The organism is Nisaea denitrificans DSM 18348 (assembly GCF_000426505.1).
Classification (GTDB): domain Bacteria; phylum Pseudomonadota; class Alphaproteobacteria; order Thalassobaculales; family Thalassobaculaceae; genus Nisaea; species Nisaea denitrificans.
This window is the reverse complement of the sequence record NZ_KE384531.1, coordinates 115,344-173,014: the sequence shown is the minus strand read 5'-3', so window position 1 is coordinate 173,014 and position 57,671 is coordinate 115,344. Positions and strand designations below refer to the sequence as shown.

47 protein-coding genes and 2 tRNA genes are annotated in these 57,671 nt (G+C 60.9%); 23 read left to right on the top strand and 26 right to left on the bottom strand.

Annotated elements, in window-relative coordinates; translation table 11 throughout:
- The first annotated feature begins 168 nt into the window (after positions 1-168).
- Complete coding sequence (locus K328_RS0117775) at positions 169-681, top strand: hypothetical protein (RefSeq protein ID WP_028467122.1); 513 nt, start codon at positions 169-171, stop codon at positions 679-681.
- A 186-nt stretch (positions 682-867) separates the two neighbouring features.
- On the opposite strand, the gene pheT is transcribed toward K328_RS0117775, so the two are convergent.
- The 5 genes from pheT to K328_RS0117750 form a co-directional block, all read right to left on the bottom strand.
- On the bottom strand, positions 868-3,267 hold the full coding sequence (gene pheT / locus K328_RS0117770) for a phenylalanine--tRNA ligase subunit beta (RefSeq protein ID WP_028467121.1): 2,400 nt from the start codon (positions 3,265-3,267) through the stop codon (positions 868-870).
- Entirely contained in the window at positions 3,264-4,340 is a 1,077-nt protein-coding gene (gene pheS / locus K328_RS0117765; RefSeq protein ID WP_028467120.1) for a phenylalanine--tRNA ligase subunit alpha, read from the bottom strand. The genes pheT and pheS overlap by 4 nt, the downstream gene beginning before the upstream one ends.
- A 134-nt stretch (positions 4,341-4,474) precedes the next feature.
- On the bottom strand, positions 4,475-4,840 hold the full coding sequence (gene rplT / locus K328_RS0117760; RefSeq protein ID WP_028467119.1) for a 50S ribosomal protein L20: 366 nt from the start codon (positions 4,838-4,840) through the stop codon (positions 4,475-4,477).
- Between the two features lie 15 nt (positions 4,841-4,855).
- A complete protein-coding gene (rpmI, locus tag K328_RS0117755; protein WP_028467118.1) occupies positions 4,856-5,053 on the bottom strand; it encodes a 50S ribosomal protein L35 in 198 nt (65 codons plus the stop codon).
- Positions 5,054-5,392: 339 nt separating this feature from the next.
- Entirely contained in the window at positions 5,393-5,914 is a 522-nt protein-coding gene (locus tag K328_RS0117750) for a PAS domain-containing protein (RefSeq protein WP_028467117.1), read from the bottom strand.
- A gap of 199 nt (positions 5,915-6,113) precedes the next feature.
- On the opposite strand from K328_RS0117750, the gene K328_RS0117745 reads away from it, so the two are divergent.
- On the top strand, positions 6,114-7,718 hold the full coding sequence (locus tag K328_RS0117745) for a lysine--tRNA ligase (protein WP_028467116.1): 1,605 nt from the start codon (positions 6,114-6,116) through the stop codon (positions 7,716-7,718).
- A gap of 76 nt (positions 7,719-7,794) precedes the next feature.
- Here the strand turns inward: K328_RS0117745 and K328_RS0117740 are convergent, their stop codons facing one another.
- From K328_RS0117740 to K328_RS24705, 5 genes are all read right to left on the bottom strand, one after another.
- Complete coding sequence (locus K328_RS0117740; RefSeq protein ID WP_245577585.1) at positions 7,795-8,436, bottom strand: OmpW/AlkL family protein; 642 nt, start codon at positions 8,434-8,436, stop codon at positions 7,795-7,797.
- Between the two features lie 198 nt (positions 8,437-8,634).
- Positions 8,635-10,386, bottom strand: a complete 1,752-nt coding sequence (locus K328_RS0117735) for a flavin-containing monooxygenase (RefSeq protein WP_084608385.1) — start codon at positions 10,384-10,386, stop codon at positions 8,635-8,637.
- A 117-nt stretch (positions 10,387-10,503) separates the two neighbouring features.
- Positions 10,504-11,439: a DMT family transporter gene (locus K328_RS0117730; protein ID WP_028467113.1), complete on the bottom strand. Its 936-nt coding sequence runs from the start codon at positions 11,437-11,439 to the stop codon at positions 10,504-10,506.
- A 120-nt stretch (positions 11,440-11,559) separates the two neighbouring features.
- Positions 11,560-12,699: an NAD(P)/FAD-dependent oxidoreductase gene (locus tag K328_RS0117725; RefSeq protein ID WP_051285072.1), complete on the bottom strand. Its 1,140-nt coding sequence runs from the start codon at positions 12,697-12,699 to the stop codon at positions 11,560-11,562.
- Between the two features lie 129 nt (positions 12,700-12,828).
- A complete protein-coding gene (locus tag K328_RS24705) occupies positions 12,829-15,609 on the bottom strand; it encodes an ATP-dependent DNA helicase (RefSeq protein ID WP_036554868.1) in 2,781 nt (926 codons plus the stop codon).
- A gap of 87 nt (positions 15,610-15,696) precedes the next feature.
- Between K328_RS24705 and K328_RS0117715 the strand changes: the two genes are divergently transcribed.
- Positions 15,697-16,950 carry an adenylate/guanylate cyclase domain-containing protein gene (locus K328_RS0117715; RefSeq protein ID WP_028467111.1) on the top strand — a complete coding sequence of 418 codons (1,254 nt, stop codon included), beginning with the start codon at positions 15,697-15,699 and terminating at the stop codon, positions 16,948-16,950.
- Entirely contained in the window at positions 16,947-17,408 is a 462-nt protein-coding gene (locus K328_RS0117710; protein ID WP_028467110.1) for an Lrp/AsnC family transcriptional regulator, read from the top strand. Before K328_RS0117715 ends, K328_RS0117710 begins: the two co-directional genes overlap by 4 nt.
- 143 nt (positions 17,409-17,551) lie before the next feature.
- On the opposite strand, the gene K328_RS24700 is transcribed toward K328_RS0117710, so the two are convergent.
- Positions 17,552-19,372 (bottom strand): O-linked N-acetylglucosamine transferase, SPINDLY family protein, encoded by a 1,821-nt coding sequence (locus K328_RS24700; RefSeq protein ID WP_156901457.1) that lies wholly within the window; start codon positions 19,370-19,372, stop codon positions 17,552-17,554.
- 290 nt (positions 19,373-19,662) lie between these two features.
- Entirely contained in the window at positions 19,663-20,277 is a 615-nt protein-coding gene (locus tag K328_RS0117695; protein WP_028467109.1) for a PAS domain-containing protein, read from the bottom strand.
- A gap of 327 nt (positions 20,278-20,604) precedes the next feature.
- On the opposite strand from K328_RS0117695, the gene K328_RS0117690 reads away from it, so the two are divergent.
- Positions 20,605-21,213 carry a LysE family translocator gene (locus K328_RS0117690; protein WP_028467108.1) on the top strand — a complete coding sequence of 203 codons (609 nt, stop codon included), beginning with the start codon at positions 20,605-20,607 and terminating at the stop codon, positions 21,211-21,213.
- 49 nt (positions 21,214-21,262) lie between these two features.
- Positions 21,263-22,126: a DMT family transporter gene (locus K328_RS0117685; RefSeq protein ID WP_028467107.1), complete on the top strand. Its 864-nt coding sequence runs from the start codon at positions 21,263-21,265 to the stop codon at positions 22,124-22,126.
- Between the two features lie 12 nt (positions 22,127-22,138).
- On the opposite strand, the gene K328_RS24695 is transcribed toward K328_RS0117685, so the two are convergent.
- On the bottom strand, positions 22,139-22,984 hold the full coding sequence (locus K328_RS24695) for a metallophosphoesterase (protein WP_051285068.1): 846 nt from the start codon (positions 22,982-22,984) through the stop codon (positions 22,139-22,141).
- Between the two features lie 94 nt (positions 22,985-23,078).
- On the opposite strand from K328_RS24695, the gene K328_RS0117675 reads away from it, so the two are divergent.
- Positions 23,079-24,515 (top strand): SLC13 family permease, encoded by a 1,437-nt coding sequence (locus tag K328_RS0117675; RefSeq protein ID WP_051285066.1) that lies wholly within the window; start codon positions 23,079-23,081, stop codon positions 24,513-24,515.
- On the opposite strand, the gene leuA is transcribed toward K328_RS0117675, so the two are convergent.
- Positions 24,512-26,191, bottom strand: a complete 1,680-nt coding sequence (gene leuA / locus K328_RS0117670; protein WP_028467105.1) for a 2-isopropylmalate synthase — start codon at positions 26,189-26,191, stop codon at positions 24,512-24,514. The two genes, K328_RS0117675 and leuA, sit on opposite strands and share 4 nt — an antisense overlap.
- A gap of 394 nt (positions 26,192-26,585) precedes the next feature.
- On the opposite strand from leuA, the gene hemA reads away from it, so the two are divergent.
- Positions 26,586-27,797 (top strand): 5-aminolevulinate synthase, encoded by a 1,212-nt coding sequence (gene hemA / locus K328_RS0117665; protein WP_036554866.1) that lies wholly within the window; start codon positions 26,586-26,588, stop codon positions 27,795-27,797.
- A gap of 132 nt (positions 27,798-27,929) precedes the next feature.
- Here hemA and K328_RS0117660 read toward each other — a convergent pair whose 3' ends face one another.
- From K328_RS0117660 to K328_RS26000, 8 genes are all read right to left on the bottom strand, one after another.
- Positions 27,930-28,631 carry an ABC transporter ATP-binding protein gene (locus tag K328_RS0117660; protein ID WP_028467103.1) on the bottom strand — a complete coding sequence of 234 codons (702 nt, stop codon included), beginning with the start codon at positions 28,629-28,631 and terminating at the stop codon, positions 27,930-27,932.
- A complete protein-coding gene (locus K328_RS0117655; protein WP_028467102.1) occupies positions 28,631-29,383 on the bottom strand; it encodes an ABC transporter ATP-binding protein in 753 nt (250 codons plus the stop codon). Before K328_RS0117655 ends, K328_RS0117660 begins: the two co-directional genes overlap by 1 nt.
- Entirely contained in the window at positions 29,380-30,354 is a 975-nt protein-coding gene (locus K328_RS0117650) for a branched-chain amino acid ABC transporter permease (protein ID WP_028467101.1), read from the bottom strand. Before K328_RS0117650 ends, K328_RS0117655 begins: the two co-directional genes overlap by 4 nt.
- A 3-nt stretch (positions 30,355-30,357) precedes the next feature.
- Positions 30,358-31,281 carry a branched-chain amino acid ABC transporter permease gene (locus K328_RS0117645; protein ID WP_028467100.1) on the bottom strand — a complete coding sequence of 308 codons (924 nt, stop codon included), beginning with the start codon at positions 31,279-31,281 and terminating at the stop codon, positions 30,358-30,360.
- A 97-nt stretch (positions 31,282-31,378) separates the two neighbouring features.
- Positions 31,379-32,563: an ABC transporter substrate-binding protein gene (locus tag K328_RS0117640; protein ID WP_051285064.1), complete on the bottom strand. Its 1,185-nt coding sequence runs from the start codon at positions 32,561-32,563 to the stop codon at positions 31,379-31,381.
- A 201-nt stretch (positions 32,564-32,764) separates the two neighbouring features.
- A complete protein-coding gene (locus tag K328_RS26005; protein ID WP_051285062.1) occupies positions 32,765-35,905 on the bottom strand; it encodes a PAS domain-containing sensor histidine kinase in 3,141 nt (1,046 codons plus the stop codon).
- 52 nt (positions 35,906-35,957) lie between these two features.
- Entirely contained in the window at positions 35,958-37,526 is a 1,569-nt protein-coding gene (locus K328_RS0117630) for an HD domain-containing phosphohydrolase (protein WP_036554860.1), read from the bottom strand.
- A gap of 210 nt (positions 37,527-37,736) precedes the next feature.
- The gene (locus K328_RS26000) at positions 37,737-40,103 is read right to left on the bottom strand and encodes a tetratricopeptide repeat protein (protein ID WP_156901455.1); all 2,367 of its coding nucleotides are present in this window, start codon (positions 40,101-40,103) and stop codon (positions 37,737-37,739) included.
- A 182-nt stretch (positions 40,104-40,285) separates the two neighbouring features.
- On the opposite strand from K328_RS26000, the gene K328_RS0117620 reads away from it, so the two are divergent.
- The gene (locus K328_RS0117620; RefSeq protein ID WP_028467097.1) at positions 40,286-42,391 is read left to right on the top strand and encodes an acetate--CoA ligase family protein; all 2,106 of its coding nucleotides are present in this window, start codon (positions 40,286-40,288) and stop codon (positions 42,389-42,391) included.
- Positions 42,392-42,496: 105 nt separating this feature from the next.
- On the opposite strand, the gene K328_RS24680 is transcribed toward K328_RS0117620, so the two are convergent.
- Positions 42,497-44,293: an ABC transporter ATP-binding protein gene (locus K328_RS24680; RefSeq protein WP_051285058.1), complete on the bottom strand. Its 1,797-nt coding sequence runs from the start codon at positions 44,291-44,293 to the stop codon at positions 42,497-42,499.
- A gap of 277 nt (positions 44,294-44,570) precedes the next feature.
- Positions 44,571-44,645 (bottom strand) — tRNA-Thr (locus tag K328_RS0117610).
- Between the two features lie 131 nt (positions 44,646-44,776).
- Here K328_RS0117610 and K328_RS0117605 point away from each other — a divergent pair.
- The 11 genes from K328_RS0117605 to K328_RS0117555 all read left to right on the top strand — a co-directional run bounded on the left by K328_RS0117605 (position 44,777) and on the right by K328_RS0117555 (position 52,563).
- Complete coding sequence (locus K328_RS0117605; protein ID WP_028467096.1) at positions 44,777-44,956, top strand: hypothetical protein; 180 nt, start codon at positions 44,777-44,779, stop codon at positions 44,954-44,956.
- Between the two features lie 204 nt (positions 44,957-45,160).
- On the top strand, positions 45,161-46,471 hold the full coding sequence (murA, locus tag K328_RS0117600; RefSeq protein WP_028467095.1) for a UDP-N-acetylglucosamine 1-carboxyvinyltransferase: 1,311 nt from the start codon (positions 45,161-45,163) through the stop codon (positions 46,469-46,471).
- Between the two features lie 12 nt (positions 46,472-46,483).
- A complete protein-coding gene (locus K328_RS0117595) occupies positions 46,484-47,002 on the top strand; it encodes a DUF2948 family protein (RefSeq protein ID WP_051285056.1) in 519 nt (172 codons plus the stop codon).
- Between the two features lie 55 nt (positions 47,003-47,057).
- On the top strand, positions 47,058-47,720 hold the full coding sequence (gene hisG, locus K328_RS0117590; RefSeq protein WP_028467093.1) for an ATP phosphoribosyltransferase: 663 nt from the start codon (positions 47,058-47,060) through the stop codon (positions 47,718-47,720).
- Positions 47,710-49,011 (top strand): histidinol dehydrogenase, encoded by a 1,302-nt coding sequence (gene hisD, locus K328_RS0117585; protein WP_028467092.1) that lies wholly within the window; start codon positions 47,710-47,712, stop codon positions 49,009-49,011. Before hisG ends, hisD begins: the two co-directional genes overlap by 11 nt.
- A gap of 13 nt (positions 49,012-49,024) precedes the next feature.
- The gene (locus K328_RS0117580; protein WP_084608383.1) at positions 49,025-49,549 is read left to right on the top strand and encodes a UPF0262 family protein; all 525 of its coding nucleotides are present in this window, start codon (positions 49,025-49,027) and stop codon (positions 49,547-49,549) included.
- A 7-nt stretch (positions 49,550-49,556) separates the two neighbouring features.
- Positions 49,557-50,057, top strand: coding sequence for an arsenate-mycothiol transferase ArsC (locus tag K328_RS0117575; RefSeq protein ID WP_156901453.1), 501 nt, complete (start codon positions 49,557-49,559; stop codon positions 50,055-50,057).
- 96 nt (positions 50,058-50,153) lie between these two features.
- Positions 50,154-50,372, top strand: coding sequence for a translation initiation factor IF-1 (gene infA, locus K328_RS0117570; protein WP_028467089.1), 219 nt, complete (start codon positions 50,154-50,156; stop codon positions 50,370-50,372).
- Positions 50,373-50,391: 19 nt separating this feature from the next.
- A complete protein-coding gene (locus K328_RS0117565) occupies positions 50,392-51,012 on the top strand; it encodes a Maf family protein (RefSeq protein WP_051285054.1) in 621 nt (206 codons plus the stop codon).
- On the top strand, positions 51,005-52,315 hold the full coding sequence (locus K328_RS0117560; RefSeq protein ID WP_028467087.1) for a ribonuclease E/G: 1,311 nt from the start codon (positions 51,005-51,007) through the stop codon (positions 52,313-52,315). The genes K328_RS0117565 and K328_RS0117560 overlap by 8 nt, the downstream gene beginning before the upstream one ends.
- A gap of 17 nt (positions 52,316-52,332) precedes the next feature.
- Positions 52,333-52,563: a DNA gyrase inhibitor YacG gene (locus K328_RS0117555; RefSeq protein ID WP_028467086.1), complete on the top strand. Its 231-nt coding sequence runs from the start codon at positions 52,333-52,335 to the stop codon at positions 52,561-52,563.
- Positions 52,564-52,567: 4 nt separating this feature from the next.
- Here K328_RS0117555 and K328_RS0117550 read toward each other — a convergent pair whose 3' ends face one another.
- A complete protein-coding gene (locus K328_RS0117550) occupies positions 52,568-54,412 on the bottom strand; it encodes a class I SAM-dependent methyltransferase (protein WP_084608381.1) in 1,845 nt (614 codons plus the stop codon).
- Between the two features lie 3 nt (positions 54,413-54,415).
- Complete coding sequence (locus K328_RS0117545; protein WP_028467084.1) at positions 54,416-55,621, bottom strand: putative 2OG-Fe(II) oxygenase; 1,206 nt, start codon at positions 55,619-55,621, stop codon at positions 54,416-54,418.
- 169 nt (positions 55,622-55,790) lie between these two features.
- Between K328_RS0117545 and K328_RS0117540 the strand changes: the two genes are divergently transcribed.
- From K328_RS0117540 to K328_RS0117530, 3 genes are all read left to right on the top strand, one after another.
- Positions 55,791-55,866, top strand: a tRNA-Phe gene (locus K328_RS0117540).
- 236 nt (positions 55,867-56,102) lie between these two features.
- Positions 56,103-56,939 carry a pantoate--beta-alanine ligase gene (gene panC / locus K328_RS0117535; RefSeq protein WP_028467083.1) on the top strand — a complete coding sequence of 279 codons (837 nt, stop codon included), beginning with the start codon at positions 56,103-56,105 and terminating at the stop codon, positions 56,937-56,939.
- An 84-nt stretch (positions 56,940-57,023) separates the two neighbouring features.
- Positions 57,024-57,407, top strand: coding sequence for a cupin domain-containing protein (locus K328_RS0117530; RefSeq protein ID WP_028467082.1), 384 nt, complete (start codon positions 57,024-57,026; stop codon positions 57,405-57,407).
- The last annotated feature ends 264 nt before the right edge of the window (positions 57,408-57,671 follow it).

Here is a 57,671-nt window from a genome sequence, read left to right as displayed (position 1 = left end):
CCAACAGGGCGGCGTTTGCATTTGCTGGCGCCATCAGGCGCGCTGTCCCCACGCTCAAACACAATAAATCCGTGTGGATTGCATTTTTGTATAGCAATTACATAAAAAGCATTTTAATATTTACAGATCATTAACCACGCACCATCAACAGAAAGTTGGAGGCTGCCGATGTTTGGTCAGACGAATACCGGAATTATCGAGGACGAAGCGGCAATCCGCCGGATCCACGAGTTGGCGCCCGCCGTCAACGGAGCTCTCTTCCAGATCAAGAAGCAGGCAGAAAGCGGTCGCACTGACCGCTGCGAAGCGTCTGCCAAATGCTTGAAGGAAGCCATCAAGAGCGCCAAGCTCCCGAAAGATTATACCGACGAGGCAACCGGTGCCGTCGATGCCATAATGCTTCACGCCTTCATGAAAGCGACCTCGATCGCCTCCAGAGCTGCTATCGAAGCCGCCATGGAAGACGAGAGCGAGCGGCGCGCGATGAAGATCAAGGAAGCCCGCGAAAAACTGGCCGGCGCCATCCGGTACAAGGCCCCTGAAGAGTTCCGACGCAAATGCGAGCGCATGCTGGAAACGGCACTGTACTCCGGCGGCATCAAAGCGAAGGGCCCGACGCGGGCAAAACCGGGAGATATGCTTATGGAGGACGTGGCAGGCGCGGAGCTGGCCCAGGCGTAGGGGCGAACAAAAGCTCGCTATCCCGTTCCTGCCCTCATCGCCGTCATCCCGAACGTGATTCAGGATCCATGTGGGCGGGCATTCTGCCTTACGAAAAGATAGGTCCCGGCTCTCCGGCCGGGATGACAATGGAGAGAAAAAGGCCGGGCATACCCCGGCCTTTTCGCGTTTGAGTGGAAGCTGTCCTTAGCCGCGAATGCGTCCGCCGGTGGCCTTTTCGACCTGGGCCACGATCTTGCGGGTGACCTCGCCGATCTGCTCGTCCGTCAGGGTCGCGTCGACCGGTTGCAGGGTGACCTGGAGGGCAATGGATTTCTCCGTCTCTTCCAGACCCTTGCCCTGGTATTCGTCGAACAGATGCACGCCGGAAATCAGAGCCTTATCGGCACCGGTTGCCGCCCGGACCAATTTTTCCGCCGGCACGTCCTTATCCACCACGAAGGCGAAGTCGCGGGTCAGCGGCTGGAACGGGGAGAGTTTCAGGAACGGCTTGGCCGGGCCCTTGGCTTTCGGTGTCGGCACCTTGGCGAGGAAAATCTCGAAAGCCACAGCCGGGCCTTTCAGGTCCATCGCCTTCAGCACCTTGGGATGCAGCTCCCCGAAGGTCGCCAGCACGTTCGGGCCAAGGCGCAGCGCGCCAGAGCGGCCCGGATGGTACCAGGAAGGCGCATCGGTCGAGACCTGCAGATTACCCGCCGGCGCATCCAGAGCCTCCAGCAGTGCCATAACGTCCGCCTTGGCATCGAAGGCATCGACCGGGCGGGTCGAGCCTGCCCAGTCTTTCGGGCCTGTTCGGCCGACGCGCAGGGCCGCCACCACCGTGGACTGACCCTTCGGTGTCGCGTCCGCATATTGCGGGCCGACCTCGAACAGGGACGCATCGCCGATCCCCATATTGCCGCCGCGGACAGCCGCCGCGATCAGATTCGGCAGGATCGAGGGACGCATCACGTCCAGCTCGCTGGAGATCGGGTTCACCAGCTTCAGCTCGTCAGCGCCACCGCCGAAGAGCTCCGCCTCGTCCTGCGACAGGAAGGAGAAGGTGACCGCCTCCATCATGCCCCGGGACGCCAGCAGGCGCTTGGCCGTGCCTTCACGGACCTGCGTCTTGCTCAGTGCCGGCTCCGGCACGACATGGCCGGTTTCCAGGGAAACCACCGGGATCTCGTCATAGCCGTTGATCCGGATGATTTCCTCGACCAGGCAGGCCTCGCCCTCGACATCGCGATAGCGCCAAGGCGGCATGACCGCGCTGATCGCCTCGCCGCTGCCGGAGACCTCGAAACCGAGCCTCGTCAGGATATCCTTTGCCCGCTCTTCCGGCACGTCGATACCGGCAAGGCCCTTGATCCGAGAATGGCGCAGCGTGATGGTTTGCTTCCAGTTCTCTTCCTGACCGTGCACGACCAGCTCGCTCGCCTCGCCGCCGCAGATATCCAACACCAACTTGGAGGCCAGATGCACGCCCCAGGTCGGGCCGGTCGGATCGAGACCGCGCTCGAACCGGTAGCGGGCATCGCTCAGCACGTTCAGCTTGCGGCCCGTCATGGCGACCGAGATCGGGTCGAAAATCGCGACCTCGAGGAACATGTTCACGGTCTCATCGCCGCAACCGGTCCGCTCACCACCCATGATGCCGGCCATGTCGTCGATGCCGTGCTCGTCGCCGAGCACCAGCATGCCGTCCTCGAAGGTGTAGGTCTTCTCGTTCAGCGCTTCATAGCTCTCCCCCGCCTTGGAAAGACGGATTCGGATCTTGCCACCCGACACCTTGTCCGCGTCATAGGCGTGCAGCGGGCGGCCGACATCAAGCATCATATAGTTGGTGATATCGACCAGCGCGGAGATCGGGCGCAAGCCGACGGCAACGAGTCGGTCCTGCATCCATTTCGGGCTCGGGCCATTCTTCACGCCCTTGAAATAGCGGCCGACCACATAGGGCACCAGCGACGGCTCCGGCACGTCCACATCCCAGCCTATCGGGCTTGCGAAGGTGCCTTTGACTTCACTCGTATCGAGCGGCTTCAGGGTACCGAGACCGGCAGCGGCCAGATCGCGCGCCACACCGCGCACACCGAGGCAGTCCGCTCGGTCCGGCGTGATGGCGATGTCGATCACCGGATCGTCCAGCTTGGCATATTCGGCGTAGGACATGCCGATCGGCGCATCTTCCGCCAGATCGATGATGCCGTCATGCTCGTCGGACAGACCCAGCTCGCGCTCGGAGCAGAGCATGCCGTTGCTCTCCTCGCCACGGATGACGCCTTTCTTGAGGTCAACACCGGTGCCCGGAACATGGCTACCGGACGGGGCGAAAACGCCCTTCATGCCGGTGCGTGCGTTCGGCGCACCACAGACCACCTGGATGGTCTCCGTGCCGGTATCGACCTTGCAGACGCGCAGCCGGTCCGCGTTCGGATGCTGCACCGCCTCAATGACATGGGCGATGGTGAAGGGCGACAGCTTTTCAGCCGGATTGATCAGCTCCTCGACCTCAAGCCCGAGCATCGGCAGGGTGTCGCAGATCTGCTCAAGCGTGGCATCGGTCTCGAGATGCTCTTTCAGCCAAGACAGAGAGAACTTCATCGGTTGAGCCCTCCGGCCAGATTGGGAACATCGAAGGGCATGAAGCCGTAATGCTTCAGCCAGCGCAGGTCGCTGTCATAGAACGGGCGCAGGTCGGGAATGCCGTATTTCAGCATGGCGATCCGCTCGATCCCCATACCGAAGGCGAAGCCCTGATATTCGGTCGAGTCGATGCCGCAATATTCCAGCACCTTCGGGTGCACCATGCCGCAACCGAGGATTTCCAGCCAATCGTCACCGGCGCCGATCTTGAACTCGCCGCCCTTGCGGGTGCAGCCGATATCGACCTCCGCCGACGGCTCGGTGAACGGGAAATAAGACGGCCGGAAGCGCACCGGCAGATCGTCGACACCGAAGAAGGCGCGGCAGAAATCGATCAGGCAGCCCTTCAGGTGGCCCATATGGGTGGCCTTGTCGATCACCAGCCCCTCGACCTGATGGAACATCGGGGAGTGCGTGGCGTCATGGTCCGAACGGAAGGTCCGACCCGGGCAGATGATCCGGATCGGCGGGGTCTTCTTCTCCATGGTGCGGATCTGCACCGGGGAGGTATGTGTGCGCAGGACGCGCGGCGTGCCGCTCTCGTCCGGCGGCAGGTAGAAAGTATCAAGTTCCTGACGGGCCGGATGCTCCGGCGGGATATTGAGCGCGGTGAAGTTGTAGTAATCGCTCTCGATATGCGGCCCTTCGGCGACGGAGAAGCCCATCTCGGCGAAGATCTGGGTCAGCTCTTCGATGGTCTGGGTGATCGGATGCACCCGGCCGGTCGCCTCGGGGCGGGCTGGCAGGGAGACATCGATCCGCTCGGCCAGCAGCCGGGTATCGAGCGCCGCATCCTCGAACGCGGTCTTGCGCGCCTCGATGGCCGCCTGGATCTCGTCCTTCAGACGGTTCAGGGCCTGGCCGGCTTCCTTGCGCTGCTCCGGATCGAGACCGCCGAGCTGCTTCATCAGGCCGGTGATGCGGCCCTTCTTGCCAAGAGCGCCGACACGGAGCTCTTCGAGTGCGGCAAGATCTCCCGCGCCATCAACGGCGGCGGCAAGTTCCGCTCTCAGTGTTTCAACGTCCTGCATGATCTTTTTCACCCCAAATCGGTGCCGGTTCCGGTCCAGCGCGGGTTCCTTAAAGCAAAAGGGGCCCGGCTAAGGCCAGACCCCTTTTCAACTCTATTACCGATAGGCTGCCGGATGATCCGGCATGCCTCGTATTAGTCGGCAGTTCCGAGCGCGGCCTGGGCTTGATCGACCAGGCTCTTAAACGCCACCGGCTCATGGATCGCGAGATCCGAGAGCACCTTACGGTCAAGCTCGATGCCGGCCTTCTTCAGACCATTCATGAACTTCGAATAGGTCAGACCGTAGCTGCGCGCACCGGCATTGATGCGCTGAATCCAGAGCGCGCGGAAGTCGCGCTTGCGGACCCGGCGATCGCGATAGGCATACTGAGCCGCCTTCTCCATCGCCTGTACGGCAACGCGGAAGACATTCTTCCGGCGGCCGTAATAGCCTTTGGTCTTGTCCGTAACTTTCTTATGACGGGCGTGAGCCGTGACGCCCCGTTTTACACGTGCCATCTCTGGTGCCCTTTCTTAAGCGTACGGAAGGAATTGTTTGACGATTTTCGCATCGGCATCGGACAGGATCATCGTCCCCCGGGCCTTGCGCTTCATCTTCTGGGACTTGTTCGACAGCTGGTGGCGCTTGTAGGCGACGTTACCACGCACCTTGCCGCTGCCCGTGAGCCGGAACCGCTTCTTGGCGCCGCTCTTGGTCTTCATCTTGGGCATTTCGATCTCCGTTTTTGGCGGTTACTCACTACCGGCCAGGCATGCCCTACAAGCCACGACACGGCGCTGCCCCACGATTGCTCATGGGGAGGCGGGTTTATACAGAGCGGGAACGGGAGAATCAAGCGGTCTGTGAGACCCGCATACCTGCCTGTCCATCAGCGGGCATGCTCCGGCAGATACATGTCGATCGCAAAGGGCCCAGTCAAAGGCCCAGCGTCATCGAGATTATCCTAATTCAAGAAAAGTTCGCCGCAGTGTCCAGGCACTCGATCACAGCCTTATATATAAACGAAAGAGGTGTATCGACCGGTTTGTCCGGAGGCGACAAACATGGGGCTAGCGGCGCTTTGTTCCATTGGCAGCCAGCCGCAACTCCCGCAACTGGCCTGTCAGCTCCACCATATGATTGGAAACGACAACCTGCCGCTTCTCCCCGTCCGCAACCGGGCACACCACACGCTCCCAGTCGCAGGGCGCCCGCGAATGGACATAAGGGTTGCGGCAGAGGATCAAACATTCCTCCCTCATGGCACGCAAATACTGCTCCCGGAGAATATCGCCGACGTCGGGGCCCAGATCGGCGACCCATTTGCCCGTCAACTCGAACCCTGTGCGGCTCGCGATCTCGCTTCCATAGAGGCGATAGCGGAAATCTTCCCGGGCCGGGTCAAATTCGAGAATCATGATATTGCCGAGCCAAGGCTTCAGGGTCTCAAGAGAAAAATCGCTCCTGGACGCCATGCCGTCACGTGGCTTCACCTTGAGGCAATATTCAAGAAACGAAACCGAGCGCTCATGCACCGGCGTGTTTTCATCCGTTTCAGGATACCAAATCGAAAATTCGCTCGGATCGATCAAGCGTAACTCCAGCCCTATACAGCGCCGACCCCAAATCGATTAAACCATAAAATTCCATTTAAATGCTAAAAACAGGGAAAGACTGCATCCGCGACTTGTGGGCGCCCGAAAGGCACGGCCCCGCATCGCGCGAATCGTTGACCTCAGGCGCGCCGCGCCCTAGCTTCCCGCGCACTATTGCAAGCTCAAGGAAAAAAACATGACCTCCCTTATCCCCACCGAGATCGCCGAGAACGCCCGCGCCTGGCCGTTCGAGGAAGCGCGAAAGATCGTTGCGCGGATCGGGGGCAAGAAACCGGAGAAAGGTCATGTCATCCTGGAGACCGGCTACGGCCCCTCCGGCCTGCCGCATATCGGCACTTTCGGCGAGGTTTTCCGCACTACCATGGTGCGCCGCGCTTTCGAACAGCTCATGCCGGATGTCCCGACCAAGCTGATCGCCTTCTCGGACGATATGGACGGCTTCCGCAAGGTGCCGACCAATCTGCCGAACCAGGAGATGCTGGCGGAATATCTGAACAAGCCGCTGACCCAGGTGCCGGACCCTTTCGGCACGCATGAGAGCTTCGGCGCGCATAACAACAACCGGCTCATGGAATTCCTCGACAGCTTCGGCTTCGAGTACGAATTCATGTCCTCGACCGAGTGTTACAAGAGCGGCATGTTCGACAAGGCGCTGCTGGAAACCCTGCAGCGCTATGACGAAATCATGGCAATCATGCTGCCGACCCTCGGCAAGGAGCGGCAGGCAACCTACTCGCCCTTCCTGCCGGTCTGCCCGACCACCGGAGATGTCCTTCAGGTTGCCATCGCCGAGCGCAACACCGATGCGGGCACCGTGATCTATGAAGATCCGAATGGCGGCGGCAAGGTCGAGGTGCCGGTTACGGGCGGGCACTGCAAGCTGCAATGGAAGTGCGACTGGGCCATGCGTTGGCATGCGCTCGGCGTCGATTACGAAATGTCCGGCAAGGATCTGATCGACAGCGTGAAGCAGAGCTCCAAGATCTGCCGCACTCTCGGCTCCAAGCCGCCGGAGAGCCTCAGCTATGAGCTGTTTCTCGACGAGGAAGGCGGCAAGATCTCCAAGTCAAAAGGCAATGGCCTCTCGGTCGAGGACTGGCTGCGCTATGGCTCGCCGGAAAGCCTGTCGCTATTCATGTACCAGCAGCCCAAAAGGGCCAAGCGGCTCTATTTCGACGTGATCCCGAAGAACACGGACGAATATTTCCAGTTCCTCGACAAGCTGGAAGACGAGAGCGACGAAGCCAAGAAGGTCGAGAACCCGGCCTGGCATATCACGCAGGGACGCGGTCGCGGCAATGAAGAGAAAGTGCCGCTCAGCTTTGGTCTGCTGCTGAACCTCGCATCGGTCTGTCATGCCGAAGACACTTCCGTCCTCTGGGGCTATATCGCCCGCTACGCGCCGGGCGCTACGGCGGAAAGCCACCCGGTGCTGGACCGGATGGCTGGCTACGCCGTGAACTACTATCAGGACTTCGCCCGGCCGCAGAAGCAGTACCGCGCGCCGACGGAGCAGGAACGCGCAGCGTTCGAGGATCTGGTCGGTGAGCTGAAAGCCCTTGCGCCGGACGCCGATGCCGAAACCATCCAGACCCAGGTCTACGAAGTCGGCAAACGGCACGATTTCGAAAACCTGCGCGACTGGTTCAAGGCGCTCTACCAGGTTCTGCTCGGCCAGGACCAGGGCCCGCGCTTCGGCAGCTTCATTGCGCTCTACGGACGGGATGAAACGGTCGAGCTGATCGAGAAGGCACTGGCGGGCAAGGATCTGGCGGCTTAAGCAGCACGCCTTCCCCTGAACATGAAAACGGCCCTGATTTGCAGGGCCGTTTTTATATTAAGCGGCGGCGCCTCAATCAGAAACGGTAACCGACACCTATACCGAACACCCAAGGGTCGAGGTCCGCGTCGACATTGATCGGGCCACTGCCGACATTCGTTGTGATCGTGGTGTTGAGAAATATCTTTTTGACGTCGACGTTGAGCGACCACGGGCCAGAGATCGCGTAGTCGAAGCCAGCCTGAAGCGCATAGCCGAAGCCGTTGTCGTAGGAGATCGACTGCGCAGCGCCGGGCTTCTCATCATAGAAGAAGGTGTAGTTGATACCTGCCCCCAGATACGGGCTGAAGCGCTCCTTGGGCATGAAGTGATATTGCAGTGTCAATGTCGGCGGCAGCAGCATCACCGAGCCGAGATCGACGTCCGGATTCTTCCAATCCAAGTCATGCTCTGTCGTTGCCGCGATCAGCTCCAGGGCGATGTTGTCGGTGATGAAGTAGGAGAAATCGACTTCCGGAACATAGTCGTCATTCAGCTCACCGCCGCCGGTCGTAAGCTGATTGGAAGAGGTCGATTCATCCGGAACCATGGCGATGCCACGGGCGCGGATAACAAAATCACCAGCCTGCTTTGGTTTGAATTCGTCAGACCCGGCCAGCGCCGCACCGCTGACAGTCATGAGTGAACCCAGTACGGCAAATGTGGCTGCCGTCGCCATCACTTTCCCGAAGGATGTCATCAGTCCGTCCTCTTGTATCAAAATTGCTGGCGGCAAAGTGCGCCCCGCCTTTGCAGGCGGCTTTGACACAGATCAACGGCCGGAATGAAAACGGCGTTATTTTTGAATGCGTTAACTGATCCAGATCAGTTAACTGGCAGAGTGAAGAGAGCGAGAGACGGGCTGCTCAGCCGCCACTCACTCCACCAGCTCCCTCTTGATCGCCCGGGCGAGGAACTTCGAGTAGATCCGCGCCTGCGCGAAGCTGCCACCGGTGTACCAGAGGCCGGGCTGCGGGGTCGGAGTCCACATGTTGTTGAGTTCCTCGATCTCCGGATCGATATCCCAGACCTTGCCGACCCGGTCCGCCACCGCATCACCAAACAGCACACGGGTCATGTGGTCCTGGCCCTTGTAGCCGGTGGCCAGCACGATCAGATCCGCCTCGCGCGGTGTGCCGTCCTTCATGCGCAGTCCGCCTGCCTCGAAATGCTCGATATCCGCATTCTGGATCAGGCCGATCCGGCCTGCCGCCATCAGGTCCGAGGCGCCGACATTGAAATAGTAACCGCCGCCACGGGTGCGGTATTTCAGCGGCCAGCCGGTGCCCCCCTCGCCGAAATCGAGCCGGAAGCCAACCTTCTCCAGACCGTCGAGCAGCGGCTTGTCGATCTCTTTCACCTTGTCGGTGATGATCTTGTGGGCGACGCGGACCAGATCGAAGGGGGTTGCCAGGTTGATAAGATCCCGGTCCTCCCAGCTCGGCCCCTCGCCCCAGTAGATGCCGTCATAGAGCTGCGCGCTCGGCTCGATATTGACGATCAGGGTCGGGCTGCGCTGGACGATGGTGACGTCGGCATCGTTGCCTTCGAGATCCTGCGCGATGTCATGCGCGCTGGTGCCGGTGCCGAAGATGGTGACCCGTTTGCCCTTCCAGTCGGAGCCAGCGGTGAACTGGCTGGAATGCAGCACCGGGCCCTTGAAGCGGTCGATGGTCGGGATCTCCGGAATATTCGGGGTGCCGCTGACGCTGGTCGCCATGACGATATGGCGCGGCCGCATTTCCCGCACCGTTCCGTCCGCCAGTGTCACCTGGGCGGTCCAGCAGCCGGCTTGTTCATCATATTCCGCGCCCTCGAAGGAGGTCTCTGTCCAGAAATTGATGTCCATCGCGTCGACATAGGCTTCCAGCCAGTTGGCGATGCGGTCCTTCGGGATGTAAGTCGGCCAGCCTTCCGGGAAGGGCATGTAAGGCAGATGATTGCTGTGAATGTAGTTGTGCAGCCGGAGCCCGTGATAGCGCAGCCGCCAATTGTCTCCGACCCGCTTCATCCGGTCGACCACAAGCGTATCGACATCAAGCCGGTTCAGCCGTGCCGCTGTCGTCAGTCCGGCATGGCCGCCGCCAACAATCAGCACTTCGGGATCACGGTCCGCGTAGGCCCGCTCCTTCTCGCGCCTGTCGAGCCAGTTCGGGCCATGGAAGTTCGGGTTGAAGGCAGGGTCGTCATTCTGCTCGAAGATCCGGGCTTCCTCGAAGCCTTTTATATCCTCGAGCGCTGTCATGAAGACCCAGGCGCGCGGCGTATCGGACGGGTACTTGATCCGCACCAGACCAAGGCCGATGCCCTTGTCCGTTTCGAAGGACAGGAAACCCTCGATCACGGACGCTCCCGCCCGCTCGACGATGCGGGGAGCGACATGATCCTCTGCGATGGAAAAGCTGCCCAGACCCTCGCCTGCCGCTTCCGCCAGAAACCGCTCGGCGATCGCCGTATTACCCGGGACTGTCCGCTGCTGCCCGGACAGGATCAGCACGTCACGCCAGTAGCCGCCCGCGTCGAAACAATCGGCAAGTGCACCGGCGTCCGGCGCCGCCAGGGCCGCGTTCAGACCGGCGATCCAGCCCTCCAGTACCCCCGTGACGTCGGGTTCCGTCATCCGGTTCATCAAGCATCCTCCCTTTGGTCTTTTCCACAAGACTAGAAGCCGTTCGGAAGGGTGTAAACGCGACTGGAAGGCGATTTCACGCCTCAGAATAGAACAACCGGAGCCAGGAGCAGGCGCTTAGCTGCCGCAACCCCGGCGCGACAGAAGATTCGACGCGGCGAGCGCACCGATAACCACGAGCACCGCCCCGACGGCAACCCCGGAGGAAATCGGCGTCACGTCGAACAGGGCGAGCAGAAAAAGCGATGCCAACGGGGTCATATAGGCGATGCCGGAGATCAGGGCGGTTTCATTCCGCCCCGTCCTGCTCGCCTGGTCCCAAAGAGCATTGGAAAGTGTCAGAGGAGCGATACCGATCCCCACAATCGCCAGCCACTGGGTCTGACTGAGCTCCGTCGGTGCCTCGAACAGGGCATGCGCGCTGAGCGCCATGATGGCAAGCAGGCCCATGGACGGACCGATCACGTCCTGGGCTTCACGCCCCTGCGTCCGGATGGCCGCATAGATTGCGAAAGTCAGGCCGCTCAGGAAGGCGAGGAGAATACCTCCCGGATCGAGGCCGCGCTCAAAGGTCGGCCCGATCGCCAGCGCCGCCCCGGCAAATCCAATGATAATTCCCGCCGAACGCGTCAGACTCAGCCGTTCCCTGCGCAAGTGGGCGATGATCAGTACCAGCATGACCGGCCAGAGATAAGAGATCACATTCGCTTCGGCGGGGCCGATCCTCGGCATGGCAAAGAGATAGAGCGCATTGTTCGCAAGCAGGGCCAGCGCGACGAACGCGACCGTGCGCGGCGGCGTTTTCAGATATGGCTTTGCCCGCCCGCGCAGTGCCGCAAGCGAGAAGGAAACGGCAAACCCGATCACAGCGGCCAGTCCGAAAACGAGAAACGGTGGAGCCGGGCTCGCCAGAGTGGCCAAGGTCGGCCAGGTTGCCCAGAGCAGCACCGCCCCGAACGCGAAGGACGCGGCCCGTGCCCGGGGGCCCAAAGGCGGAACCATATCGAGCGAAAGGCGCGAGCGGAGAACGAGTATGGCTGTTTGGTCTGTCATCCTCCTAAACTAGCCCAACTCCCTGCGCTGAAGGCAAGCACTCGCATAGCCAGCCGATGAGGCGACGACTGAAATTGCCCCTGACGCGCTATTCCGACGCGGTTCAGGCGTCACCACCGGTCAGGGCTCCAATCGCTCCATCACCTCTTCGGCAATTGCCAGCGAGGAGGTCAGGCCCGGAGACTCAATGCCGTAGAGATTGACCAGACCCGCAACGCCATGATCCGCCGGCCCCTGGATCATGTAATCGACGGCAGGTTCCCCTTCCGCCTGGATTTTCGGGCGGATGCCCGAATAGGCCGGGGTCAGGCTGTCGTCGGGCAGGCCCGGCCAGTATTTCCGGACCGCAGCGTAAAAGCTGTCGGAGCGGCGCGGGTCGACGTCATAATTGATCTCGTCGATCCACTCGACATCCGGGCCGAACCGGGCCTGGCCGCCGAGATCCAGCGTCAGATGGACGCCGAGCCCGGCCGCTTCCGGGGCCGGGTAGATCAGGCTGCTGAACGGCGCCGAGCAGCCGGTGAGCTGATAGTAGTTCCCCTTGCAGAAATGCTGCGGCGGGATGGCGTCCGCCGGAAACCCCTCGATGGTGCGCATGATGCTCTGGCTGTGCAGGCCGGCGGCGACCACCACCGTCTTCGCCGTCAGTGTCATGCCGTGCAGACCGCCAACGCGCAGCTCGACACCGTCCTCCGTTACCTTCCCGCCCTCAACGCGCGAGAGGAAGGCGATCATGCCGCCATGCTCTTCCAGATCGCCCTGCAGGGCCAGCATGTATGAATGGCTGTCGATCACCCCCGTCGACGGAGACCAGAGCGCGGTGACGCAGCGCAGATCAGGTTCGCGCGCGGTGACCTCGTTATGGGACAGGAATTCGAGATCGTGGACGCCGTTCTTCTCCGCCCGCTCCTTGATCTGCTGCAGGGCCGGGATCTGGTCCTCGGAGGTGGCGACGATCAGCTTGCCGAGGCGCTTGTAGGGCACGCCGTGGCTCTCGACATAGTCGTACAGCAGCGCCTTGCCGCGCACGCAGACATCGGCCTTCAGGCTGCCCGGCGGGTAATAGATGCCGGCATGGATGACCTCGGAATGACGTGAGCTGGTCTCGGAGCCGATCAGGTCATGCTGCTCCAGCACGATCACCTCGCGCCCGGCCATGGCCAGCGCCCGGGCCGCCGCAAGGCCGACAACGCCCGCCCCGATCACCACTGCGTCGACTAAGTCCGACACGCCTTGTTCCTCCGTTTTCTCGGTCGTCATCCCGGACTTGATCCGGGACCTTTTTGATCATGAGGCCCTGCCCGTCATTGACGTACCGAGGGACGGTATCTTTCGCCAAAAGGTCCCGGATCAAGTCCGGGATGACGGCCTTATTGATTGATTATGGGGTTAGAACGGCACCTCGTCCGCGTCAACTGACGGTGTTGGAACAGGTGCCGTCCCGAAAAAGGAACGGGTCTCCGCCACCGCCTCGGCGAGCCCGCAGCGCCGCACCTCAACACCTTCCGGGAAGGCACCGAGCAGCCGGGTCGGCATCATCGGGTCGAGCAGCACGAAAACGCCCCTGTCGTCCGCCCGGCGGACCAGCCGGCCGAAGGCCTGCTTCAGCTTCAGCCGTGTCAGCATGTCCGTGTAGCTGCCACCGCCAAATGCCGAGCGGCGGGCGCGATAGAGGATATCCGGGCGCGGCCAGGGCACCCGGTCGAAGACGATCAGGCGGAGCGCGTTGCCGGGCACATCGACCCCGTCCCGCACCGCGTCCGTGCCGAGCAGGCAGGCGTTCTCCTCTGCCCGGAAGATATCGATCAGTGTGGAGAGGTCGAGCCCGTCCACATGCTGGGCATAGAGCGGCAGATCCGCCTCGTCGATGGCTCCGCCAATCCGCCGGTGCACCTCGCGCAAACGCTGGATCGCGGTGAACAGGCCGAGCGCGCCGCCGCCAGAGGCAAGAAACAGCTCCCGGTAGGCAGAGGCGACCTGGGCCATGTCGTCCTTGCGCACATCGTTGACGATGAAAACGCGCGTCCGGGTCGGATAATCGAACGGCGAGGCAACGGCGGCATGCACCGCCGGCGCATCCAGCCAGACAGCTCCGGTCCGTTCCTCCGCCGCCTGCCAATCGCGGAAATCGTTACCGGTGCCGTCCCGCAGGGTGGCCGAGGTCATGACCACGCCCTGGGCCGGCTTCACCACGGCTTCCGCAAAGGGGCGGCCCGGATCGATCCAGTGCCGGTGCAGGCCGAGATCCATGTCCCGCCCGTCACTCCGGTCGATCTCCAGCCAGTCGACATATTCCGCCGGGGTTTCATGCGCCAAAGCCTTCAGCATGTCGCGCCAGGCACCAAGGGTCATCTCACCGCGTCGCTGCAGGGAGCGGGCGACGGCCTCAATGCGCAGACGCATGGCGCTTTCCAGATCCTCCGCATCCTCGTCCAGCCGGTGTTCCAGCCGCTTCTTCAACTCCTTCAGAGGGGTCAGGATACGGGCCAATGCGGCATCCAGCGCCTCGGCGGCGTCCAGCAACCCTTCCACCGGCGGATGCGTGTCCGTCTGCATCGAATAGGGGCTGTCCGGCTGTTCGGTGCGGGCATAGACTTGGGAGCGTACCAGTGCCAGGAAACGCTCCGTCTCGCCCTTTGTCTCGCCCTCGGCGATGCGGGTCAGCCAGCCCTCGCCCGGCAACACGCGGGCGGCATGCATCACGGCTTCCAGCGCTTCCAGCGCCGTCTCGTCATCGGCGATCAGATCCTCAACGCGCTTCTTCAACCCACGCGCCCGGCCGGACCGGCGGCCCTCCGCGCCGATCAGCCAGCGCCGCAGCTCCACCGTCTCGATTGCCGTCAGATGCGCTGAAAACGCGCTGTCCGCCGCATCGAACACATGGTGCCCCTCATCGAACACATAGCGGGTCGGTAGCGCCCCGTCGTCGATGCCGCCAAGCGCCGCCTGGATCATCACCAGCGCATGATTGGCGACGACGATCTCGGCCCGGCGCGCCCGGCGCACGGATTTCTCGATGTAGCATTTGGAATAATGCGGGCAGGCGGAATAGATGCATTCGCCGCGCCTGTCAGCCAGCCCGACAGTGCGCCCGCGCCCGAGCAGGTCGGCCAGCCAGGCCGGGAAATCACCGCCCTGCACATCCCCGTCCCGCGTCACCTCCGCCCAGCGCGCCATCAGGCCGAGAGCGGTGCCGAACTGCGGCATGGTCGGCAGGGTGTTCACCGCCTCTTCCAGATTGAGCAGGCAGAGATAATTCTCCCGCCCCTTGCGCACCACCGCCTTGAGCGCCTTGCGCACCGGGTCGGGATAGAGCCGGTCCAGCTCGCCGTCGATCTGGTGCTGCAAATTGCGGGTGTAGGTCGAGACCCAAACCGCGCCTTCGTTCTTCTCCGCCCAGACGCTGGCGGGCGCGATATAGCCGAGGGTCTTTCCGACGCCGGTGCCCGCTTCCGCCAGCACCACATTCGGGCGCCGCTCTTCTTCGCGCGGCATGAAGGCGGCGGAGACGGCGGAGGCGTAATCCGCCTGGCTCGGCCGCGCTTCCGCTCCGTCGCCAAGCAATGCCGCCAGCCGCTCCCGCGCTTCCGCATCGAGGACGGGTTTGTTCCCGGCAGGCGGCTCCGGCGCATGCTCGGACCATTCCTCCAACCGGCGCCAGACCTGCAGCCCGCTCGGCCGCACCGGTCCCGGTGGCGGTAATTCCCCGGCACCCAGCGCATGCAGCACCGCATCCCCCCAGCCCCAGCCGCAATTCCGCATGGTCTCGGCAATCGGCCGGGCGCTCGGGTCCCGGTCCCTGTCGGCAAGTTCCGCCAGCAGGGAGGCGGCGGCCGATGACAGAACCAGCGCCTCGTCCTCATGGTCCTGTGGCGGCGCCAGCATCAGCGCCTCGGCGAGGCCGCGCGGCGTCGGCAGACAGAACTGGGCGGGGCGGACAAAGGCGAAGAGTTCAAGCACGTCGATTGCGGCGATTCCGTCGAGCCGGAGCCGCCGGGCGATGGCGCGGGCATGGGCGACGATGCAGGGGCCTGAGCGCAGCCGGCCGGCCGCTTCCTCGTGGCTGATCTGTTCCAGATCACCGTCCGTCCCGAGCCAGACCGCGAAACGCGGGGCGAGGACAAGGCTCGGCAATGAGGGTATACGGATCTCGCGCTCGGAGGAGGTCATCCCCTCCCTTTATCAAGGCCGCGCCGGGTTTGCCAGAAGTGCTTGGAGCCTGCATTCTGTGCCCGCCCGAAGTGAGGAAAAAAGATCATGTTCGCGAGCCCTGCGATCCCGGATGAAAAAGCGACGGCGCTGATCCAGTGGCTGATCTATCAGGCATGGGAAAAAGCGCCTAACGAGGAGCTGGTCGCGGCGACGGCGGAACGGATCGTTGAGGCCGGGGTGCCGCTCGATCGCTGCCGGGTGGCGATGTATACGCTGCATCCGGAAATCGGCTCGCTGATGTTCGACTGGGATCGTGCGGAGAACACTGCCGTCACCGGCCACCGGCACGAGATTGCCTATAGCCGGGACGAATCCGAGGAATGGAAAGCCAGCCCGCTGCGGCACATGATGGCGACCGGTACGCTGCGCCTCCGGCGGCGGCTCACCGGGCCCGGGGCCGAGCTGGATTTCACTGTCTTCGAAGAATTCCGCGACGAGGGTTTCACAGATTATTACGCCTGCATGTTTGGCGGCGCGGAAGCGCTGCGCCTGATCCGTGAGGGGGAGCGCAGTTGCGGCGCTCTGCTGCGCTGGCTGACGCGCCACCCCGACGGTTTCTCAGAGCATGACATTGCCTTCATCGACAGCATCGTTCCGGCCCTGACCTCGGCCATTCAGGCGCATCTCGATCAGGAGATCGCGGCGAACCTGCTGGATGCCTATGTCGGCCCGCTGGTCGGCGGCCGCATCCTGAAGGGCGAGATCCGGCGCGGCATGGCGGAAAGCCTGGATGCCGTGCTGATGATCGCCGACCTGTCCGATTTCACCAGCGTCAGCGACATCGTCTCGAAAGAGGAGATGGTCTCGGCGCTCAACCGCTATTTCGATGCCATGCTGGCGCCGGTCCATGCCGCCGGCGGGCAGGTGCTGAAATTCCTCGGCGACGGGTTCCTCGCCATCTTCCCGTTCGAGCCGGGCATGCAGCGCGAGGTCGCGCAGAAAGCCCTGGAGGCCGCGACAGAGGCTCTGACCGCCGTCGATGCGCTGGCCGAAACCGAGGCGGATCTGGAGCGTCCGGCCATGGGCCTCAACGTGGCGCTGCATCTGGGAGAGGTGATGTTCGGCAATGTCGGCTCCCGCGACCGGCTCGACTTCACGGTGATCGGCCCCGCCGTGAACGAGGCCAGCCGAATGGAAAGCCTCTGCCGTTCGCTCGGCACCGACATCATCCTGTCGGAAAGCATCGCCACCCTTCTGCCGGAGCAAACCCGGTTGCTGACCCGGATGGACCTGCGCGGCGTGAAGGGCGAGCGCGCGCTCTATGCTCCGCTCCCCGCAACCACGGGAGCCGTGCGATGAGCGAGCCGAAATTCGACACCATCGACCGCGCCATCCTGACCTTCATCCAGAACAACGGCCGCGCCGCCTATGCCGATATCGGCGCCCATGCGGGTCTCTCCGTCTCCGCCGTGAACGAACGACTGAAGAAACTACAGGCCGCCGGCGCCATCCGGGGCTATGGCGCCATCCTGGAGCCGGCAGCCATCGGCCTCGAAGTGCTCGCCTACGTCTCCGTTCTGATCGACTGGAGCGCCCATAACGACGCTTTCCTAGAAGCGGTTCTCGCGATGCCGGAAGTGCTCGAATGCCACCACGTCACCGGCGACTGGTCCTACCTGCTGAAAATCCGCACCCGCTCCAACGACGCGCTGGAAGACGTGATCTCCAACCGCATCAAGCTGCTGCCGGGCGTGACGAGAAGCCAGACGGTGATCGCGCTGAAATCCCCAAAGGAAAGCGCAGTCCTGCCGGTGTGATTGGCAACGCAACGACTTACGCGTCACCCAAGGACAAGCTGGAAAACGCATCAACATCAGACAGGTACTTACTCGCCCCCATTCTCAGTCTCAGTTGATTGCCCCACCACCGTGAACCGTGGTGCATGCAACCCAATCGGGACTTAGCGCACATAAATCGGCTCTTTGGTCCTGCCGCCCGTTGCCGACAGGTGGTGAACTCTCCGATACGCCTCTTCGACGAACCGGGTGTATTCAGGGAACATTGCGGCGTCGCAATTTTTCACACGATGGCGTAATGTCTGACGGTAATACCGCAACGCTGCAACGTTTCGAGATAGACCCGACGCCTTTCTCACAAAATCAGCTGGACCGGTCGCAATCAACTCCGGCAAACCCGCTACGTTGAGAATCGATGACGCAACGCGTTGGGCCAAGACATCATCCAGAAAAGAGACGACCGGAACGCCCATTGAGAGCGCTTCCCATGTCGTCACGCCTCCGGAATCGGGACTGGTATCCAACGCGACATCAACCAGCCTGTATGCGTCCAGGTGATCCCGTTGGTTTGTCCTGCCCAAGAAGGTAAGCCGCGCCGGATCAATACCTCCTTCTTGCATATAAGACTCGACGACATGCCTCCATGCCGGGGATTCGGAAGAGGAACATTTCAACAGCAGACGAGTGTTTTCCGAGGCGTGCAAGATTTCCGTCCATAATCCCAACGCGGTTTTTGTGATCTTGATGCCACGGTTGAAGCTTCCGAAGGTTGCTACCTTGTTCATGAGAACTGGCGGATCAGAAACATCCGGCAGGTCATTCGGCAGCATGAACGGGACCGCACTCGGAAGATAAATCAGGGTTTCCGAAAAATATTCGGCAGCTTCCGGCGGAGCATATACTTCGTCCATGATGAAGTAATCCATCGACGAAAGCCCTGTTCCGTGAGCGTACCCCCAAGCGGCAATCTGTATTTTTGCGGGACGAAGTGAAAAAACCGGAAGGCGGTTTCCGGCCGAATGACTACTTAGATCGATCAGAATATCGACGCCGTCTGCCTTTATCTGACACGCCACATCAATGTCGCTCATATTGGATATATCTCTGAACACATCGACAAAACTAATAATGTCTTTGGTCTTTTCATCTCTGAGCGACGAGTTCGAATACGCCAAAATTTCGAATTGGTTGCGGTCATGATTGAGGATGACAGGACCGAAAACAGAAAACGCGGAATGCTCGCGAAAATCGGCCGATACATAGCCGATCCGAAGTTTGTGGCGGGTTGATTTCTTCAAAGACGCTGCAGATCCGGCGACCATCGCGGCATCTTCTTGCAGCGCAGCTTCATGCCGTGCCCAATGCTTCCGGCGAAAGTCTTGCCCTTCGGCAATGCTCCACGAGAGAAGGTGATCAAGCCTGAAGATGACGCTGGAAGTAAGTTCGGGATCTTCAGGAGATATTTCCAGCAGCAATTTGAGACATTGCGCCGCTTGGTCAAACTCTCCAAGTGCTTTGAGGACGTGATATCTGTTGTTCAAAGCGGAGAATACGGACGGGTCGGAGACAACCGCGCGCTGCAACACTCTGTTTGCTGTATGCAACGCCCCCGCGTCCTTATGCAGAACGCCCACGATTTCCAACCCTGTCGACGTCCCTGGATCGAGACAGATTTCTCGAATGGCCGCTTTCAGTGCCCCAACCGTATCGCCTCGCCCCGCGAGAATTTTAGAGAAGACCCGATGAGATCTCGCAGTGCCGGGACTCACATATATGGCACGCCTGATACACACACATGCTTGATCAGGATCACCATTAAGGAATCTCGTAACAGCGAGATTGGACAAACTCTTGAGTTCGGAAGGGTTTGACAGCAAGGATTTTTTTAGGCTGATCAAACTTGGCGGTTGAAGCGGTTTTGGTGCATCGCCCAAATTTCCTGATGCGGGAATCGAGCTGTTTTGGCCCAGGCTGCTATCTTCCAAAACCTTCAACTCCAGGGCGGATAAACGAGGAAACAACAGAGCATTCAAGCCCGCCACTTTCTAATAAAGATGATATTTGGGTCGCGTCAATCTGACCGACGTTGTGAAACCCTCAGCACGCGCTCCAACGACGCGCTGGAAGACGTGATTTCCAACCGCATCAAGCTGCTGCCGGGGGTAACAAGGAGCCAGACGGTCATCGCGCTGAAGTCACCGAAGGAAAGCGCGGTCCGGCCGGTTTGAGGGTTCTGGAACCCCCGGAACTCCCACCGCAATCCGCCCGGCTTGAATCAGTCGGGTTCAGGAAGCGGGATGTAGTGAATGTCGAGCCCGGTCGTATCCAGGCCATCGCCGCGCTGGACCCATTCGCATTCGGTGTAGCCAATCAGCCCGCTCGGCTCGCCGTCCTTCCGATCTGACAGCGGCAGAAGAATCCGTGCCCCAAGAGGAATGCGTTCGGCCGCAGCATAGACCAAACCGGACATGTAGACGATGTCGCCGTTCTCGGCGAGTGGGCGCCATCGCTCGCGAACGACGGGCACTGATCCGGGAGGCAATATCTCGTCGAGGTTGACGTGCCGCATCGAGTGTCTTTCAGTGAACCGGGAAAAGATGTCTTCGACCTCGTTTCCTGCGACCCGGTAGCTGTATTTCTCGGTTTCGCGGTCGTAATCGACCAAAAAAAATCGGGATAAAGCCCAAGAAATGTCGATCGGGTCGATATCGGTACGGCTCGGCATACGGCGCCCGTCACACCTCGATAACCAATAGTCGGCGATCCGGCGCAGGTTGGGTTCGGCTATCACAGAAAGATCGAAGAACTCGGCCCTCGAATAAGTGGCGATATCATTGGTCGTGGCGCCCCGGTAGGTCGCTTTCCCCGTCGCCGCTGCGCTTCGGTTCATTTATTCAAAGCCTCATTCTTCAGTCGCTTATTCTCTGGGCATAGAGTGACCCGTCCAGATCGATGAAAACCCACTAACAACGAAGAGTGAATATCAAATTAATCACGCTTTTCTGACTTGAAGACAGCATGCTCCGGTTCTGCAATTCGAGACTCTGAAGTCCGGGTTATACGGCACGGCTCTGCGTCAAATTACTGTCAACGCAGTTCGCACTAGCGGCCATTCATGCCGCCATTCATTCCCTGCACACCGTTTATCGACGCGCATTCAGCCGCCAGAATACACTCAAAACAAGACCGGTCCGCGCCCAGGGGAGGGCCATCCAGAATGACACCGACACTCGACAGTATCCTCGCCCTGCTCGCCATGGCCCTGCCGCTGATGGGCAGTCCCGGCCCCTCCATCGTCGCGGTGACGGCGAACGGGGCGGCGTTCGGGGTGCGGGCCAGCCTGCCCTTTCTGTTCGGCATCTATGCCGGGGTCTTCACCGTGCTGTGCCTGACCGCGTCCGGCGTCGCCGGGTTGCTGCTCGCCCTGCCCGGTGCCGGCCCGGTGCTGGTCGGTGCCGCGGTGCTCTACATGCTCTATCTGGCGTACAAGATCGCCACCGCCCCGGTACCCGGCATGAATGCCGACGCGGGCGCCGTCGCGCCGGGCTTCATGCCGGGCTACGGTGTCTCGCTGGTCAATGTGAAGGCCTACACGGTGTTTACCGCGCTCTATGCCGGGAACGTTCTGATCGAGACGGACCCGATCACCGACACTCTCTTCAAGCTTGGCGTGCTGACCTGTATCATGCTGTTCGTGAACGGCACCTGGCTGGTGTTCGGCGGTGTGTTCGCCAGCTTTATCCGGTCGCCGAGAATTGGCCGGGCCTTCAACATTGTCATGGCGATATTGCTGCTGGTCTCGGTCGCGCTTGCGGTAAAGCCGTGAATACGGCCTAACTGGCACTTGCTCTTACCTCCACACGTCTGGATCCCGCGTGTCCCTTTTTCTCTTTGTCAGCACGGCCCTAATCTGGGCCACGGGGGCGTTTGTCACGACCCTGCAGGCCGGTATCGTGCCGATTCCGGTTTCGGTCGGCTATCGCATGCTGCTGATGACTGCCGCCATGCTTGTTGTGATCTTCGCGACACGCACCCCGCTCCGGATACGCCGGGAGGACGTGCCCTGGCTGGTGGTGCACGCGGCGACCTTCTTCGCCCTGAACTTCATCTGTTTCTACAACGCCACGACCTATATCCCGAGCGGCGTTGCGACGCTGGCCCTGTCCACCTCGCCGATCATCGCCACCATCATCGGCTTTCTGATGCTTGGAGAGACCGTGCGACCACGCGCCGTCCTCGGCATGGTGATCGGTATCGGCGGACTCGGCGTGATCGTCGCACCGGACATTGCCGGTCTCTCCGGCGGCTCGACATTGCTATTCGGAATGCTCTGGGGGCTCGGGGCGTCGTTCGGCACCGCGGTCGGGACCGTCATCGGCGCCCGCAACCACCGCGCCAGCGTCCCACCCTTCGCCGCGAATTTCTGGGGCGCCCTCGGCGGCGCCATGATCTGCCTCGCGGTTGCCGGCGTAGCCGACCAGCCCTTCACCTTCGACTGGTCGCTGCGCTATGTCGGGTCCCTGCTCTATCTCGGGATCGCCGCGTCCTGCGTAGCCTTCCTGATGTTCTTCAGCTTGGTCACCCGGATCGGGCCCGGTCGGGCAGCCTATATCTTCACCGTTGTGCCGGTGATGGCGCTGCTGATCTCGACCGTCCTGGAAGACGTGGCGCTGACCGCAGCGATCGCCGGCGGCACGGCCATGATCCTGACCGGCAACGTGCTTGTCCTGAAGCGCTAACCGGGCCTGACACTATCCGGAGCGGCGCCGATCCTCTTCCAGGGCTTTCTCGTCCCAGACCTGAACAAAGCGCATCTGGCTCGAATTGATCTCCAGCGCCGTCAGCACACCCGTATTCACCGCGCCCGTATCGATACCGATGCGGTGATCGTGCACCAGCGGCTCCCCATGGTTCCACTCGACCGTGTGGCCATGCACAACGGTCAGCTCGAACGGCCAGACGTCCGGGTGGAGGAAGGGATCGCGAATCCAGCAGAGCGTTTTCAGGGTCTGCGCATTGAGTGGCTGGCGCGGATCGATACCTGCATGGACGAAGAGGTAATCGTCGACGCGGTAAGTGACCGACATATTCCTGATAAAGTCCAGCACCGGCTCCGGCAGGCGCCGCCGGGTCTGCATGATCATGTCGCGGGCGCCGACCAGCCGGCTGATACCGAGACTGTGCCAGGTCTCCTCGCCGCCATTGGCGCCCCAGAACCGGAGGTCTTCATCCTCGAGTGTGCCGTCCACTGCCTGCCGCAGCCAGTAGTCGTGATTGCCGACAAGGCAGATATCCTCGACCGGCTTTTTGGTGAACGCGCTCAGACCGCCCAGCGCAAGGCCGAGCACTTCCAGGCTGTCCGGCCCCCGGTCGATCAGATCGCCCAGCAGGATCGCCGTCACCCGCTCCGGTTTCAGCCGGGCGACATCCTCCGCAATCGCTTCATAGAGCGCGGTCAGCAGATCGGCCCGGCCATGCACGTCGCCGATCGCCACCACCATATGCCCGTTGCTGACCTGCCGCGGTACTTCGCGCCATTCATAGCGGCGTATTTCAAGTTGCGAGTCCAGTTGGCTCTCCAGCTTCGATTTCGACAAAGGGCATCTTAGGGCGACAGATCACCATCCTGTCCAGACCGCAAATCGACGCGTCCGGGTGCCGCATCGAAGAGAGGGACGGCGCCGCCCCATAATGGCTATGATGCGCCGGGCCCACGGACAGAGCTTTGATCGCATGGAAAATTACGGGACACCGATTGTGCGAAAGGTGCCGCTTCTGGCAGGCCTCGTTCTGTTCTGTATCATGCTGCTGGCAGACCCGCCGGCGGCTTTCAGTCCCGCCGGGTGGACCGCCATGGCCGTCGCTGTCCTGATGGCGGTCTGGTGGATCGGCGAGGCATTGCCGCTGCCCGCGACAGCCCTTCTGCCCGTTCTGCTCTTCCCCTTGCTCGGGGTCACGGGTGCGAAAGAGGCGGCCGCGCCGTACGCGCATCCGCTGCTGTTCCTGTTTCTCGGGGGCTTTCTGCTCGGCGCGGCAATCTCCGGCTCGGGGCTTCACAAGCGGCTCTCCTTCACCATCCTGCGGCTGACCGGCACCGGAAGCAGCCGGCTTATCGCCGGGTTTCTGCTGGCCGGCGCCCTGCCCTCGATGTGGATCAGCAACACGGCCAGCGCGATCATGCTGCTGCCCGTCGCCCAGGCAGTTCTCACCGGGGCGCCGCCACGATGCCAGAAGGCACTGCTCCTGGCTGTGGCCTACGGCTGCTCCATCGGCGGCGTCGCAACCCTCATCGGCACCCCGCCGAACGCGATGCTTGCCGCCTATCTCGATCAGGCACATGGCCAGGCGCTCGGATTCGGGGAATGGATGCTGGTCGGCCTGCCAGTCAGTTTCCTGCTGCTTGCGCTGGCCTGGCTGGTCCTGAGCCGGCTTGCCTTCGGCACGGTCGAGCAGCTTGAAGCAGAGGCTATGCCTGCGCCGCCGGGTCCAATGACAGTCCGGGAGAAGCGCGTGCTCGTCATCCTGACCCTGACAGCGCTGGCATGGGTTTTCCGACCCGCCCTCGCTGTCTATTTCCCGGCGCTCAGCGATACCGCGATCGCGCTCTCCGCCGGTCTTGTCCTGTTCGCAATTCCCTCGGGAGAAGAACGCCGTCCGCTGCTGACCTGGGAGGAAGCACGCGGCATCCGGTGGGGCGTTCTGCTGCTGTTCGGCGGCGGCCTCTCACTCGCCTCGGCCCTGACCGAAACCGGCCTGGCCGCGACACTTGCCGCTTCTCTGTCGGATATGACCGGGGACCTGCCCGCTGCCGCGGCGACCGGGCTTTCAGTGCTTACGGTTCTGCTGACAACGGAACTTGCAAGCAATACCGCATCAGCGGCTGCTTTCCTGCCGGTCATGGCCGGGCTGGCCCAAGCGCTCGGGCTGCCCCTTTTCGCCCTGCTGGCTCCGGTGACCATGGCCGCGAGCTGCGCCTTCATGATGCCGGTGGCAACGCCGCCGAACGCCATCGTTTTCGGCGCCGGCGGGCTGCGTGTCGCGGACATGGTCCGCGCCGGTATCTGGATGAATGCCGGCGCGGTCGTTGTTCTGACCGCGCTCGGCTGGGTGTTGCTGCAGCTCGCCTAGATGCGGTTGACCGCGCTCATGACGGCCCGGATCGGTGCCATGGTGATCGAGGTATCGATACCGACCCCGAACACGCTGCGGCCGTTCGCATCCGGCACATTGAGCTCGATATAGGCCGCCGCCTCGGCTCGCGAGCCGACAGAGCGCGTGTGCTCGGTATAGTCCTTCAGCCGGAAATTGAGCCCGAATTCATGGCGCAATCCGTTCACGAAAGCCGAAATCGGACCGTTGCCTTCGGCCTCGACCACATGATCCTTGCCCTCATGCTTCACCACCGCCGTGATGTGCTCGCGCTCGTTCGAGCCTTCCAGCGATCTGGACTTGAAGGACACCAGGCTGAAAGGCGCGCCCGGCTGATGGATGAATTCCGCATCGAAGGTCGACCAGATGGTCTCGCTGTCGATCTCCTTGCCGGTTGCATCGGTGATCTTCTGGATCGCCTGGCTGAACTGGGCCTGTGCCGGCTTCGGCAGCTTGATCGCGTGGTCGGTTTCGAGCAGGTAGGCAACCCCGCCTTTACCAGACTGGCTGTTGACCCGGATGATGGCCTCGTAATCACGCCCAATATCCTGCGGGTCGATCGGCAGGTAGGGCACTTCCCAGTGCGGATCGTTCGCCTTGCGGATCGCCTGCATGCCCTTGTTGATCGCATCCTGGTGCGAGCCGGAGAAGGCCGTGTGCACCAACTCGCCCGCATAAGGGTGGCGGGGATGGATCGGCAACTGGTTGCAATATTCCGCCGTCTCCATCAGGCCGTTGATGTTGGAGAAATCCAGCTCCGGATCAACGCCCTGGGTGAACAGGTTCAAACCCAGAGTGACCAGATCGACATTGCCGGTCCGCTCGCCATTGCCGAACAGGGTGCCTTCGACCCGGTCCGCACCGGCCATGACCGCCATTTCCGTCGCCGCGATGCCGGTACCCCGGTCATTATGCGGATGGACACAGAGGATGATCGAGTCTCGGCGGGTGAAATTCCGGTGCATCCACTCGATCTGATCGGCATAGATGTTCGGGGTCGACATCTCGACCGTCGAGGGCAAGTTGATGATCACCGGGTTCGCCGGCGTCGGCTGCCAGACATCCATCACCGCTTCGCAAACTTCCAGCGCGTATTCCAGCTCGGTGCCGGTGAAGCTTTCCGGAGAATATTGCAGGCGCACCTTCGTGCCGGCCTCTTCCAGACGGGCGAGCCGGTCCTTGACCATGATGGCGCCTTCGACGGCGATCTTCTTGACGCCTGCCTGGTCCTCATTGAACACAACCCGGCGCTGCAGCTCCGAGGTCGAGTTGTAGAGATGGACGATAGCGCTCCTGGCGCCCATCAGGCTTTCGATGGTCCGTTCGATCAGATGCTCGCGGGCCTGGGTCAGCACCTGAATGGTCACGTCATCCGGGATCAGGCCGCCCTCGATGATCTCGCGGACGAAATTGAAATCGGTGTCTGACGCGCTCGGGAAGCCGACTTCGATTTCCTTGAAGCCCATCTCGACCAGCGTCTTGAACATCCGGTGCTTGCGCACGCTGTCCATCGGATCGACCAGCGCCTGATTACCGTCCCGCAGATCGACGCTGCACCAGATCGGTGCCTTGTCGATGATTTTCGAGGGCCATGTCCGGTCCGGCAGATCGACCCGGGAATAGGCGCGGTATTTTTCGATCGGCATGTGGTTCATCACTTCAACTCCCATGGGCGGCGCATTTTCCTGTGAGCGCCTGCCCGTTTTCAACATTCAAATTCTATTCCTGAATGCGCGCGTCCTTCGAATCGTGCCTGCAAAAAGGCCGACGGAGAAGAGTCTCTGTTCGATTGTGTGAGGCGGGATGGTGATCCATCGGCAACGCATCAGCACGGCTCAAGCATAGACGAGCGACGTGACCCGGACTCTCTAAAGAGCCGGGATCCTAAGTCGTAGCGCCAAGCCGAGGTGCGTGTGCGTCAACATATCGCGCGAAAAATAGCCAGAATCCGGTATACCAGTCAAGCCAAGAGCGTGCGGATTGACCTGGATCATTAATCCCGGTTGAAAAACACAAGAGACTGAAGCTGCAAAAACCGGGAGAGAGGCCGTGAACCTCTTCGATATCTGCCGCAACGAGCTGGACCGGATCAAGGCCGAGGACCGCTATCGCGTGTTCGCCGATCTGGAAAAGCAGGCGGACAAGTTCCCCTATTACAAGCACCACCGGGACGGCGGCGTGGAGCAGGTTCTGGTATGGTGCTCGAACGATTATCTGGCGATGGGGCAGAGCGATGTGCTGCGCAGCGCAGTGCATGAGGCCGTGGAACAAACCGGCGTCGGCGCCGGCGGTACACGCAACATTTCCGGCACCAGTCACTATCATGTCGCGCTTGAGGAAGAACTCGCGGACTGGCACCAGAAGGAAGCGGCCCTGCTCTTCACCTCCGGCTATATCGCCAACGAGGCCAGCCTTTCGACCTTGCTGAGCGCGTCGCCGAACATGGATGTGTTCTCCGACCAGAAGAACCATGCCTCGATGATTCAGGGCATCCGCAAGGGCAAGGCCCGCAAACATATCTTCCGGCATAACGACCTCGCGCATCTGCGCGAGTTGCTGGAAGCGGCCGATCCCGAAAGCCACAAGATGGTCGCCTTCGAGAGCGTCTATTCAATGGACGGCGATATCGGTCTGATCGAGGAAATTTGCGATCTCGCGCATGAATTCAACGCGATCACCTATCTCGACGAAGTCCATGCGGTCGGCATGTATGGGCCGCGCGGCGCCGGCATCGCCGAGCGGGACGATGTGCTGGACAAGGTTGACCTGATCGAGGGGACGCTGGGCAAGGCCATCGGCGTGCATGGCGGTTATCTCGCCGGCCCGGCCCACGTGCTGGATTATGTGCGTAGCGTCGCGCCCGGCTTCATCTTCACCACCTCCCTGCCGCCGATGGTCGCCGCCGCGGCCACCGCAAGCATCCGTCATCTGAAGGAAAGCGGTCAGGAGCGGGCGATGCAGCAACGTCAGGCCGCCCGCCTGAAGGAAGCGTTCCGGGAGGCTGGCCTGCCGGTAATGCCGTCGGAAAGCCACATCGTGCCTTTGCTGGTCGGCGATGCCGCCAAAGCCCGCGAATTCTCAAACCGGCTTCTGTACGATCACAATATCTACGTGACGGCGATCAACTATCCGACTGTGGACAAGGGAACCGAACGCCTGCGCTTCACCCCGACACCGCGCCACACAGACGCGATGATCGCGGAGCTGGTGGATATACTGGTGCCGATGTTTCAGGAAGCGGGTATCCGGAAGAGCGCCTAACGAAGCTCAAAATCTAACCGTCATCCCGTCGAAAGACGGGACCCAGGGATCGAAGAGCTGAGCTCCATGTTCATCTGGGTCCCTGCTCTCCGGCAGGGATGACGATTTTGTTTGATGCTCGCAACAGCCCGCTTAAACCCCGAGTTTTTCCTGGATCAGCGCCGCATTTTCATCGAGCTCGGCAGTCGTGCCCGTCCAGACAACCTGGCCCTTTTCGACCACATAATGCCGGTCCGCGATCCGCTTCAAATCATCGATGTTCTTGTCGATGACAAGGATCGCCTGACCCGCCTGTTTCAAACGCTCCAGACAATGCCAGATCTCCTGACGGATCAGCGGGGCCAAGCCCTCGGTCGCTTCGTCCAGGATCAGAAGCTTCGGGTTGGTCATCAGCGCCCGGCCGATGGCGAGCATCTGCTGCTCGCCGCCGGACAGCAGGTTGGCCATCGACGTCATCCGGACTTCCAGCTCCGGGAACATCGCCAGCACGCGCTCGACCGTCCATGGGTCCCGGGAATTAAACCGGTTCGCAGCGGTCGCTATGAGGTTCTCGCGCACACTGAGGTTCGGGAAGACCTGGCGGCCTTCCGGCACCAGCCCGATGCCGTAGCGGGCGATCCGGTATGCCGGCGCCCTGGTGATGTCGTCCGCCTCGAAGACGATGCGGCCTGAAGAAGGCCGAACGATCCCCATGATCGAATTTACGGTCGTGGTCTTGCCCATGCCGTTCCGCCCCATCAGCGTCACGACCTCGTTCGAGCCAATCTTCAGGCTCATTCCGAACAGAGCCTGACTGGCGCCGTAGAATGTCTCGATCTCTTCAACTCTCAACATCACGCCACCTCGTCGCCGAGATAGGCCCGGCGCACGGCCTCGTCACCGCGAATCTCCTCGGGTGTCCCGGTCGCGATGACGCGACCGTAGACCAATACCGAAATCCGGTCCGCCAATGCGAAGACCGCGTCCATATCGTGCTCGATCAAGAGCATGGTCTTTTCGCCTTTCAGACTGCGCAGGATCTCCACCATGCGCTTGGATTCCTCCACCCCCATCCCGGCCATCGGCTCGTCAAGCAACAGCAGGACCGGTTTTGTCGCCAGGGCCATGGCAATCTCAAGCTGGCGGTGCTCACCGTGGGACATTGCCTGAGCAACGTCATTGGCTCGGTCCTGAAGCCCGACAGCCGCAAGCGCGGCCATTGCCGGCTCCGTCAGAGCCGGATCCTTCCGGGCCGCCCGCCAGAACCGGAACGAGTGTCCGGCGTGGGCCTGAACCGCGAGCGCAACGTTCTCAAGCACGGTCATATCCAGCATCAGGCTGGTGATCTGGAAAGACCGGGCAAGACCGAGCAGCGAACGCTTGTAGGCCGGCGTGCGTGTCATGTCCCGCCCGTCAAAGCGGATCGTGCCGCCGTCAGGATCGATCTCGCCGGACAACTGGGAGATCAGCGTGGTCTTGCCGGCACCGTTCGGGCCGATAATCGCATGCAGCTCCGACTGCCGGACATCGAGATCGACATGATCCGTCGCGGCAATCCCGCCATAACTCTTGTAGAGGTTCCGGACCTCGAGAAACGCGCCGCTCATGACCGTCCTCCGATGCCGGATTTCATACCGAGCCAGCGGAACATTCCGTTGATGCCCCCGCGGGTGAAGATCACCACCAGGATCAGCATCGCTCCGAAGGGAAAGTGCCAGTACTGGGTCAGGCGGGAGAGATATTCCTCCAGCAGGATGAAGACCGCCGTGCCAAGCACCGGCCCGAACAGGCTGCCCGCGCCGCCGAGCACGACCATGAAGATCAGCTCGCCTGAATGCACCCAGTCGCCCATCTCGGGCGTGATGAAGTTGGTGAAGTTACCGAGAAGCGCTCCGGCATAGCCGCAGATAGCGCCGGAGATCACGTAGCAGACAAGGCGATACCGATAGGTCGGAAACCCGACGGCCTGCATCCGGCGCTCGTTCCCCTTGGCGCCGGAAATCACCATGCCGAAACGGGAATGCACGATCCTGTAGACCAGCCCCAACACTGCGATCAGTGAGACCAGCACGAAGTAATAGAGGGTGAAATTGTCCTCTATATCGAGCAGCCCCGCGAACTCGCTGCGCATGTTGATGGTCAGGCCATCGTCAGCCCCATATTCCTCGATCGACACGAAGGTGAAATACACCATCTGTGCGAAGGCCATGGTGATCATGATGAAATAGACGCCTTTGGTACGCAGAGCGATGGCGCCAGTCACGAGAGCGACTGCCGCCGATGCGAAGATGGCGATGGCGAACTGCAGAAAGCCGTCATAGATATCGTAATAGGCCGGGATACCAACGGCATAGGCGCCAATCACCAGATAGGCTGCATGACCAAAACTGACCATCCCGCCATAACCGAGAATGAGGTTGAGGCCGACCGCAGCGATGCTGAGGATCATCAGGCGCATGAACAGATCGATCAGGAAGATGTTGTCGACCCATTCGGCAAGTAACGGCAGCAGAGCCAGAAATGCCAGCCCGGCGACCATGACGTAGGCCGGAAGGCCCGTTCTGATTAGCGATGTCATTGGTCAGCGCACCTTCGGCGGGAACAGGCCCTGGGGCCGAAAGGCCAGCACCATGGCCATCAGGATATAGATCGCCATGGCGGACAGGGCCGGCGCCGATGTCTCGGCGCTCTCGGACGACATGAAGATTTTCAGTAGCTGGTCGAGGAAGGAGCGCCCCATCGTGTCGATCAGGCCGACAAGCATTGCGGCAACAAAAGCGCCTTTGATGGAGCCGATACCGCCGATGATGATGACGACAAAGGCCACGATGATGATCTCGTTCCCCATGCCGATACTCGCTTCCGTGATCGGCGCGATCAGCATGCCGGCAAGCCCCGCAAGCGCGGCCCCAACGGCGAAAACCAGCGCGAACAGTTTGCCGATATCGACCCCAAGCGCCATCACCATGGTCCGGTTCGATGCACCGGCGCGGATCAGCATGCCGATCCGGGTATGCGCCACCATGACATAGAGGAAGCCTGCGACGGCAAGCCCCGTGCAGATGATCAGGATCCGGAAAACAGGGAATGTATGGCCACCCATAAGATCGATATGGCTGTCGAGGATTTCCGGCAGCGGAATGGCCATGCCGGTCGGACCCCAGATGAAATCCACAGCCGTATCGAAGCAGAGGATCAACCCGAAGGTCGCCAGCACGTGATCCAGATGATCATGCGTGTAGAGCGCCCTGACGACGATCAGCTCGACAAGCCAGCCCAGCAAGGCGGTCAGTGGCAGCGCCAGAATGACGCCGAGAACGAAGGAGTCCGTGAGCTGCACCAGGGTGGCGCAGAAATACGCCCCCATCATGTAGAGCGAGCCATGCGCCAGATTCACGAAGTCCATGATGCCGAAGACCAGCGTCAGGCCTGCGGCGAGCAGAAACAGGAGTACGCCAAGCTGCACCCCGTTCAGCATCTGAATTGTAAAGAGTCCCCAGTCCACCCAGCCGTCCTACTCAAACTTTATTTTGCGCCAGAGGCGAAAACTGAAACCGGCGAAGCTCTCGCTCCGCCGGTTTCCCGTCATCCAAGGAGGATGATTACATTTTGCAGTCTGCTGCGTACGGGTCCTGGTGGTTTTCCAGGACCGTGCTGACGATCTTGGTTGTCCAGACACCGTCTGCATCCGCAACGACTTCACGCAGATAGAAGTTCTGGATCGGGAAATGGTTGTTGCCATAGCTGAACTTGCCGCGGGTGGACGGGAAGTCGGCTTTCTTCATGGCGGCGCGAATGCCGTCTTTGTTCGACAGATCGCCATTCACCGCTTCGACTGCGCTCTTGATCAGGAAGATCGTGTCGTAGGACTGGGCAGCATAGAAGGACGGATAGTGACCATACTTCTTCTTGAAGCCCGCGACGAACTTCTTGTTCTGCGGGTTGTCCAGGTCAGGACCCCAATGCTGGGTATTGCGGGAGCCGAGAACACCCTGAAGATTGCCAGCCTGCAATTTCGGAAGAGCAATCGAGTCGACCGTGAAGACAGTGTAAAGCGGCATCGTATCGCGCAGGCCTGCCTGCTCGTACTGCTTGATCAGCGCACCGCCGGCCTTGCCCGGATAAAACACCCACAGGGCTTCAGCACCGGAGGCTTTCGCTTTTGCCAGTTCAGCAGAGAAATCGAGCTGCGCGTCCTTACCCCACTTGGTCAGGTCACGTCCGGCGATCTTGCCTTTGAAGGTCCGTTCGACACCGGCGATCATGTTCTTGCCGGCCGCATAGTTCGGAGCCATGACATAGACAGACTTGACGCCGTTCTGGTTCAGGACTTCGCCCATCGCCATCGGCGTCTGGTCGTTCTGCCACGAGGTGGAGAAGAAATTCTTGTCGCACTGCTTACCGGCAAGCTGAGACGGACCAGCGTTCGAACTGATCAGGAAAGTGCCGGAATCGAGCGCTGGTTTTTTTGCGGCCAGCAGCACATGGGACCAGATAAAGCCGCCGATGAAATCGACCTTGTCCTTCTTTACCAGCTTGTCGACCTTCTGCTTGCCAACCGGAGGCTTGAAGCCGTCATCCTCAATGATGAGCTCGACATCAAGGCCAGCCATCTTGCCGCCGATATCTTCCATCGCAAGATTAACCGCATCGACCATGTCCTGGCCGATGACACCAGCCGGCGTGGTGATGGTGGTAACGAAACCTATTTTAACTTTATCGGCCGCCATTGCCGGAGCAGCAAGAAAAGCTCCCATGGCCGCGAGGGCCGTTATTTTTTTGATCATTGCACAAGCCTCCCAGAATGATGCGGCAACTATGCCACAACAAGTACATGCAACATAGTGCACACCTTCTTACGAAAGTGCATTATACTTTCGCCCTTGGCAATCCTGATACGTAAGGCAGTATGCGCTGTTCGTGGCATGGATGCCGCGCCGCGGATGGCTCTCCGCGCAAAAGAAAAACCATCAGATACTTGATTTCAATCAAGATTCCCCCGCTGCTTCCCGATCCACATTTTCCGGCGCGATGATCGGGAGCATAATGGCTATCACAGTGCCCTTTCCCGGCTTTGATGACACGGAGACAGTGCCACCGAGCGCGCCATGCACGATGGAATAGACCAGGTGCATGCCGAGGCCACTACCACCACTGCCGAACTTCGTCGTAAAGAAAGGCTCGAACACCCGGCGGACAACCTGTGGCGACATTCCCTTGCCATTGTCGGTTACCGAGAGCGTTACAGTACCGCTCCTCCCGAATTTCCCGGCGACGACAATCCGTTCAGCTTCGTCTTTTTTGACACCGTCTTCGTCAAACCCGTGGAAGATGGCGTTCTGGATAAGGTTAATCAAAACTTGCCCAAGCGGTCCGGGATAGGAATCGAGGCGAATTCCTTCCGGCACCTGTGTTTCGATTTTCACAGAACGGCGCCCGATCGTCGCCGCCATGGTCGTGACGATATCGCTTACAGTTTCCGAGAGTTCAAACTCGCGTCGTTTGAGACTGGTCTGATCGACAGCGACCTGTTTGAAGTGGGTGATCAGCTCGGCCGTGCGTTCCAGCCCTCGATGAATGATGCCGAGCCCCTCGTCCATTTCCGCGAGAAATCGTGAAAACTGAGACTGAGAGATTTTGCCCTTTAGAAATCCGTCCTGTAGATCGGCCAAAGTGGCAATCAATTTGGTCACAACCGTGAAACTCGCGCCTACAGGCGTGTTGATCTCGTGAGAAATCCCCGCGACCAGTCCACCGAGCGACGCTAGGCGGTCAGTCTCAATGAGTTGCGCCTGGGTTTGTTTAAGTTCGCTGATATCCGCGGTCGAGCCATGAAACCCGATGAATTCCCCATCACTCCAGACCGGCATTGCATTGATCCGAACGGTCCGGATACCGGTTGGATGATGCCGTTCAATCTCAATTCCCCGGACCTGTTCCCTGGCTTCCAGTTTCCCCAGAAACGTGGACCAGACATCCCGCTGATCGACGAGACGTTCCTCATCCGTCACCAGCGCAATCATAGACTTGCCGAGATAGTCCTCGCGCTTTCGGCCGGTTGCTTCGAAAAAATTCTCCGAACACCAGATGAAATTCAGGTCGGCATCCAGCTCCCACAACCAGTCGGCTGATGCGGAGGCGATATTCCGGAACCGCTCTTCACTGTGCCGGAGTTCCAGCGTGCGCGCCCGAACCGTGCTCTCCAAGCCTTCGTTCAACTTCTTGAGCGCATCCTGCGCATTCACAAAGTCGGTAATATCGTATCGCATGCTCGCGACAGCCCTGACCGAACTGTTTCGTCCGGCTATCGGGAAATTCACCACACGGAACTCGGTTGCCCGTTCACTGTTGCCGGTCCGGTGGGAATAGTCGTAGGTCACGGCACCAAGCGTCGCGACTACCTTATCGGCTGCGTTGGTCATGAGCTCGGCATCTTCCATACGATCACATTTAGCTATAACTTCCTCCACCGTGTGACCGAGCATATCGTTGATGCGTAATCCAAGCTGGATTGCGGCTCTCGTATTGACGCGGATGAAGCGATCGCTGAGGTCGCGAACGACAATGCCGCAATCCGCATTCTCGAAGACATCACTCATCAGTGCTTCGGCGTCGCGCCGGGCTTCCTCCGCAGCGACCTGTGAGCTCACATCCGCAATCGTGCCGAATGTGCGCTCCAGCTCGCCTCTTTCAGAGAAGTCGAACTCGCCCGCAATCAGTAAATGAGCGATGCTTCCATCCGCGCGAAAGACCCGGACCTGACGCTCAAAGCCGGACCCTCTAGCCCCGATTTTCTGCTGGATTACCTGAAGCAGTTCATGGTCATCGGGATGGATGCGCTTTCGCGCCTCGGCAAAGGTGAAGCGATCCACTCCATCCGTGCCGAAGATCTCCTGCGCCTGCTCGGACAGATGGATACACCTTTCGGCGCGCTCGAATGTCCAGTGGCCGATACCGCCAAGCCGCTGCGCGCGCTTGAACCACTTGTCACGTTGCAGGACCTGCCCCTCAAGCTCCTTGAGAGGCGTGATATCCTGAATGGTTCCCATCGTGCCGATCAGACTGCCAACGCGATCAAAGAGCGGATGGCCGTTGATCTGAACCCACAGCATCCTGCCATCCAGACGATGCGCCCGAACGACCATTCCGTAATCCCGTTTTTCCCTGATCCCGGCTTCGCGTTCCTGCAGATAGACGGGGGCATCCTCCGGATGTACCAAATTATCCCAAAAATAGTTCCTCGTCCGGACTTCCCCGGACCAATCGGCGATTCCGAAAATATCCCTCAGGGCTTCAGACCAGTAGGTCTCCTGGATCGACGCCTTGCTATACCAATGGCCAACGCTGGCGATCTTCTCGACCTGTTTGAGCGTCGTTTCGGCGCCCCGATGTTCCGTTACATCCCGATAGACAGCAAACAACCCGGACCGGGAAACTGCGTCCTCATCATACGGCTCCAGATAGAACAGAAAATGGCGGCAATCGTAGAGATCACGCCCGAACCGGAGTTCGACTTCTTCCGATACGCATTCTCCACGGCTCCGCCCCCAGAGTGCGTCGAAACGCTCGATATCCGAGGCAAGTAATCCCGCTCGAATATCCTCTGCCGAAACAGCATCAAGGCCCGGAGAAATAATCTCTTGAAGAGGCCCTACAATTCGATAATGACCAGTCGCCGCATCGTGCAGGATGTAACCGGCCTTCCCGACGTCCTTGATCCGCTCGAAGAGACTCTCATCTGCAGGTTCAGGTTGTCGGTATGGAGAAGCTTCACGCACACCGACACAAGAGCCAAACCCCGAGAAACCCTCCGGCCGCGCCGCTCCGGCAGGAAAGCCCTTCCCACTCAAAAGAACCCGGCATTGCCCGGTTCCGTCTGAAATCGTCAGGGAAAAATTGTGGAAAGCTTCGCCACGAAGCGCGTGCTCGCCCCAAACAGCCAGAGCCTGCTCCATGCTCTCGGAACACCCGAGCAAGGGGAACTTGGACAAAGCTACTGGATTGAGACCCGTGAGCGTTTCGAAGTTATCTGAAAGAGTCGTCGTTGTACCGTCCCGGTCGCACCGCCACTCGAAGAAGTAATCTTCCGCTTTTGCCGAATGTGGCTCGGCGGCCTCCGGGCTATCCATTCCGGTATTACTCCGGGGGTCTATCACGCTTTACTCGGATCAGAGCCGCTCACTAGTCAGCATTGGCCGTTCTGATGTCGATCATGGTGGTCAGGTTTTTCAGGAAAACATCCACCACCGTCGGATCGAAATGACGGCCGCTTTCCTCCTGAATAAGCTGCACGGCTTTTTCCACCGGCCACGCTTTCTTGTAGACCCGCTCCGAGGTCAGCGCGTCGAAGACATCGACAAGCCCGATAATCCGTCCCTCGATCGAAATATCCTCGGCCTTGATGTTGTGCGGATAGCCTCCACCGGCCCATTTTTCATGATGCTCAAGCGCGATCCGCGCTGCCAGCTTCAGGATCGGCATGTCCGACGACCGCAGCATTTCGTAGCCGATCGTCGTGTGCTCCTGCATCGCCTGCCACTCGTCCGGATCGAGCTTACCCGGCTTGCACAGGATGGCGTCAGGAATGCCGATCTTGCCGATGTCATGCAGAGGAGCAGCCCGGAAAAGAAGTTCGGAATCAGACTGGCTGAACCCCAGCTTGTCTGCGATCTCGCGGGCATAGAGCGCAACCCGCGAAACATGTCGCCCGGTTTCACCGGACCGGGTTTCTACGGCCTCGCCCAGACGCAGCACGATTTCGCGTTGTGCGCGCTCGGTTTGGTCATGCAGGCGAAGGTTATCGAAGGCGGTCAGAACCTGGGAAATGAAGATATCGACAATTTGGGCATCCGACCCGCTCAACCCCTGTAATTCAGGCAGGTAAAGAAGGCTGGTCTGGCCGTTACGACCAACAATCCCGGTCATCAGTGTATTTGCGGTCCGGCTGGTGTGAATACCAGGTCCTCGGCCGGCCAATTCCCCGACCAGTTTTTTCGTTTCCTCGTCAAGCGGCAAGTCCGTCAGCTTCCGCGCATCTCCATTCCCGCGGGGCCCGGCCACAATCTCGAAATCCTGCGCCAAACTGCAATTCGCATCCGCGACAGCAAGAACTCCGGATGATCCGATTTTGTCCTTCGGATCGCGGTTCATATTCGCAATGTCTCCGAGATTCTCGAGAATCCCGTCGGCAAAGTCATCTAGTCCCGGTTTTTCGAACAGTGCGGTAGAGGCCTGCAACACTTTCATAAGGCCGCGACGATTTTGCTCCATGGCAAGATACTGCTGGTAGGAGCGTAAGCCCGCATAGGCGAGCGAGAAGAGCTTCTGCGCGCTGAGCTCAGTCTTTTCCTTATAGTCGCTGATATCGTAATCGATGATGACGCTTTGTTCCGGCGCGTGCCCTGGCTGGCCAGTCCGCACCACCAGCCGGATCAGCTTGTTGCCCATCTCCTGACGAATGTAGTGAATCAGATCGAGACCGGCATTCGGCGTTTCCATGACCACGTCGATCAAGGCAAGGCCTATATCGGGATGTTCGGCGAGGACCTGCTTGGCTTCCGCCGCCGAGTAAGCCGACAGGAGGTTAAGCGGCCTGCCCTCGACCTCAACGTCGCGCAACACAAGAGTCGTCGTCGCGGCCACATCGCGGTCATCATCCACGATGAGAACTTTCCAAGGCTCAGCGCAAGAAGCTGACACGCCGTGCTCTTCGACGAGAAATTCCAGGATATTCAGATCGTCGTCGGACATTCCGCTACCAGTGCACCGCACACATTCATGCTCGGCGCAACTCCCCTCAACTCTTCAGGGCTCACTAGAAGAACCCCGTCATTCAATATGACTAGAAATATCCGGGAATCCTGAACTAACGATTAACATCAGCATTAGAAAAGACTCTCTTCGCTTTGTTGCGCCTCAGGCACAGATGTCCCTCGAACAAAATCGCGATGGCATCTTGCCTCACGATTCGCCGCAGTAATCCGCCCACGCTGCGGTGAGTTTCTCCTCGACACCGCGCGCATATCGTTCCTGATCACACAGCGGCGACACAGAAACCCTTTGGCGCAGCGTCTTGCGGATCTGAGCCAGACGCTGAATATCTGAAGCCAGATCCACCCCTATAGCGACGAACTCTTCGGCACTCTCACCGACCCAGTCCGGAAACCCGGCATTGCTTAAGTGGCTGAGGGAATGGCGGCCGGCGAAATGGCTCTGCGCCGCAAGCGATATAACGGGAACGCCCATCCAGAGCGCCTCGCAGGTCGTCAATCCACCGGAATACGGCATCGTATCCAGAGCGATATCCATCAGGCCGTACCCGCCGAGAAATTCTTCGTGGTAGGTGAAAGTCTTGAACTCGACACGCTCCGGCGCGACACCGGCTGCACTCAGGCAGGACCGGACATCGTGCTGAATCCCCGGATCGTCGAAACCGCGATAGGCGAGCAGCAACCTTGATTCAGGAACGGCAACGAGAACGCGGGACCACAGGTCCAGGGTTTCATCGGTCAGTTTAGCCGGATTATTGAAGCTGCCGAAGGTGATGAAGCCGTTGGCGAGCGCAGGGCTCGGCACGACCGGCGGCGACGTCGGCGCAGCCAGAAAACAGATATAATCGTCCGGCAGGGTGAGCCAGCGCTCTGAATAAAACTCTTCCGTCTCCGGCTGGGTCTGGAACCGGTCGGTAACGATATAGTCCATCGTATCGAGACCGGTCGTGCCGACATACCCCATCCAACTCATCTGCACGGGTGCCGCACGCCGGGCAAACATCCCCATGCGGTTTGCGGCCGAATGGCCGGCGAGATCGAACAGGATATCCACCCGGTCTTCCAGTATCCGGCCCCGCAAGACATCGTCGTCCTTGCCTGTCACATCGAACCAGTGATCCGCGTGACGGCGGAGCTCCAGCGTGAACAAATCGCCTTTCCCGGCATCGGAATAGACCGATATCCGAAACCGATTACGATCGAGGTGCCTTAATACCGGCAGCAGGAAAAAACCCACCGGATGCCGCTTCAGGTCTGGCGAGACGAAGCCAAGATGAATCCGGCGACCAGCCGTCCGGTCCACATCGTAGCCAAGCGGCTCCTCAAGCGGCGCCCAATCGGCCGCCCATGCCTTGTGATCCTGATAGAGAGACCGCGCGGAAACACCACTTTCATAATTATGCCCCATGAGGAGGCCGGACTGGATCGTCCGATCGTCCGGAAAGGCGGATCGGGCCCAGCGCAGAAAGCGCTCCGCCATCTGATGCTTTCGCGATTGTCGGTATGCATTCGCCAGCCCGACGAGCATATCCCGGTTGGTGTCTCCGCTGACGAGGGCCGACTTGATCGCGTCAGCGGCAGCACTGTACGCACCTCGCTCGAGCAAATACTTGCTGAAGTTCGCCCAGGTTCGAGTGCTTTTCGGGTTAACCCGAAGCGCGCGGCGATATCCGGCTCGAATGCGGTCTGCTGGTACATCCGCCTTGGCCATCTGCACGAGATAGTTTTCGAGTGCGGTCAAGCCTCCTGGCTCCAGCATCAGAGATCGCCGGAATCCGATTTCGGCCGCCGCCGACAGATCGCTCTCGTGCAATGCGTTCGCCAAGGCAAGCCAGTTTTCCGCCCTTGTCTGGTCCAACGTCACACACAGTCGCAGCATCGACACTGCTTGCCGGTGATAGCCCTGTTCGGACAAAGAACCGCCCAACCTGGCGCAAACGACTGTATCGCTCGGGATGAGAAGAAGAGAGCGTTTTAGGGCTTGATCGGCTGAAGCAACTTCCTTCTCGGCCTGCGCCACCAGACCGATTGCCTTCCAGGCAGTCGCGTCCAGGGGATTGCCGCAGATCGCCCGGCGCATCAATCGTGCGCCAGCCAGCCGTTCTCCCGAAACAGTCATCTCAGCCAGCAACTTCAGATGCCCCGGGTTCTCCGGATTGATCAGGATGGTTTTGCGAGCCAGCGCCCGCGCAATATCAGGATGCCGGCTGCGCACCAGATTGGCCCAGTCGCTCATCGCTGAAACATTCAGGGGGTCGAGATTCACAGCTGACGCATAATGCTCAGCGGCCTGTTCGAGATTTCCCTGCGAGGCCTCGGCAAAGGCCAGAAGCTGATGGAACGAGCTTTTGCGCGGCTCAAGCACAAGAGCCCTGCGCAGCAAAGCCCCACCGGCTATCGAGTTGCCGTTCGAGGTCGCGGCATCTCCGGCGAGGGAAAGTACAAGCGCGATCGGCGGATGTACGACGAGAACCTGCCGATAGAGAAGCGCGGCCTCACTCAATTGCCCGGACTGGTGCCGTGCAAAAGCCTCGTTCACCAACGCCTGTAAATCCACTCTGCTCGTCCCCCGTAGCGACGCACCCGGTACAGTCTGTCTAAACTTTTATCGTGATGAGGAAAAGTTGGCAGAAGGATTCTGCCAGACGGGAGAGCAGCTTGTCATTGATCCTAATGCCGCTGCATGATTGAGGTTACTCCTGAGCTATCCTCACTTCTGCCCCCGATCGGAATAAATTCATGCGCGACACTTTGCTTGGCGCTCTCGTTTCCCCGGCCTCCATTGCCCTGGTAGGCGCCTCGAACTCGGAAGGCAAGCTCACCGCGCGCCCGATGCGTTTTCTGCGCCGCCATGGTTATGCAGGCCGGATCTACCCGGTGAACCCCGCTCGCGAAACGGTACTCGGCGAGAAAGCCTGGCCATCGGTCAGCGCCATCCCGGAGAAAGTGGATTTCGCCTACATTCTGGTCGATGCCGATCCGGCCATTGAGGCCCTCAAGGATTGCGCGGCGGCGGGCGTGAAGGTTGCCGCCATTCTCGCCGACGGATTTGCCGAGGCCGGGGAAGAAGGCGAACGGCGCCAGGCCGAAGTCCAGCGCATTGCCCGCGAGGCGGGCATGCTGCTGATCGGCCCGAACTCGATGGGCGTCGTGCACACCCCTTCCGGTTTTGCCGCAACAACGAATGCGGCCTTTGGAGCCGAGGAAATCGGCCGTGGCCGGCTCGCCGTGATTTCCCAGAGCGGCAGCGTCATCGGCACCCTGCTCAGCCGGGGGGCGGCACGGGGCATCGACTTCTCGACTTTTGTCTCGGTCGGCAATGAGGCGGCATCGGGTATCGGCGCAATTGGCGAGATCCTGGTCGATCATCCGGAAATCGACGGTTTCCTCTTGTTCATGGAAACCATCCGTGACCGGGAAGCACTCGGCCGGTTCGCAGCGAAGGCCCACGCAGCAGAGAAACCCGTGGTCGCCTACATGATCGGCAAATCGGAGGAAGGCCAGGCGCTTTCGGTCTCCCATACCGGCGCTCTCACCGGCTCGACCGAGGCGGCCGATGCCCTGCTGCGCGGTATCGGCATCCGCAAGGCCGACCAGTTGGAAACATTGCTTGAAGCCCCCGGCGCCCTCTTCAAGGCCCGCCTTAAACCCGGGCGCCCGAAGAGTGCGACCGTGATCGCAACGACCGGCGGCGGCGGGGCCATGGTGGTGGATCAGCTCAGTGCACGCGGCGTGACCATCGCCGGCGCCAGTGCGGCAACCCGCGCGCATTTCAATGAACACAAGATCCCGTGCGGGCACGGCAAACTGGTCGACGTAACCCTTGCCGGTGCCCGTTACGAGGTAATGAAAGAAGCCGTCTCGACTTTAATCAGAGACCCGGAAACCGGCGTGCTGATCGTCGCTATCGGCTCGTCCGCCCAATTCGACCCGGAGCTTGCAGTAAAGCCCATCGCCGATGCCGTTGCCGAAGCGCCCGCGGACGCCGCACCGGTGCTGGCCTTCCCGCTGCCGCACGCACCGGACAGCATGCGCCTGCTGGAAGCCGGCGGAGTGCCAACCTTCCGTACCGTCGAAAGCTGCGCCGAGACAATTGCCATGCTGATGACGGATGCCGCTCCCGCCGATCGACCAACGTCTGCCTTACCCATGCAAGCGACGCGGTTGATCGCAGAACTCGCACCCGGAACAGCGGATGAGGTCGCTTCAGGCGCCGTTTTCGATGCGCTCGGGCTGAAGGGGCCCGCTCAGATCGTCCTCGATCCGGAAATGACGGCGCCGGACACTCTTCCTCTCGCCTATCCGCTTGTCGCCAAGCTGGTCTCGCCGGACCTGCCCCACAAAACCGACGCTGGCGCCATCAGGGTCGGCATCGCGGACCGTGCGGAACTCGTCACCGCCATTGCCGAAATGCGGGCGTCCGCCGATGATTATCATCCTGGTTTCAGGCTCACCGGCATCCTCCTCCAGGAGCTCGCCCAAGGCCTTGGCGAGGCCCTGATCGGCCTGTCCCGCGACCCTGTCGCCGGACCTGTGGTCACCGTCGCCATGGGCGGCGTGATGACGGAGATCTATTGCGATAGCGCTGTGCGCCCGGCACCAGTAACGCTTGAAAGCGCCCGGGAGATGATCCACGAGGTGAAAGGTTTTGAGTTACTTCGCGGGTTTCGGGGACGCCCGAAAGGCGATCTGGAGGCGCTCGCCGAAGCGGTCGCCGCGCTCTCCCTGCTGGCCCTTGACGAGCGTATCGAGGAAGCCGAGATAAACCCGGTGCTCATCAAAAAGGAAAATGCCGGTATCGTGCGGCTGGACGCGCTTATAAGGAGTTCCAAAAGAGAGGCTTGATCGGCAGGTTCATGCCCAGCACACAGTACTTCCCGCCTCCTAGGCTCCGATCAGAAAAACGGCCTTGAGGGCGCATAAGTCCATAAGAAAAATTGTCGTTTTTAGCTATTCTCCGGCCAGCGCTCCGAGGGACGCGGTCAGAGCCTGATCATTGGCACTCGCCGCCTCTGCCGGGCCATCACCCGTCTGGACCGCATGTAGACTGCGGTAGCGGCCGTGCGGGCGGGCGAGCAGCTCCGCGTGGCTGCCCTCTTCAATAATACGACCTTCTTCAATGACGAGGATACGGTCGGCATTAACGATCGTTGCCAGGCGGTGGGCGATCACTAGCGTCGTGCGGCCGTCGGAAAGTTCGGCCAGCGATTGCTGAATGGCGCGCTCTGTCTCGGTGTCGAGGGCAGAGGTTGCCTCATCAAGAATCAGGATCGGCGGGTTCTTCAGGAATATCCGGGCAATGGCCAGTCTTTGCTTCTGCCCGCCGGAGAGTTTCACCCCGCGCTCGCCGATGACGGTGTCGAGACCATTAGGGAGCCCCGCGATCACATCGTCGAGCCGGGCACGCCGCACCGCTTCTGCGATCTCTTCCTCTGCCGCGTCCAGTTTGCCATAGGCGATGTTTTCCCGGATTGTACCGGCGAACAGGAAGACATCCTGCTGCACGATGCCGATATTGGAGCGCAACGATTTCAGTGTCAGGGCGCCGGTGTCGATACCGTCGATGGTGATCGATCCACCGCTGATCTCATAAAAGCGCGGCAGCAACGAACAAATCGTCGTCTTGCCTGCCCCGGAAGGGCCGACAAAGGCGATGGTCTCCCCCGCCTTGATGGAAAGACTCAGATCCTCGAAGACCGGCGAGCCCGGCTGATAGTCGAACCGCACGGCACGATATTCGATATCACCCTTGAGACGGTCGACGGTTTGCGCATCGGAGCGGTTTGTGATGTCTGGCCGAGTGTCGAGAAACTGCGCGTAGCGCTGGAACCCGGCGAAGCCCTTCGGATAGGTTTCGATGACCGAGTTGATCTTCTCTACCGGCCGGAAGAACACGCCAATCAACAACAGAAAGCCGACGAAACCGCCTGCCGTAAGTTCCTCATGCACGACGAACCAGGCGCCGGCCAACATGACCACGACCTGCACGAAACGCATGGACAGGTAAGAGAGCGACATCGAGGCCGCCATCACCTTGTAGGCTTCGAGTTTGGTGGTGAGGTAACCGGCATTGTTCTCGGCAAACAGCTTGCGTTCGTGATCTTCGTTGGTGAAGGCCTGCACCACACGAATGCCGCCGATATTCTCCTCAATGCGGGCATTGAAGTCAGCGACCCGGCCGTAGAGCGCATGCCATGTCCTGGTCATCCGTCGGCCGTAACGTGTCGTCACCCATGCCGTCAGCGGGACGATCAGGGCCGTCAGGATCGCCAACGGCACATGCACCCAGAGCATCAGCACGAAAGCACCGATCAATGTCATCAGCGCAATGAACAGATCCTCGGGGCCGTGATGGGCCACCTCGCCGATCTCTTCCAGGTCCTTGGTCAGCCGCGCCACCAGATGGCCGGTCTTCTGGTTGTCGAAGAACCCGAAGGACAGCTTCTGAAGATGATCGAAGGCTTTCCGCCGCATCTCCGTTTCGATCTTGATGCCCAGCATATGCCCCCAATAGGTGACGATGACCTGGAGCCCGGCATTCAGCATATAGATGAGAAGCAAGCCCAGCGCCGCGAGCGAGATCAGCCCGAGCTGGTTGGTCGGCAGCAGCCGGTCGATGAAGATCGTTACCGCGATCGGAAAAGCCAGCTCCAGCACCCCGGCCACCACCGCACTGGAAAAATCGAGCGCGAACAGGCCCCGATGCGGTCGATAATAGGCAGCGAAGCGCTTCAGCAGATCGGTCACGGCGTGAGCCTTGTCGTATGTGTGAATGAGGAACCGTTAACCCGAGGAATCGGAATTGGGGCGGCCGCAGAATTGTCATTAACAGGCGTCTCCGCATCTGTCACGGATGCCAGCCGATCACTCCATACGATCAACGGCGTACTGCGCCGTGCAGGAAAAAATCCCAGATCTTTGCGAGAATGGATTTTTCACGGCTCGTCGCCGGTATTCCCCGAACTATTCTCGCGTTACTACGCTGGAGAAGATCGGCAAACGCTATCTAAGTTTTTGAAAGGAATGGTGCTGCCGGAGTGATTTGAACACTCGACCTCTCCCTTACCAAGGGAGTGCTCTACCCCTGAGCTACGGCAGCATCTTGCGGCGAAAAAGCCTGCAGCGAGGAAGGCCCCTCGCAAAGCGCGGCGGAACATGCCACAGGGACTCCTGAGGTGCAAGTACGTTTCTTGACTGGAAATCACGACCCTCTCGCGGCATTCTCCGGCCATGGCAAAGCCCCCGAAAACAGCCGCTTCGGGCGACCAGAAGACCGAGGCTGATCTGCGCGCCGAGCGCCGCGCCGCCGCGCTGCGTGCGAATCTGCACCGCCGCAAGGCCCAGGCACGCCAGCGCACTGACGAAGCTGACGCGTCTTCATCCGGCGCAAAGAAAGATAACGCGCAGTGACGCACGGCTGTCCGAGGGGCAACGCCCCTGACAGGCCGTGATTTAATCGCCGCCACTGCAAAAGGCCCAAAATCCTGCCGCATTCTCGGTAAAAGCTCTGCTTACGCGGGCTTGTGAGAGCGTGCGGGGATAAAGTAAAACAAATCGGGGATCGGTGCCGTTCGGATTGGATCGGATCGGCCCGCATGAAAACTGGGGACCTTGATGGACAAATTGGTGATCAGGGGCGGCACGCCGCTCAAAGGGCAGATTCCGATCAGCGGAGCGAAGAACGCCGCATTGCCGTTGATGGCAGCAACCTTGCTCACGGACCAGCCGGTCACCCTGACCAACATGCCCAAGCTTGCCGACATCCACTCCATGGCAGCCCTGCTGGATCAGCACGGCGTGAAGCGCAAGACCCAGGACGAGGCAAGCGGCGGGCAGACAGTCGACTTCCATGCAAAGACCATCGAAAGCACCACGGCGCCGTATGACCTTGTGCGCAAGATGCGGGCCTCCGTCCTGGTGCTCGGCCCACTGCTGGCCCGGGAAGGACAGGCCACAGTGTCGCTGCCCGGCGGCTGCGCTATCGGCAACCGGCCGGTAGACCTGCACCTGAAAGGCCTTGCCGAGCTCGGCGCGGAAGTCGCCCTGGAAGGCGGCTATGTGAAAGCGCAAGTCCCGTCCGGGCGTCTGCATGGCGGCCGTGTGGTGTTCCCTGTCGTTTCCGTTGGCGCCACCGAAAACCTGCTGATGGCAGCCTGCCTCGCGGACGGGGAGAGCATCCTGGTCAATGCGGCGCGCGAGCCGGAAATCACCGACCTTGCCGAATGCCTGATCGCCATGGGCGCGGAAATCGAGGGTCACGGCACCGATACCATCCGCATCCAGGGAAAAGATAAACTCGGCGGCGCTGTCCATAAGGTGGTGCCGGACCGGATCGAGACCGGCACCTATGTCATGGCCGCAGCCATCACCGGCGGCGATGTCGAGCTGACCAATACCCGCTCAGGCCTGCTCGAAAGCGTCTTCGAGATCCTGCGTGAGGCCGGCGTCACCATCGAGGAAGGCGAACGCTCCATCCGGGTCTCGGCGAAACGCGGCGGGCTCAAGGGCGTCGACGTCATGACCGAACCCTTCCCGGGCTTCCCGACCGATCTGCAGGCCCAGTTCATGACCTTGATGAGCGTCGCGAACGGTGCCTCCATGATCACCGAAACGATTTTCGAGAACCGCTTCATGCATGTGCCCGAGCTGGCCCGCATGGGTGCGAACATCAATGTGCATCACTCCTCCGCCCTGGTGCGCGGGGTCGACCGCCTGATCGGCGCGCCGGTGATGGCAACGGATCTGCGCGCATCGGTCAGTCTCGTGCTCGCCGCCATGGCGGCGGACGGCGAGACGGAAGTGAACAGGATCTATCATCTCGACCGCGGGTATGAGAATCTGGTCGAGAAACTGAGCGCCTGCGGCGCCAACATTCGCCGTGTCACGACGAATGCGGACGCACCCGCGGAAGAAGAAACCGTCTGATTGGCAGGACCTATGGCACCCAGAGACATCAGCCTGCTTGAAGTGGGCGACAAGCCGTTCCGGGTCCGGGCTGAGGATGCCGAAGATCTGGCTGTGGCAGCGAGTTTGCTGCAGGACGCCCTGTTGCCGGTCCGTGAGATGACGTTCGAGGAAAAGGACGGCCGTTTTGCCATGGTCGTCCAGCGCTACAAGTGGGAGACCGCGCCATCAGCAGATACGGTCCCCGCTGACGGCGACACGCTCTACAGCGAGAGAGTGCATTGTGGCATCCGTTTCGAAGGGGTCGGCGCGGTCCGCACCCATGGCCTTGATCGGGGCAAGCGGGAGCGCATCCTGAACCTGCTCACCATACACGCATCGCCGGGACAGATTGACCTCGCCTTTGCCGACAACGTGACCATTCGACTCGCAGTTGACCGCATCCTGTGCCATATCGAGGACCTCGGCGAGCCTTGGCCGACCGTCTTCACCCCGTCCCATCCCGATTCCGACGATGAGACGGCTCCGGCGGACGAAGCCTCGGGCGCCTGATCGAACGGCCAGCCGGGCACGGCGGCGGCTGTCGGGCTAAAACAGGAGAGACGCGGTGACCGCGAACCAGCCACTGATCCTCGCCCTGCCGAAGGGCCGGATCCTGAAGGCCATCACGCCCATTCTAAAGCGGGCGGGGATTGAGCTTGAGGACGATTTTTTCAACGAATCTTCCCGGCGCCTTCAGTTTCATACCAATCAGGCGGATCTTGAAGTCATCCGCGTGCGCAGTTTCGACACGGCGACCTTCCTCGCCTTCGGCGCCGCTCATCTCGCCATTGCCGGCAGCGATGTGCTGATGGAATTCGACCATCCGGAAATCTATGCGCCGGTCGACCTCAATGTCGGGCACTGCCGCCTTGCCGTTGCCGAGCCGGCGGAGCTTGCCGCGAAAGAGAACCCGCAGCACTGGAGCCACCTCCGGATCGCCACGAAATACCCGAACGTCACCAGGCGCCACTTCGCCGCCCGTGGCGTGCAGGCGGAATGCATCAAGCTGAACGGCGCCATGGAGCTGGCGCCGGGTCTCGGCCTTTGCCGCCGCATTGTGGATCTGGTCGAGACCGGCTCCACCCTGAAGGCAAACGGGCTGGTCGAGGTCGAACAGATCGCCGCCGTCAGTGCCCGCCTTGCCGTCAACCGGGCCGCCCTGAAAACTCGGCCGGGCCCTGTGAAGGATCTGGTCGATCGCATCGGGGAGGCAGCCCTTGCCGCGTAAACTGATTGCCGGTGCGCCGGATTTCGATGGCGCATTCGAAGAGCTGGTCGGTTCCAAGCGGGAAACCGACAGCGATGTCTCCGATACCGTCGCCGGTATTATCGCCGATGTAATCGCACGCGGCGACGCCGCGCTGATCGATCTCAGCCGCAAGTTCGACAATATCGATCTGGCGGAAACTGGGATTGCCATCTCGGCCGAAGAAATCGCACGCGCGCGTTCCGCCTGTTCCGCCGGGACACTTGCCGCACTGGAAAAGGCAGCGGAGCGGATCGAGGCTTTTCACAAGGCGCAACTGCCGGAAAGCATCGACTATACGGATGCGGACGGCGTTGGCCTCGGCCTGCGGCATACCCCGGTTGATGCGGTCGGCCTCTATGTGCCGGGCGGCAAGGCCGCTTATCCGAGCTCCGTGCTGATGAACGCCATGCCGGCCAAGGTCGCGGGCGTGCCACGCCGGGTCATGATGGTGCCGACACCGGGTAACGAGATCAATCCGCTGGTGCTTGCCGCCGCCGAGCTTGGCGGGATTACCGAGATTTACCGGGTGGGCGGCGCTCAGGCCGTGGCCGCGATGGCTTACGGCACCGAGAGCATAAAGCCGGTCGACAAGATCATCGGCCCCGGCAACGCATATGTCGCCGCGGCCAAGCGTCAGGTGTTCGGCAAGGTCGGCATCGACTCCATCGCCGGCCCGTCGGAAATCCTGGTGGTCGCGGATGCCGAGAACGATCCTTCATGGATCGCCATCGATCTGCTGTCCCAGGCAGAACATGACGAGGTTGCCCAGTCGATCCTGATTACCGACGACGCTGAATTCGCCGGCAAGGTCGAGGCGGCGATTTCCGAGCATCTTTCCACCCTGCCCCGCGCCAATATCGCGGCCGCGAGCTGGAACAACCATGGTGCGGTCATTGTGGTCGAGGATCTTGAGGACGCAATCCCATTGGTGGACCGGCTGGCACCGGAGCATCTGGAGCTTGCCGTCTCCGATCCGGATGCCATGGCAGCGAAGATCCGCCACGCGGGGGCCATGTTCCTTGGCCGCCACACACCGGAAGCCATCGGCGATTATGTCGCCGGCCCGAACCATGTGCTGCCGACGGCTCGGACCGCGCGCTTTTCCTCCGGCCTTGGCGTGCTGGATTTCCTGAAGCGGACCACCTGGGTGAAATGCGATCCGGCCAGTCTCGCCGCGATCGGCCCGGCCGCCGTAACCCTGGCGGAAGCGGAAGGGCTCGGCGCCCACGCTCGTTCCGTCGCTATCCGTCTTGGAGCAGCCGCCGAGTAGGCGGCATCAAGCCATGGCGCGCGATTTCGGCGACGGCCCGATCGAGGAAGACGAGGATGCGGGCCGCGCCAATGCCCGCATTTCCAAGATCGAGCTTGATGAACCGGCCGTAATCCGGCGCAGTCCCGAGGTCGAGCACGAGCGCGCCGTCGCAATCTACGACCTGCTGGAAGATAACTGCTTTGCCCCGGCCGGCGACGATCAGGGCGGTCCCTACGAGCTGAGATTGCGGATCGAGGAAAATCGCCTGCTGTTCGACATCACCGACCCGGAGCGGGGTGGCAATTACCAGATCTGGCTCGCGATGTCGCCGTTCCGCCGCGTGGTACGGGACTATTTCAAGATCTGCGAGAGCTATTACGACGCCATCAAAAGGCTGAACCCGTCCCAGATCGAGGCCATCGACATGGGGCGGCGCGGACTTCATAACGATGGCTCGACGCTTCTGATGGAACGGCTGTCCGGCAAGGTCGATATCGATTTTGATACCGCCCGGCGGCTCTTTACCCTCATCTGCGTTCTTCATATCCGGGGCTGAGCCGGACATGACGGATCGCCCCTCACCCCCCGACGCCCCGTCACCTCTGGGCGAGCCCATCGATGAGCCGAGCGCGGTCTTGTTCGCCTGCACCCAGAACGCCGTCCGCTCACCCATGGCCGAAGCGATCATGAAGCATCTGATCGGCATGAAGGCCTATGTGGATTCCTGCGGCGTGCGGAATGGCGATCTCGATCCCTTTGCAGTCGAGGTTCTGAAGGAAGTCGGTATCGATATCTCGCGCCACGCGCCGAAGAGTTTCGATCAGATGGAGGACGATTTCTTCGATGTCATCGTCTCGCTGTCACCGGAAGCACAACACCGGGCCATCGAAATGACACGGACAATGGCGTGCGATATCGAATATTGGCCAATGCTGGACGCCACCATCATCGAAGGCTCGCGTGACGTGCGTCTCGACGCGTACCGGCAGGTTCGCGATGAGCTGATGCGGCGCATCAGGAAGCGGTTCGCGGCGCTGCTGGATGAAAACAAAACAGCTGAATAACCCGTGCGCAGCCCGGTCATGCTCAGAAAAGGCCTTGACCCGCTGCACTCCACGGCGCACTTAGTTGCCCGACTTTTAAGACTTGAAGGAGCAGGAATGCCGAAAGAAGACGTTATTGAATTTTCCGGGACCGTTTCGGAACTCCTTCCGAACGCTATGTTCCGGGTGAAGCTGGACAATGAACACGAAGTGCTCGCCCATACCAGCGGCAAGATGCGCAAGAACCGGATCCGGGTTTTGGCCGGTGATCGGGTGAACGTGGAAATGACCCCGTACGATCTGACCAAAGGTCGTATCACTTTCCGCTTCAAGTAACTCTTCAGAGGTGACGGCCATGTCTGGCCCCCTTCGATTGCGCGCCCCTTCCGGCGCGCATTTCGTTTTGGCCTCCGCCTCGCCGCGAAGGCTGGATCTGCTCGCCCGCATCGGGCTTGTCCCAGATGCCGTCAGTCCCGCCGATATCGACGAGACCCCGAAGCCCCGCGAATTGCCGGATGCCTATGCCGAACGCGTTGCCTGGGAAAAGGCCAACACGGTCGCAGCCGCGCATCCTGATGCTTTCATTCTGGCCGCCGACACCGTTGTCGCCAGCGGGCGCCGAATCCTGCCTAAAGCCGAGACAGAGGCCGAGGCTCGCAAATGCCTCGGGCACCTTTCCGGCCGCCGTCACAAGGTCATCGGTGCAATTCGGCTGATCGCACCCGGTGGTGAGACACGCAGCCGGATCGCCACCACGACGGTCGCCTTCAAACGGCTGACCGACATGGAAATCGACAGCTATATCGCGTCCGGCGAATGGGACGGCAAGGCTGGCGGCTATGCCATTCAGGGCATGGCAGCGATCTATATCCGCATGCTCTCCGGTTCCCATTCGAACGTGGTCGGCCTCGACCTTTATGAAACCCATGCTCTTTTGGCCGGGCTCGGCTTCCGCTACGGTGGGAGCCATGCATGACCCCGACCGCCTGATCATCGACCGCTCGCCTGGCGAGACCCGGATTGCCGGGCTCGCGGACGGCACACTGACCGACCTATGGATCGACCGTATTGGTGGCGCGGCCCGGCGGGCCGGCGAAATCGTTATTGCCCGCGTTACCGCCGTCCGGCCAGAGCTGAACGCAGCCTTCGTCGATCTCGGCCATGGCGAGGCGTTCCTGAAGCTCGGCAAGAAGGCGCCGCCGCCGGAAGGTTCACTCGTCGCCGTTACGGTGACGACCGACGCCGCAGGGCGCAAACAGCCTCAGGCAGCACGGCAGATCGTGCTTGCGGGACGGTTTGTCAGTCTGCGGCCGGACGAGCCCGAATTTGCAATCGCCGGCACACTCAAAGCCAAAGGCAAGCGGGAACGGCTGAAAGCCCTTTTGCAGCCACTCCTGCCACCCGACATCGGCCTGCTGGTCTCAGCAAAAGCCGCCGAAGCCGACGATATTCAGCTGATTACCGACCTGACCGCGCTGCTGACCGAATGGAAAGCGGTCGACGATGCGCTTGCCGCAGGCGACGGCCCTAAAATTGTACGTGCGGCACCTGACCTTGAGTCCCGGATCCGAACAGCCTTCCCCAGCGCCGCGCTTGCGGAAAGCAGTAACGGATCGCTCTTCGTTGAAGAGGATATCGACAGCCAGATCGACCGGGCGCTTGCACGCCGCCTGCAACTCTCCAATGGCATTGCGCTCACCTTCGACGAGACAGAAGCACTGGTCGCCATCGACGTAGACATCGCGGGGGCTTCGGCCAGCCTGAAGGCCTGGCCCCAGCTTTTCGAAGGCATGACCGGAGACCTTGCCGCCGAGATCCGGCTACGCCGCCTCTCAGGCCTTGTTCTGGTGGATTTCCCGAAACTTCCGCTGAAATCGGACCGGGACCGTGTCGCTGAAGCGATGCAGGCCGCTTTTGAGGACTGGCCGTCCCTGATGCAGGAACAACCTCCGCAGGTGCTCGGCTGGACCCGGAGCGGTGTGCTGGAAATCACCGTGACCCGGACCGGACGGTCGCTGCGCGACGATATGATGCGCCCCGTCGAGCAGCACCCGCGCGCCGCCACGATTGCGCTTGAAGCATTGCGCCGGCTGCTGCGTGAAACGCAGGGCATCGCGCAGCCGGAAATGATCTGCGCTCAGGACGTAGCGGACTGGCTTGACGGACCCGGACGCAAGGCTCTCGGAGAGACAAAAGACAAACTGGGCGGTTTCCTGAAACTGACGCCCGATCCGGCATTCCGGCTGGACCAGATCGAAATCGGCCCGGCGCGGCGATAAAACGGGGGAACGGGTCCATGGGCGATATCAGCACGTTCGACAAAAAGAAGCGCAAGCGCAAGGCCGGCTGCGCGATCTGCGGCAAACCGATGGTGACCGAATTCCGGCCATTCTGTTCGGACCGTTGCAAGACCATCGATCTCGGCCGCTGGCTCGGTGGCGATTACCGGCTGCAGACAAACGAGGTTCCCGACGAAGGTGAGTTGCTCGATCTCGCCCGGGCAATGGAAGAACGCAAAGACCGCTAGCGCGTCAGGCCTGACACCAGAACTGGTACATCGCCAGAAAACTGTCCGGGTATTCCCGCTCAAGCACATCCCAGTTGGCCGGGCTCGTTGCCGCCGGATCGTTCGGAAACCGCTCCCGGTAAAGTGCCTTCAGAGCCGCCGTCGCAGTTTCGACCCCAACCAGATTCAAATCCAGCTCCGCAATAGCCGCACCGATTTCCGGCCAGCCATAGCGCACCTCGCGCCGGTGAAAGAGCAGGTCCCGGCAGCCGCTCAGAGAGTAGAAATCACCGGTCTGCCAGACAATAGCGGCCGGGTCGTCTTCCCCGAGTTTCAGAATCTCGTTCCGACGACGACGAATCTCCGCCGAAATCCCGGCTTCATCTTTAGCCTCGATCTCTGCCTGCAATTTGGCGAAACGGGCACGGGCGATGTCACTGTAAAGCGCGACCCGCATAAGGCCGCCCGGCTTCAGCAAACCGCGCAGGGCTTTCCAGCCCGCCATCGGGTCCGCCATATGGTGCAGCACGCCGGAGCACTCGATCACATCGAAACGCTCCTCGAGGGCGCCCAGTCCCAGAATATCGGCCTGGGCGAAGCGGATGTTCGTGCGCCCCAGCCCCTCTGCCATGCGCGCCGCATAGCCGAGCGACCGGCGGCTGAGATCGATAGCCGTGACCTCGACGCCCTCGTAACGCGCCGCTGTCTGGATTGCATGCCGCCCGGTACCACAACCGGCAACCAGCAGCCTTGGACGGGCCGTATCGATGCTGTCAAACCGGATGGCCGGAAAGCGCTCACGAAGATGAGCATCCAGCGGTTTGCGCCGGATCTGGCCGTCGACACTGCGCCAACGCGGATAAGGATGGATCTCGTACTGATCGCGCACCCTCTCCGAAGTCGCATCCTCGCCCATCGGGGTCAGCGCGGGCAGTGCGCCCGCCAGCACCTTTTCCGCCGTCGGCTCCGTGACCGCTCGCTCGAATACGAGCGCTGCCGTGCCGCCCTCTGCGCCATCCCTCAGAGCTTTGATCGCGGCCGGAATGCTCGCCGGATCCCGGTACAGGGTAATCAACAGCGCTTGTTCCAGGTTAAGCGCATCCTGTGAAAGAAACGCGGCTACCGCCTGGGATTCATCCGCCGCTTCCATCCAGGCATATTCCGCAGTCATCGCCTGCAACGCCAGAGCGGCAAGCGTGCCTGTTTTCGCCGCGCCCACTCCTTCGAGCATCAACCGACGACGCTCTGCGGTCATCCAGGCTTCCAGCCGTGGATCAGGCAGCGTGGTCCAGACAAGCAGAAGCTCCAGCAACGGATCATCTGGAAAAGGCGGAGGGACATCACCATCCTCGCGTAGCCAGCGCCAGGCCGTGTCCGCTCCTTTGGCATAGGCTTTATTCGCGAGCACAAGGGATAAGGCAGCCGGAGCCAGCCGCTGCAGATCAATATCCCGACGTGCAAACAGGCTGGACATCAGAGCCTTCGTTTTTGCATCCGGGCTTGTGAAGCGCAGACTGGCAAGCGCATCCAGCATCTCCACCAGATACCCTGCGTCGGGGGCACGCCGGTGTGCGCTTTCGAAATGCCGCACCGCTCCGGCACCATCGCCGAGCGCGCCCAGCACCCGCGCGAGATTGCCCTCCGCAACGGCATAGTCCGGCGCAAGCTTGAGGGCGCGGCGATAAGCTTGCGCCGCCTCTTTCAGGCGCCCGGCTGCTTTCAATGCAACCCCGAGATTGTTCTGGAGTTCCGGCTGACGGGGGTTGGCGCGCGCAACCTCGGCGAAGATCTCGGCCGCCGCTCCAGCGCGCCCCTGCCGCATCAAGGCCGATGCCTCGCGCAGCCGCACCATCGGATCGGAGACCATCATTGCTCAGTCATCGACATGCAGGTCGAATGCAATGCTGATCCGCTCTCCGCCGCCCCGGAACGGCACCGTGCTGTGCCAGACATAGGAGGGAAAGACCACAGCCATGCCAAGTTCCGGACAGACCGCGTCGAGCGGACGCGTGCCGCGATGGGGAATGCCATAGCCCGGCCGATTGAACTCCAGCCACCCTGCCCGCTCCTCATCGTCAGGCGACACCGTCTCCGGGATTGCCGCGTAATAGGTCCCGCTGAGCCAGCCCGCATTATGGATATGGGCGCTCTGATGCCCTTCGTCGCCAAGGATATTGGCCCAGATATTGACGGCATAGCGCTCCGGAATACGGGCGAAGAATGGATGCGACCGGTCCTTCGCCAAACCGGCGATATACTCATTGAGGCCTTCCGACAGCATACGCTCGAACGCGGCAATGGCCGGGCCTTTATGGTCAAAGAGCTGCGGCACAAAGGCGCCGCCCCGGATCGCCCGGCGCAGCGGATCAAGCTCGCCGGAGATATTCGGGTGGTTGCGTATTTCCTCAGACAGCGCCGCGTTGAACTCCGCGTGATCCGCATAACCTGCAGGCACGGGGAAGCGGATTGGTCGGGTCGCGTTGCCTTGGGCGATCAACCGGTCAACCTCGTCATACCGCCCGAGTTCCTCAAGTGCTATGGATTGGTAGGCCGTCGCCCGGACATGAGTGGGGTGACGCTCCAGCACACGCTCCGTCGCCACCAACGCGCCCTTCACATCACCTTCGATCAACAATGCCTGGGCCAGATTGTTCGCCGCCGCGACATTTCCCGGCTGCCCAATCAGTGCCCGGGCATAAGCGCGCGCCGCCGCACCCGTTTTCTTATCCAGCTGTAACTGATTGCCGATGCCGACAAATGGGCCGGTATTGGCCGGGTCGGTCATCAGGGAACGACGCCAGGCTGCCGTCGCAGCATCCGGCTGCTGGCGGGCATCCAGAACATCGCCGCGCGCATTCCACGCCTGCATGAAGTCCGGCGCGCTGCGGATCGCCGCAGATGTCAGTCTGTCGGCATCTTCAAGCTCGCCCCGTTTCAGGTGAATCCGGGCGCGCAGCGTGGCTGCAGGCGGATTGCCGGGGTCGATTTCCAGAATCCGGTCATAGATATCCGCAGCCGCCTGATCACGGCCGGCATTCTGGTGTGAAATCGCGAGCGATAAAGCCTCGGATAACTGCATTGGTGCGCCACTCCCCGGCAAGCTGATCCTTGGATAGCGCCGATGTGCCGCGCCATCAAGCGGGCCACGAAAAAAAGCACTTATTGGGCGCTGGACAGCCCCAAAGATATCTTCTATACACCTGCCTCTCGTCGGTTCTGCGGCGCTTGCGCGGCGGCATCGACAGTGTGCCCAGGTAGCTCAGTTGGTAGAGCAGCGGATTGAAAATCCGCGTGTCGGTGGTTCGAATCCGCCCCTGGGCACCACTACTCCCTTCCCCATCGCCACAATCATCTACGCAAAATCAGGCTCGCATAGCGCGTCGCCTCCAGCCGCTTCGCGGCATCCGCGTATTCCTCGCACAACTTGAGTCAGCACCGGTTGCCGTGTCGGAGATTTTCGACGCCCGATTTTTCCGCATCGCAGCATAACTGTTGGAAAGCTTGGATTTCCGGGTCATGAGAACATCCATGCCGGATCCCCGGAGACGAAGGAGCAAGAAATGGATGTCATACGCACTAAAGCCGCGCTCCGCGCGCAGGTGGCCGCGTGGCAGCGCGCAGGCGAGACAGTCGCTCTGACACCGACCATGGGGGCCGTTCATGAAGGCCACCTGTCACTGGTCCGGCTTGGTCTGGAACGGGCCGAGCGCTGTGTTGCCACAATCTTCGTCAATCCGCGCCAGTTCGGCCCAAACGAGGATTTCGAGACCTACCCTCGTGATGAGGAAGGGGATCTCGCCAAATTCATGTCCGCGGGCTGCGATGCCGTCTATATGCCGGATCCAGGCGAGATGTATGCCGCCGGCTACAAGACAGAAGTAATTGTGCACGACATCTCCGAGGTCATGGAAGGGGCGAGCCGGCCGGGCTTCTTCACCGGGGTGGCGACCGTGGTCTCCAAGCTCCTCATCCAGTCGCTTCCGGACATCGCTATTTTCGGCGAGAAAGACTTCCAGCAACTGACCGTGATCCGAACAATGGCCCGCGACCTGGATCTGCCGATCGAGATTCTCGGGGCGCCGACGGTCCGTGAAGCCGATGGTCTGGCCTTGTCCTCGCGCAATGCCTATCTCGATCCGGAACAAAGGGGCACCGCCCCGGCCCTTCACCGCGCCATGATCGCGGCGGCCGAGGCCGTCCGCGCCGGTGCCAATCCGCGCGCCGCTGCGGCCAAAGCGCGCGAAGACGCCCTCGCGGCCGGTTTCGACGACGTGATCTATATCGACATTCGCGATCAGGACAGTTTCACCCAAGCGGAAGCCCCTGCGGAGAATTTGCGGATCTTCGCCGCCGCCTTGCTGGGCAACTGCCGTCTGATCGACAATCTGGGGATCTGATCGGACTCGCGCCACACGCTGTTCGTTTGCGGTATGCTTCCATCCTCAAAGTCGCGAACAAGCGAACAAAGAGGAGGAAGCACAATGGCTATCGAAACGCCGAACTATCCCGACCATGCGGGGCTGGGACCTCTCGACTCGCGGATGGTGGACCCGGAGCGGTTGTCCTGGACTCCGACGCGCTTCGAAGGCGTCGACATGAAGATTTTGATGGAGGACAAGGAGACCGGCCTGATGACGGCGCTCTTCCGCTGGGAGCCCGGAGCGGTTCTCCCCTTCCATGAACATGTCGAAATCGAGCAGACCTATATGCTTGAAGGCCGCCTCGAGGACGAGCAAGGGTCGATCGGCCCGGGAGAGTACGCCTGGCGGCCGACGGGCAGCAGACATGTCGCGCGTGCCCCGGACGGCGCGCTCATGCTCAGCATCTTCCACAAACCGAACCAGTTCCTCGACGCGAGCGATTGAACGTTATTTCACCTGACCGCTAATGCAGCGAAGAACCAGGACCTTCCAATTTATCGGACCTTTGGCTCAAGCCGCTGGCATCTGCATACCAAGAAGCGACGACTCATTCAGGAAACAGAGACGCTAATGAATATTATAATGCGTCGCCTCGACAAGGAGACACGCACTCAAAGTTCGCAATAGAGTTTGGAATCGTTGCCATCCCGCCACTACTGATAATTCAGATTCAATTTTAGAAAACCCAAAGACATTAACGTTTCGCGC

What these genes read in the sequence shown, in the direction of transcription:
- K328_RS0117775 (WP_028467122.1), top strand. Translation starts at nt 169, where the DNA reads ATGTTTGGTCAGACGAATACCGGAATTATCGAGGACGAAGCGGCAATC.
- pheT (WP_028467121.1), bottom strand. Translation starts at nt 3,267, where the DNA reads ATGAAGTTCTCTCTGTCTTGGCTGAAAGAGCATCTCGAGACCGATGCC.
- pheS (WP_028467120.1), bottom strand. Translation starts at nt 4,340, where the DNA reads ATGCAGGACGTTGAAACACTGAGAGCGGAACTTGCCGCCGCCGTTGAT.
- rplT (WP_028467119.1), bottom strand. Translation starts at nt 4,840, where the DNA reads ATGGCACGTGTAAAACGGGGCGTCACGGCTCACGCCCGTCATAAGAAA.
- rpmI (WP_028467118.1), bottom strand. Translation starts at nt 5,053, where the DNA reads ATGCCCAAGATGAAGACCAAGAGCGGCGCCAAGAAGCGGTTCCGGCTC.
- K328_RS0117745 (WP_028467116.1), top strand. Translation starts at nt 6,114, where the DNA reads ATGACCTCCCTTATCCCCACCGAGATCGCCGAGAACGCCCGCGCCTGG.
- K328_RS0117740 (WP_245577585.1), bottom strand. Translation starts at nt 8,436, where the DNA reads ATGGCGACGGCAGCCACATTTGCCGTACTGGGTTCACTCATGACTGTC.
- K328_RS0117735 (WP_084608385.1), bottom strand. Translation starts at nt 10,386, where the DNA reads ATGAACCGGATGACGGAACCCGACGTCACGGGGGTACTGGAGGGCTGG.
- K328_RS0117730 (WP_028467113.1), bottom strand. Translation starts at nt 11,439, where the DNA reads ATGACAGACCAAACAGCCATACTCGTTCTCCGCTCGCGCCTTTCGCTC.
- K328_RS0117725 (WP_051285072.1), bottom strand. Translation starts at nt 12,699, where the DNA reads ATGACGACCGAGAAAACGGAGGAACAAGGCGTGTCGGACTTAGTCGAC.
- K328_RS24705 (WP_036554868.1), bottom strand. Translation starts at nt 15,609, where the DNA reads ATGACCTCCTCCGAGCGCGAGATCCGTATACCCTCATTGCCGAGCCTT.
- K328_RS0117715 (WP_028467111.1), top strand. Translation starts at nt 15,697, where the DNA reads ATGTTCGCGAGCCCTGCGATCCCGGATGAAAAAGCGACGGCGCTGATC.
- K328_RS0117710 (WP_028467110.1), top strand. Translation starts at nt 16,947, where the DNA reads ATGAGCGAGCCGAAATTCGACACCATCGACCGCGCCATCCTGACCTTC.
- K328_RS0117695 (WP_028467109.1), bottom strand. Translation starts at nt 20,277, where the DNA reads ATGAACCGAAGCGCAGCGGCGACGGGGAAAGCGACCTACCGGGGCGCC.
- K328_RS0117690 (WP_028467108.1), top strand. Translation starts at nt 20,605, where the DNA reads ATGACACCGACACTCGACAGTATCCTCGCCCTGCTCGCCATGGCCCTG.
- K328_RS0117675 (WP_051285066.1), top strand. Translation starts at nt 23,079, where the DNA reads ATGGCTATGATGCGCCGGGCCCACGGACAGAGCTTTGATCGCATGGAA.
- leuA (WP_028467105.1), bottom strand. Translation starts at nt 26,191, where the DNA reads ATGAACCACATGCCGATCGAAAAATACCGCGCCTATTCCCGGGTCGAT.
- K328_RS0117660 (WP_028467103.1), bottom strand. Translation starts at nt 28,631, where the DNA reads ATGTTGAGAGTTGAAGAGATCGAGACATTCTACGGCGCCAGTCAGGCT.
- K328_RS0117655 (WP_028467102.1), bottom strand. Translation starts at nt 29,383, where the DNA reads ATGAGCGGCGCGTTTCTCGAGGTCCGGAACCTCTACAAGAGTTATGGC.
- K328_RS0117650 (WP_028467101.1), bottom strand. Translation starts at nt 30,354, where the DNA reads ATGACATCGCTAATCAGAACGGGCCTTCCGGCCTACGTCATGGTCGCC.
- K328_RS0117640 (WP_051285064.1), bottom strand. Translation starts at nt 32,563, where the DNA reads ATGATCAAAAAAATAACGGCCCTCGCGGCCATGGGAGCTTTTCTTGCT.
- K328_RS26005 (WP_051285062.1), bottom strand. Translation starts at nt 35,905, where the DNA reads ATGGATAGCCCGGAGGCCGCCGAGCCACATTCGGCAAAAGCGGAAGAT.
- K328_RS0117630 (WP_036554860.1), bottom strand. Translation starts at nt 37,526, where the DNA reads ATGTCCGACGACGATCTGAATATCCTGGAATTTCTCGTCGAAGAGCAC.
- K328_RS0117620 (WP_028467097.1), top strand. Translation starts at nt 40,286, where the DNA reads ATGCGCGACACTTTGCTTGGCGCTCTCGTTTCCCCGGCCTCCATTGCC.
- K328_RS0117605 (WP_028467096.1), top strand. Translation starts at nt 44,777, where the DNA reads ATGGCAAAGCCCCCGAAAACAGCCGCTTCGGGCGACCAGAAGACCGAG.
- murA (WP_028467095.1), top strand. Translation starts at nt 45,161, where the DNA reads ATGGACAAATTGGTGATCAGGGGCGGCACGCCGCTCAAAGGGCAGATT.
- K328_RS0117595 (WP_051285056.1), top strand. Translation starts at nt 46,484, where the DNA reads ATGGCACCCAGAGACATCAGCCTGCTTGAAGTGGGCGACAAGCCGTTC.
- K328_RS0117580 (WP_084608383.1), top strand. Translation starts at nt 49,025, where the DNA reads ATGGCGCGCGATTTCGGCGACGGCCCGATCGAGGAAGACGAGGATGCG.
- K328_RS0117575 (WP_156901453.1), top strand. Translation starts at nt 49,557, where the DNA reads ATGACGGATCGCCCCTCACCCCCCGACGCCCCGTCACCTCTGGGCGAG.
- infA (WP_028467089.1), top strand. Translation starts at nt 50,154, where the DNA reads ATGCCGAAAGAAGACGTTATTGAATTTTCCGGGACCGTTTCGGAACTC.
- K328_RS0117565 (WP_051285054.1), top strand. Translation starts at nt 50,392, where the DNA reads ATGTCTGGCCCCCTTCGATTGCGCGCCCCTTCCGGCGCGCATTTCGTT.
- K328_RS0117560 (WP_028467087.1), top strand. Translation starts at nt 51,005, where the DNA reads ATGCATGACCCCGACCGCCTGATCATCGACCGCTCGCCTGGCGAGACC.
- K328_RS0117555 (WP_028467086.1), top strand. Translation starts at nt 52,333, where the DNA reads ATGGGCGATATCAGCACGTTCGACAAAAAGAAGCGCAAGCGCAAGGCC.
- K328_RS0117550 (WP_084608381.1), bottom strand. Translation starts at nt 54,412, where the DNA reads ATGATGGTCTCCGATCCGATGGTGCGGCTGCGCGAGGCATCGGCCTTG.
- K328_RS0117545 (WP_028467084.1), bottom strand. Translation starts at nt 55,621, where the DNA reads ATGCAGTTATCCGAGGCTTTATCGCTCGCGATTTCACACCAGAATGCC.
- panC (WP_028467083.1), top strand. Translation starts at nt 56,103, where the DNA reads ATGGATGTCATACGCACTAAAGCCGCGCTCCGCGCGCAGGTGGCCGCG.
- K328_RS0117530 (WP_028467082.1), top strand. Translation starts at nt 57,024, where the DNA reads ATGGCTATCGAAACGCCGAACTATCCCGACCATGCGGGGCTGGGACCT.